The sequence below is a fragment of the Micrococcus sp. CH7 genome, assembly GCF_001595485.1.
Classification (GTDB): domain Bacteria; phylum Actinomycetota; class Actinomycetes; order Actinomycetales; family Micrococcaceae; genus Micrococcus; species Micrococcus luteus.
In genome coordinates this window covers 1-45,493 of the sequence record NZ_LOSQ01000030.1, presented here as the reverse complement: position 1 = coordinate 45,493, position 45,493 = coordinate 1, and the positions used below count along the sequence as shown (strand labels likewise).

The following is a 45,493-nucleotide window of genomic DNA, read 5'->3' as shown; positions in this document are numbered from 1 at the left end:
CGGCATTCGACGTGGGGGCCGCGGCGCGCGGCGACGGGGCGGCCGCCGGCTTCGGCGCGGCGGGACGGCCCGCGGCCGGTGCGGCGGGGGTGGAACCCGGCTTGGCGGCGGACTTGCCAGCACCCGGGTAGGCGTTGCGCAGCTTCTTGACCACCGGGGGCTCGATGGTGGACGAAGCCGAGCTGACGAACTCGCCGAGGTCCTTGAGCGTGCTCAAGGCCTCCTTCGAGGTGATGCCGAGCTCCTTGGCGAGCTCATGGACGCGGACCTTGGCCACGGTTCTCCTGTTCTGGCCCCACGGGCCGGAACGGAGCCGCTCGGGCTGTCCGTCTCAGCGCGTCCTGGGACCGTTGACGTTGCTCCAGGCCGTCGCGCGCGCCACCAGGGCACGCGCACCACGGCCTGCCTGATAGCAGGGGGTGAAGTTCATCGCTGGGCACTCATGCTTCAGTGCTCATCGGGTACGCATCAGATCTCTGACCCGCCTTCATCTGTCGGTCTGTCAGCCGGTGCCTCCGCGGTGCGGACCAGCGCGTCGGCGTCGACGGCGGACCGGAAGGCCCGCCCGAACGCGCGGCGGCGCAGGGCGAGGTGGAGGCAGTCCTCGCCGGGGTGCAGCCATGCACCCCGGCCGGGACGGCGTCGTTCCGGGTCCCAGACGACGGATGGGGGTTCCGTCGAGGAGTCCAGGGCGACGCGCACCAGCTCTTGCCGGTCCGCCCTCGATCGGCATCCGATGCAGGTGCGCACGACCGTCCGAGACGTCATGCGTTCACCCCTCACGGGCGTCGGATCGAGAAAGGACCTCATCCATCCTAGCGCGTCCGGGCCCGGATCTGTTCCCGGGGACGGTCAGCGTCCCGGGGCGGAGGTGGTGACCCCGTCGCCGACGATGTCGATCCGCCAGCCCGTGAGCTTGGCCGCGAGGCGGGCGTTCTGGCCCTCCTTGCCGATGGCCAGGGACAGCTGGTACTCCGGCACCACGGCGCGGGCCGAGTGCTGGTCCGCGTCGAGGATCTCCACCGAGACGGTCGTGGCGGGCGAGAGGGCGTTGGCGATCATCGCGGCGGGGTCGTCCACGTGGTCGACGATGTCGATCTTCTCGTCGTTGAGCTCCGTCATGACGGCGCGCACGCGGCTGCCCATCTCCCCGATGGAGGCGCCCTTGGCGTTCACCCCGGGGCGGGTGGCGCGCACGGCCATCTTGGTGCGGTGGCCGGCCTCGCGGGCCAGCGCCGTGATCTCGACCGAGCCGTCCGCGATCTCCGGGACCTCGAGCTCGAAGAGCTTGCGCACGAGGCCGGGGTGCGAGCGGGACACCGTGACGGACGGGCCCTTGGCGCCGCGCGTCGCGGAGACCACGTAGGCGCGGATCCGGCGGCCGTGGGCGTAGTCCTCGCCGGGCACCTGCTCGGGCGGCGGGAGGACGGCCTCGAGGGTGCCGAGGTTCACCTGGACCATGTGGCGGTTCAGGCCCTGCTGGATGACGCCGGAGACGAGCTCGCCCTCCTTGTCCTTGAACTCGCCGAGGACCTTGTCGTCGTCCTCCTCGCGCATGCGCTGGATCATCACCTGGCGCGCCGTGGAGGCGGCCACCCGGCCGAAGCCGTTCGGGGTGTCGTCGAACTCGCCGATGGGCGTGTCGTCCTCGTCCAGCTCCGTGGCCCACACGGTGACGTGGCCGGTCGCGCGGTCGATCTCCACGCGGGCGCGCTTCAGGGCCCCCGGGGTGCGGTGGTACGCCATGAGCAGGGCCTGCTCGATGGTGGGGATGAGGCGGTCCATCGGGATCTCCCGCTCCGCCTCCAGCATGCGCAGCGCGCTCATGTCGATGTCCAACTCATGCCTCCGTGTGCTCGGCCGTGTCCTCGCCCGCGGCGGCGTCGGCGTCGCCGGCCTGCTGAGCGGGGCTCCACTCTACCTGCACGATCGCCGGACCGAGGCGGTCGAGGGCGACCCGCTCGGCGGGCAGCTCCTTGGCCTTCATGCCCTTCTTCGCGGGCGGGCGCACCACGGCCAGCTCGACGTCGTCGTCCGTCACGTCCTTCAGGCGGGCGGTCACGGGCGCGGCGCCGTCGACCGAGACCTCGACGAGACGGCCGACGTTGCGGGCGAAGTGGCGGGGCTCGGTGAGCGGGCGGTCCACGCCCGCGGTGGTGACCTCCAGCAGGTACTCCCCCGCGCCGACGCCGGGCACGTGGTCGCCCAGGGCGTCGAGGGCGGCGGAGACCCGGCCGGAGAGGCGGGCGACGTCGTCCAGGCTCAGGCCCTGGGTGCCCGAGGCGCGGTCGAGGACCACCTCGACGGTGCGGTGCTCGGCGGTGCCCGTGGCGCGCACCTGCTCCACCACCACGTCGTCGGCCGCCAGGGCCTCCTCGACGCGGGTGCGCAGCTCGGCGAGGTCGTCGCGGCGGTCGGTGCTGTCCATGGGGTGCCTCACTCGTCGGGTCGGGGCCGCCGCGCCACGCGGGCGGGGGCCGGGGTCGGGATCCGGGGCCGAGCCTACCGGCGGCCCACGGCGGGGCCGAGTGCTCCCGACCGGGTTGGACGGGGCGAGCTCAGCGCAGCAGCGGGGCGAGGGTGTCCGCGCCGACCTTGACGATGAGCGCGGTCACCACCATGAGGTACACCACGCGGATGAAGCCGGTGCCGCGGGCGATCGCCATGCGGGCCCCCACGTAGCCGCCCATGAGGTTGGCCGCGCCGAGCAGCAGCCCCAGGCCCAGCACCGCGTGCCCCGAGGGCACGAAGTACGCGAGCGCGCCGAGGTTGGTCGCGAGGTTGACCACCTTCGCCTGTGCCGAGGCGTGCAGGAAGTCGAACTTGAGCAGCAGGACCAGCCCCAGGATGAGGAACGTGCCCGTGCCGGGGCCGAGGACGCCGTCGTAGAAGCCCACCGCCGCGCCGAGCGCCACGGCCCGGGCCAGCGCGGTGCTCCGCCGCGGCCCCACGCCGGCGACCTGTCCGAGGCCCGGGCGCACGGCCGTGAACACGGCGACGGCGATCAACGCCGCCAGGATCACGGGCCGGATCACGCCGGCCGGCAGATGCGCGGCGACCACGGCCCCGCCCAGGGCCGCCGCGAAGGCGACGGCGGCCATCGGCAGTGCGGTGGACAGATCCTGCCGCAGGCGCCGCCGGTAGGTGAGCGCCGACGTCGCCGTGCCGAACACCGAGCCGAGCTTGTTGGTGGCCAGGGCCTGGATCGGGCTCAGCCCGGGCACGAGCAGCAGGGCCGGCAGCTGCAGGAGCCCGCCCCCGCCCACGACGGCGTCGATCCAGCCCGCCGCGAAGCCCGCGGCGAGCACGAGGACGAGCAGCCCGGCGGTCAGCTCGACGGCGCCGAACCACTCAGCGCCCGTCGCGCACCTCCGCGAGCACCGCCGCGACGGCCCCGTCCACGGGCACGGGGCGCGCCTCGCCGGTGGCACGGTCCTTGAGCTCGAGCTCGCCGTCCGCCAGGCCGCGGCCGATCACCACGGTGGTGGGCACGCCGATGAGCTCGGCGTCCTTGAACTTCACGCCGGGGCTGACCTTCGGACGGTCGTCCACGAGCACGGTCAGGCCCTCGGCCTCGAGGCCCGCGGCGAGGGTCTCGGCGGCGGCGAGGCCGTCCTCGCCCTTCGTGGCGACGACGACGTGCACGTCCGCCGGGGCCACCGCGCGCGGCCACGCCAGGCCCTTGTCGTCGTGGTAGCGCTCGGCGATCGCGGCGACGGCGCGCGTGATGCCGATGCCGTAGGAGCCCATGGTCACCACGACCTGCTTGCCGTGGACGTCGAGGACCTTCAGGTCGAGGGCCTCGGCGTACTTGCGGCCGAGCTGGAAGATGTGGCCCATCTCCATGCCGCGGCGGGTGTGCAGCGGGCCGGAGCCGTCCGGGGCCTGGTCGCCCTCGCGCACCGCGGTGGCCTCGAGCACGCCGTCCCACGTGAAGTCGCGGCCGGCCACGAGGCCGAACACGTGGCGCTGGTCCGCGTTCGCGCCGGTGATCCACGCGGTGCCGGGGGCGATGCGCGGGTCCACGAAGAAGGGCAGGCCCGAGACGGAGCCCTCCGCGCCGAGGACCGGGGTGCCCTCGACCGCGTCGGCCGCCGCGGGGCCGATGTAGCCCTTGACCAGGGCGGGGTGCGCGGCCAGGTCCGCGGCGGTCGCGGCCTCGAGCGTGGGCTCGCCGACCACGCCGAGCGCCGGGCCCACGGAGGCCTCGAGACGCTTGAGGTCCACCTCACGGTCGCCGGGCACGCCCACGACGAACGGGCGGCGCTCGCCGCCGTCCACCACCGCGGTGACCACGACGCACTTGAGCGTGTCCGCGGCGGTCCACGGCTCGCCGTCGCGCGGGGCCAGCCGGTTGGCGACGTCCACGAGCGCGGCGATGGTGGTGGAGACCGGGGTGTCCTTGACCTCGGCGGCGGGCAGGACCGCCATGGCCGCCTCGTCCAGCGGGGCGGGGGCCACCGTGGTGACGGCCTCGACGTTGGCGCGGTAGCCGCCGTCGGACTCGACGAAGGTGTCCTCGCCCACCTCGGTGGGGTGCAGGAACTCCTCGGAGCGGGAGCCGCCCATCGCACCGGAGGTGGCCCGCACCGGCACGACCTCGAGGCCGAGGCGGTCGAAGATCCGCAGGTAGGCGGCCCGGTGGGCCTCGTACGCGGCGTCCAGGCCGGCGTCGTCCACCGTGAAGGAGTAGGAGTCCTTCATGATGAACTCGCGCCCGCGCAGCAGGCCGGCGCGCGGGCGGGCCTCGTCCCGGTACTTGGTCTGGATCTGGTACAGGTACGCGGGCAGGTCCTTGTACGAGGAGTACAGGTCCTTCACCAGGAGCGTGAACATCTCCTCGTGTGTGGGGGCCAGGAGGTAGTCGTTGCCCCTGCGGTCCTGCAGGCGGAACAGCCCGTCGCCGTACTCATCCCAGCGCCCCGTGGCCTCGTAGGGCTCCCGCGGCAGCAGCGCCGGGAAGTGCACCTCCTGGGCGCCGATCGCGTCCATCTCCTCGCGCACGATCCGCTCCACCTTGGCCAGCACCTTGAGGCCCAGCGGCAGCCACGAGTAGATGCCCGGGGCCGCGCGACGGATGTAACCGGCACGGACGAGGAGCCTGTGGCTCGCCACCTCGGCCTCCGCCGGGTCGTCGCGCAGGGTGCGCAGGAACAGGGTGGACATGCGCAGGGGCATGACGGGGCCTCCTCGGACGGGCTCGCGCGGTCGGGGCGGCGCGCGGGACGGGACGACGCCGGCACGGGGTGCCCGGCGTCCTGACCGCCGATCCTATCGCCCGCGCAGGGCCCGCCGGGTCAGTACAGGACGGTCGCGAACGTGCCGCGCCGCTCGAACCCCACGCGCTCGTACGTGCGCAGCGCGGGGGTGTTGTACGCGTTGACATAGAGGCTGACCACGGGCGCCTGGAGTCGCACGTAGTCCACGACGGCGGCCATCGCCGACGCCGCCAGTCCTCGGCCGCGCGCGGCGGGGGCCATCCACACGCCCTGGATCTGGGCGCACCGGGAGGAGAGCAGCCCGATGTCCGCCTTGAAGCGCAGCGGGCCGCCCGCGTCGCGCGGTCCCGGGTCGATGAAGACGCGTCCGGTGTGGATCAGCCGCTCGACGCGGTCCCGGTACTGGGCCGCGCCCCCGGCGAATGGGGAGAAGCCGAGCTCCTCCTCGAACATCGCCGCGCTGGCCGGCAGGACGCGCGCGAAGTCGTGTGGCTGCGCCTGCACCACGTGCGGGTTCGGGTCGATCCCCCCGGCCGTGCCCAGCACGAGCAGCGGCTGGTCGGGGCGCACGGACCGGGACCGGTGGCCCGCGGCGGCGAGGGCCTCGCCGGCGGCCAGCACGGGACCGGCCGGGCCGTAGATCGACCCGTACCGGCGGCGCAGCGCGGCGGCCGCCGCGCCGAGCGCCTCCGCGTCGCCCGGCGCCCAGCCGGCGTCCGGGGCCTCGGACGCGGCGACCGGCACCACGTTCGAGCCGATCCAGACGGCCGCGCGCAGCGCGCCGGCGCCCGGGGCGTCGTCGTCGATCCCGAGGAACAGGGTGCCCGCCGCTCCCCCGCGCGGGCCGGCCAGGCGGCCCGCCTCGAGCAGGGAGTCCACGAACACGTTGGACACGGGGGCACGGGCGGACAGGGCCGCGAGCGCGGCGGTGTCCGCGTCGGTCAGCAGGCGGACGCGGTCACCCGTGGCGGCCCGGACCTCCCGGTCAGTGGACGGAGACCACCGGGGCACCGGCGGCAGCCTGGTCACCGCCGTCCTCCCCCAGGTCCATCTCACCGGCGATCCGGTTGGCCTCCTCGATGAGGGTCTCCACGATCTGGTCCTCGGGCACGGTGCGGATGACCTCGCCCTTGACGAAGATCTGGCCCTTGCCGTTGCCGGAGGCGACGCCGAGGTCGGCCTCGCGGGCCTCGCCCGGCCCGTTGACGACGCAGCCCATGACGGCCACCCGCAGCGGGACCTCAAGGTCCTGGAGGCCCTCGGTGACCTGCTCGGCCAGCGTGTACACGTCCACCTGGGCGCGGCCGCACGAGGGGCAGGAGACGATCTCGAGCTTGCGCTCACGCAGGTTCAGGGACTGCAGGATCTGCAGGCCCACCTTGACCTCCTCGACCGGCGGCGCGGAGAGGGAGACGCGGATGGTGTCACCGATGCCCTGGCCGAGCAGGTAGCCGAAGGCGGTAGCGGACTTGATGGTGCCCTGGAAGGCCGGGCCGGCCTCGGTGACCCCGAGGTGCAGCGGCCAGTCACCCTGCTCGGCGAGCAGCTCGTAGGCGCGGGCCATGATCACCGGGTCGTTGTGCTTGACGGAGATCTTGAAGTCCTTGAAGCCGTGCTCCTCGAAGAGGGAGGCCTCCCAGACGGCGGACTCGACGAGGGCCTCCGGGGTGGCCTTGCCGTACTTCTGCAGCAGGCGCGGGTCCAGGGAGCCGGCGTTGACGCCGATGCGGAGGGAGGTGCCGTGGTCCGAGGCGGCCTGCGCGATCTCCTTGACCTTGTCGTCGAACTTCTTGATGTTGCCCGGGTTCACGCGCACGGCGCCGCAGCCGGCCTCGATCGCCGCGAACACGTACTTCGGCTGGAAGTGGATGTCCGCGATCACGGGGATGGTGGACTGCTGGGCGATGACCTTGAGGGCCTCGGCGTCCTTGTCCGTGGGGCAGGCCACGCGGACGATGTCGCAGCCGGCGGCCGTGAGCTCGGCGATCTGCTGCAGGGTCGCGCCGATGTCGTGCGTCTTGGTGGTGGTCATCGACTGCACCGAGACGGGGTGCTGCGAGCCGACGCCCACCGAGCCCACCTGGATCTGCCGGGTGGTGCGGCGCGGGGCCAGCACGGGCGGCGGGGCGGACGGCATTCCAAGGCTGACGGGCACGGGGGCGCTCCTCATGGGTTCTCGGGGTCGACGGCGCGGGGCCGCCGGGTTCTCCGGTCCATCCTAGGCGCGCGGGCGCCCCGGGGCGCGGGGCGACCGCCCACGGCGAACGGGCCGGGCTCAGAACAGCCGGACCGGCTCCACGATGTCCGCCACGATCAGGATGACGCCCATGAGCAGCATCGCCGCGCCCACCGCGTAGGTCAGCGGCAGCATGCGGGCCAGGTCGAACGGCCCCGGGTCCGGGCGGCCCGTGATCCGGGCCCAGCCGCGGCGCACCGCCTCCCACAGGGCGCCGGCCACGTGGCCGCCGTCGAGCGGGAGCAGCGGGATGAGGTTGAACACCATGAGCGCCACGTTCACGCCCGCCAGCAGGGACAGCAGCAGGGCGGCCTTGTCCGTCAGCGTGGCCTCCTCGAGCGCCGCCGCCTCCCCGGCGATCCGGCCGACTCCCACCACGGACATCGGGCCGTCCGGGTCGCGCTCGGCCGGGGTCACCACGGCGACGGCGGTGTCCCACAGCCGCTGCGGCAGCACGAGGACGACGTCGACGACGCCCCGCACCTGCTGGGCCACGAGCGGGCCGGCGTCGAGCGGGGTGCCGCGGACCGTCTCGAGCTGCGCGCCCATGCCGATGAACCCGACCTCGTGGGTCGCCACGGTCCCGTCCGGGGCCCGCTCGGGCCGGCCCAGCGCGTCCGTCACGGGCCGTTCCGTCAGGCGCGGGGTCAGGGTGGCGCTCATCCGCTCGCCGTCGCGCTCCCACTCGATCCGGGTGGGCTGTCCGGCGCGGTCCCGGATCGCGGCGGAGAGGGCGTCCCAGTCGGAGACCGGCCGCCCGTCGAAGGCGAGCACGGTGTCGCCGGGGCGCAGTCCCGCCTCGTGGGCGGGCGCGGCGGGATCGCCCGGGCGGCAGTCCTCTGTCCCGCCGGAGGCGGCGCGGGCCTGCTGCTCCTGCATCGTGACCACGCACCGGTAGACCTCGGCGACGGTGGTGCTGGGCTGCGAGGTGCCCACCGTGGTGACCAGCAGGGCGGTGGCGCCCAGCGCGATGAGCAGGTTCATGAACGGCCCGCCGAGCATGATCACCACCCGCTTCCACACCGGCAGGGCGAGGAAGCGGCGGTGCTCGTCGCCGGGGCGGACCTCCTCGGCGGCCTGGGCCCGCGCGTCGTCGGCCATGCGGCCCAGCTGCTGGACGAAGCCCGTGGACGCCGCGCGGGGCGTCTGCCCGGGCCGCGGCGGGGGCAGCATCCCGATCATCGCGACGTAGCCGCCCAGCGGCACGGCCTTGAACCCGTACTCCGTCTCGCCGCGGCGCCACGAGACGAGCGTCGGGCCGAAGCCGATCATGTACTGCGTGACGCGCACGCCGAAGAGCTTGGCCGGGACGAGGTGGCCGATCTCGTGCAGGGCGATCGAGACCGCCAGGCCCAGCGCGACCGCGAGGACGCCCGCGACGTACCAGAGGATCTCCACGACGGTCACCAGCGGGCCCGCGCCGCACGGCGCGCCCAGGCCTCGGCGGCGAGCACGGCATCCACGGTGAGCCCCGTCGGCGCGGGGTCGTGGCCGGCCGCGGCGAGCACGTGCTCGGGGGCATAGTCGGCGACGACGGCGCGGACCGTGTCCACGATCCCGTCGAAGGGCAGGGCGCCGGCGTGGAAGGCGTCCACGGACTCCTCGTTGGCGGCGTTGAACACGGCCATGTGGGTGGGCGAGGCGGCCGCCGCCTCCTTCGCGGCCCGTACCGCGGGGAAGGCCTCCTCGTCGAGGGGCTCGAACGTCCAGGTGGCCGCCCGCGTCCAGTCGCAGGCCGGGGCCGCGCCCGGGAGACGGCGCGGCCAGCACAGCCCCAGGGCGATGGGCAGGCGCATGTCCGGCGGGGAGGCCTGGGCGAGCGTGGACCCGTCGACGAACTCGACCATCGAGTGGACCACGGACTGCGGGTGGACCACGACGTCGATCCGGTCCAGGGGCACGTCGAACAGCAGGTGGGCCTCGATCACCTCGAGGGCCTTGTTCACGAGGGAGGCGGAGTTGGTGGTGACGACGCGGCCCATGTCCCACGTGGGGTGGGCGAGGGCCTGGGCGGGCGTGACGGCGTGCAGGGCGGCGCGGTCCAGGCCGCGGAACGGCCCGCCCGAGGCCGTGAGCACGAGGCGGCGGACCTCGTCCGCCGTGCCCCCGCGCAGCGCCTGCGCGAGCGCGGAGTGCTCGGAGTCCACCGGCACGAGCTGGCCCGGCGCCGCGGCCGCCTTCACGAGGGCCCCGCCGACGATGAGCGACTCCTTGTTGGCCAGGGCCAGGCGGTGGCCGGCGTGCAGGGCGGCGAGGGTGGGCCGCAGGCCGATCGAGCCCGTGATCCCGTTGAGCACGGTGTCGGCGCCGGGCCACGCGGCGATCTGCTCGGCGGCGCACGGGCCGGTGAACAGCACGGGTCGGGGGGACGGGCGCCCGAGGCGGGCGGCGGCGTCGGCGAGGGCGGCGCGCAGCTCCTCCTCCCCCGCCGCGGCGGAGCCCACCGCCTCGACCTCGAAGCGCACGGCCTGCTCGGCCAGCAGGGTCGTGTTCGCCCCGCCCGCGAGCGCGACGGCCCGGAGCCGGGCGGGGTCCTGGGCGATCACGTCGAGGCCCTGGGTGCCGATCGAGCCCGTGGAGCCGATCAGGGCGACGGCGCGCGGGGCGCCGTCGTCGTCCGCCGGGGCGGGGGCGGGCAGCGTGTAGTCGGTGAGGGATCCGTGCGTCACCCCGCCATGATGCCAGTCGGGCCTGGACACGGACGGGGGGCCGGCCGGACGGACGCCGCACCCCGACGTCCCGCCCCGCCGGCCCCCGTGGGACCGGGTCAGCCGCGGATCAGTGCTGCACCGGCTTCTCGGCGCCGATGCCGGTGAGGGAGCGGACCTCCATCTCGGCCTGCTTGTCGGGGTCCTCGGCGCGCGACGAGGTCACCGAGCCGAGCCAGCCGAGGAAGAAGGCCAGCGGGATGGAGACGATGCCCGGGTTCTTCAGCGGGAACACCGCGAAGTCCGCGCCCGGGATCATCGAGGTCGGCGTCCCGGACATCACCGGGGACAGGACGATCAGGATGATCGCGGAGAGCAGTCCGCCGTACATCGACCACACCGCGCCGCGGGTGGTGAAGCGCCGCCAGAACAGGGAGTAGAGGATGGTCGGCAGGTTCGCCGAGGCCGCCACCGCGAAGGCGAGCGCCACGAGGAACGCCACGTTCTGGCCCTGGGCGGCGATGCCGCCGACGATCGCCAGGACGCCGATCACCACCACGGTGATCTTGCCGATCCGCACCTCCTCCTGCGGGGTGAGCGGGTGCTTGGCGATCACGGAGCCGTACACGTCGTGGGCGAAGGACGCCGCCGCCGTGATGGCCAGGCCCGCGACCACCGCGAGGATGGTGGCGAACGCGACCGCCGAGATCAGGCCCAGCAGGATGGAGCCGCCGAGCTCGAACGCCAGGAGCGGGGCCGCGGAGTTCTGCCCGCCGGGCGCGGCCAGGATGCGCTCGGGGCCGATCAGCGCGCCGGCACCGTAGCCCAGCACGAGGGTGAACAGGTAGAACGCGCCGATGAGGACGATGGCCCACACCACGGACTTGCGCGCCTCCTTGGCGGTGGGCACCGTGTAGAACCGCATGAGCACGTGCGGCAGGCCGGCGGTGCCGAGCACGAGCGCGATGCCCAGGGACACGAAGTCGAGGCGGGTCAGCGCGCTGGCGCCGTACTGCAGGCCCGGCTCGAGGATCGCCTCGCCCTTCGGGTTCATCTCGACGGCGGCCCCCAGCATGGCGTTGAAGTCGAAGCCGAACAGGGCCAGTGACCACACGGTCATGATCCCCGCGCCGGCGATCAGCAGGATCGCCTTGATGATCTGCACGTAGGTGGTGCCCTTCATGCCGCCGATCAGCACGTAGACGATCATCAGCACGCCCACGATCACGATCACGAGGGCCTGGCCGGCCCGGTCGTTGATGTTCAGCAGCAGGGACACCAGGCCGCCGGCGCCGGCCATCTGGGCCAGGAGGTAGAAGAGGCAGACGGCCATGGTGCCGAAGGCGGCGGCGATGCGCACGGGACGCTGCTGCAGGCGGAAGGACAGCACGTCCGCCATGGTGAACTTGCCGGTGTTGCGCAGCAGCTCGGCCACCAGCAGCAGGGCCACGAGCCACGCCACGAGGAAGCCGATCGAGTAGAGGAAGCCGTCGTAGCCGTAGAGGGCGATCGCGCCCACGATGCCCAGGAACGAGGCCGCGGAGAGGTAGTCACCCGCGATGGCCGTGCCGTTCTGGGTGCCGGAGAAGCCGCGGCCGCCGGCGTAGTAGTCGGCCGAGGACGCGTTCGTCTTGGACGCGCGGATCACGATCACGAGGGTGACCACCACGAAGGCGACGAAGATGCCGATGTTCACGGCGGGGTTGCCGACCGTCTGCGGGGCGGCCTGGAGCAGGGGGGTGAGCGCGCTCATCGCGTGGCCTCCGGGTTCTCGTGGGCGCCGGCGGCCTCGCGCTCGAGGCGCTCACGCAGCGCGGTGGCGCGGGGGTCCAGGGTCCGGTTGGAGAAACGGACGTAGGCGAAGGTGATCAGGAACGTGGTGACGAACTGGAGCAGGCCGAGGATCAGGCCGAGGGTGATGTTGCCGCCGAGGCGGATCGCCATGAACTCGGGGAAGAACGCGCCGACGATCACGAACACCAGGTACCAGACGAAGAACGCCACGGTCATGGGGAAGGCGAAGGATCGGTGGGTGCGCCGGAGCTCGATGAACTCCTCGGACTGCTGCGCGGCGCGGAACTGCGCGGCCGTGGGGACCGGCGCCGTGGGCTCGCTGGATGACATGGGCCCTCCGGGGGTGCGTAGGACGGATCAGTGTGAGACAGATCACTGTGATGACAACCACACTCTGGCGGGCGGAGGGGTGCGCCGTCAAGCGCGCCCCGGGGCCGTGCGCCCGTGTGACAGCCCCGGGGCGCAGCCGTGCGGACGCGGACGCGCCCCGACGGCACGGGGCCGCCGGGGCGCGGAGCCGCCGAGGAGCCGGTCAGGCGCTCGCCGGCCGGGGCGCGTCCGCGCGGCGCAGGACCGCGCGGGCCTGGGCGAGGACCACCTCGTCGACCATCGCCCCGTCCAGCTCGAAGGCCCCGTGTCGGCCCTCGGCCGCGGCGAGGACGCGCCGGGCGCGTTCGACGGCCTCCGGGGCGGGCGTGTAGGCGGAGCGCACGACGGGCACCTGGCGCGGGTGCAGGCACACGGTCGCGGTGCAGCCCAGGGCGACGGCGTCCTCGGCCTCGGCGGCCAGCCCGGCCTCGTCGCCGAGGTCCAGGTGGACGGCGTCCCATGCGGCCGCGCCGTGGGCGGCCGCCGCCAGCAGCACCGTCGCGCGGGCGTGCTGGACCACGGAGCGGTAGGCGCCCTCGGGGGTGCGGGAGGAGCTGCCGCCCATCGACGCCACGAGGTCCTCGGCGCCCCACATCAGCGCACCCACGTGCGGGTGGGCGGCCAGGTCGGCGGCGGCGAGGATCCCGGCCGCGGTCTCGCATAGGGCGACGACGCGGGTCTGCGGGCCGAGGGCGGCGACGACCCCGTCCACCTGCGCGGCGGACTCGGCCTTGGCGAGCATGAGCGTGCGCCAGCCCGTCCCGGCGAGCATGGCCAGGTCGGCGTCGTGGTCCGCGGTGCCCGCGGGGTTCACGCGGACCACCACGCGGTCCTCGTCCAGCGGGCCGCCGTCGACCCCGCCCGTCGCCCGCCCCGCCCAGGCCGCCGCGACGGCGTCCCGCGCGGTGGGCCGGGCGTCCGGGGTGACGGCGTCCTCGAGGTCGAGGATCACCGCGTCCGCGCGCTCGAGCGCCGTGGCGTACCGCTCGGGGCGGTCCGCCGGGGTGAACATGACGGCCGGTCCGAGGGTCAGCGCGCTCATGCCCGCTCCCCCGTGCCTGCGGCGTCGGCGGCCTTCGCCTTGGCCTCCGCGTGCGCCTGCGCGGTCCACATCAGACAGGTGCGCTGGGCGCGGACGACGACGTCGCCGTGCTGGTTCTCCCCCGTCATCGCGAACGTGACGATCCGCTGCCCCGGCCGCGAGGAGGACTCGCGGATTGCGGTGACCTCGGAGCGCCCGTAGAGCGTGTCCCCGTGGAAGACCGGCTTCGGGAACGCGATCTCCCCCAGGCCGAGCTGGGCCACGAGCGTGCCCTGCGTGGTCTGCCCGACGGCGAGGCCCACCAGGGTGGACAGCGTCAGCATCGAGTTGACCAGCGGTCGGCCGAACGGCTGGTCCGCCGCGTACGCGTGGTCCAGGTGCAGGGCCTGCGGGTTCATGGTGAGGGTGGTGAACAGGACGTTGTCCGCCTCGGTGAGCGTGCGGCCGGGCCGGTGCAGGTAGACCTGACCGACCGCCAGCTCGTCCGCGTAGCGGCCCCGCTGCTCGATCTCGACGCGCTCCGTCACGTCAGAGGCCCAGCTCGCGGGCGATCAGCATGAGCTGCACCTCGGTGGTGCCCTCGCCGACCTCGAGGATCTTGGAGTCGCGGTAGTGACGGGCCACGAGGGTCTCGTTCATGAAGCCGTAGCCGCCGAACACCTGGGTGGCGTCCCGGGCGTTGTCCATGGCGGCCTCGCCGGCGATCAGCTTGGCCATGGCGGCCTCGGTCTTGAACGGCTTGCCGGCCAGCATCTTCTGGGCGGCCTCGTAGTAGGCCAGGCGGGCGGCGTGCGCGCGGGCCTGCATGCGGGCGATCTTGAAGGACACGGCCTGGAACTGCCCGATCTTCTGGCCGAACGAGGTCCGCTGCTTGGCGTAGGCGACCGACTCGTCCACGCAGCCCTGGGCCGCGCCGGTGGCCAGGGCCGCGATGGCGATACGGCCCTCGTCGAGGATCTCGAGGAAGTGGGCGAAGCCGCGGCCGCGGGCGCCCAGCAGGTTCTCCTCCGGCACGCGCACGTCCGAGAAGTGCAGGGCGTGGGTGTCCGAGGAGTTCCAGCCGACCTTGTCGTAGGCCTTGGCCACGGAGAAGCCCTCGGTGCCGGCGGGCACGAGGATCGTGGAGATCTCCTTGGCGGGGCGGCCGTCGTGGCCGGTCCTGCCCTCCACGGTGCCGGTCACGGCGGTGACGGTGACGAGCGAGGTGATGTCCGTGCCGGAGTTGGTGATGAACTCCTTGGCGCCGTTGATGCGCCACTGGCCGTCCTCGAGCGCGGCGGTGGTCTGGGTGCCGCCGGCGTCGGAGCCCGCGCCCGGCTCGGTGAGGCCGAAGCCGGCCAGGTGCGTGCCGGCCACGAGGTCCGGCAGCCAGCGCTGCTTCTGCTCCTCGGTGCCGAACTTCAGCAGCGGCATGGCGCCCAGGGAGACGCCGGCCTCGAGGGTGATGGCCACGGACTGGTTGACGCGGCCGAGCTGCTCGAGGGCCAGGGCCAGGGCGAAGTAGTCGCCGCCCATGCCGCCGTACTCCTCGGGGAACGGGAGGCCGAACAGGCCCATCTCGCCCATCTGGGCCACGATCTCGTACGGGAACTCGTGCTGGGCGTCCAGCTCGGCGGAGACCGGGGCCACGACCTCGTCGGCGAACTCGCGGACGGTGTCGGAGAGGACCTGGTAGTCCTCCTCGAGGGCGGGCAGGGTGCGGTGCTTGGTGCTCATGGTCCTCTCCTGTTCTCAGGTGTTCTCTGCGGGTGCTGCGTGCTCGGTGGGCTCGACGACGGCGATCAACGCCTGCGCGGCCACGGCGTCGCCCTCGGCGACGTGGACGGTCACGACGCCGGCGACGGCGGCCGTGACGGGGTGCTCCATCTTCATGGCCTCGACCACCGCCAGCTCCTGGCCCGCGGCCACGGTGTCCCCGGTGGCCACGGACACGGCGACGACGGTGCCCGGCATGGGCGTGCGGGCCTCGGGGGACGCTGCGCCGGCCGGGGCACGACGCGCGGCCGCGGCCGCGCGGGCGGCCTCGACCACCTCGGCCCGGGTGAGGCGGCGGACCTGCCACGCGGCGCCGTCGCGGTGCAGCCACGCTGAGCGCGGGTCCCGCGGGTCACCGGCCAGGAGGTTGACGCCCGCCAGGCCTCCGGCGTCCTCGTCCACCTCGGCGTCGGCGGCGGGGGCGGTGAGGATGCGGTCCTCGTCCCCGACCCGGACGCGCATCCCGGGCTGCGGGGCGCCCGCGCCGCGCCAGCCGTCCGCCCGGGCCCACGCGGTGCCGGCCGCGCGGTGCTCGGCGGCGGCCGCGTCCTCGGACACGTCGGCCAGGGCCTCGGCCGCGAGCGCGGCGAGGTCCTCGGGCAGCGCGGGGGCGGTCCACGCCTCGAGGCCGTCGATCAGCTCGGTGGTGAGCCGGCCGGTCCGCACGTCCTCGCGGGCCGCGAGCTCGCGCAGCCAGCCCAGGTTGGAGCGGACGCCGAACAGCACGGTGTCCGCGAGCGCGGCGTCGAGCCGGTCCAGGGCCTCGGCGCGGTCGGCGCCACGGGCGATGAGCTTGGCGATCATCGGGTCGTAGAAGCCGGTGATCTCGGGCTGTGCGCCGTCGACGTCCACGGGGTCCACGGCGCCGGCGGCGGGGCCAGTCTGCGGTCCGGAGCCGAACGCGCGCTCCTCGGCCGGCCGGGAGGGCAGCAGGAGGGTGTCGACGCGGACGCCCTCGCCGGCGGGCTCGCGCCAGCGCAGCACCGGCCCGGTGGAGGGCAGGAAGCCGTTCGCGGGGTCCTCCGCGTAGACGCGGGCCTCGACGGCGGCGCCGTCGAGGGTCACGTCCTCCTGGGCGAAGCCGAGCGGCCCCCCCGCGGCGATGCGCAGCTGCAGCTCCACGAAGTCCAGGCGCTGTCCGCGCACCCGGACGACCTCCTCGGAGACCGGGTGCTCCACCTGCAGGCGGGTGTTCATCTCCATGAAGAAGAACTCGTCCGGGTTCTCGTCCGAGACGAGGAACTCGACGGTGCCGGCACCGCGGTAGCCCACGGACACGGCCGCGTCCACGGCGGCCCGGCCCAGGCGCTCGCGGAGCTCGGCCCCGTGCGCCAGCCCGGTCAGCAGGGGCGCGGGGGCCTCCTCGATCACCTTCTGGTGGCGGCGCTGCAGGGAGCACTCGCGCTCGCCCAGGTGCACGGTGGCGCCGTGGGCGTCCGCGAACACCTGCACCTCGATGTGCCGGGGCGCGGTGATGAGCCGCTCGAGCAGCAGGGTGTCGTCGCCGAACGCGGAGCGCGCCGTGCGCCGGGCCGAGGCGAGGGCGCCGGGCAGCTCCTCGGCGGCGCGCACGGCCACCATGCCCTTGCCGCCGCCGCCCGCGGAGGGCTTGATCAGCAGCGGGAAGCCGACGCGCTCGGCCTCGGCCGTGATCTGCTCGTCGGTGAGCGTGGGGTCCTGGATGCCGGGGACCACCGGCACGTCGTACGCGGCCACGGTCTCCTTGGCGCGGATCTTGTCCGCCATCGCGTCGAGCGAGGCCACGGGCGGGCCCACGAACACGATGCCGGCCGCGTCCAGCGCGCGGGCGAAGTCGGCGTTCTCGGACAGGAAGCCGTAGCCGGGGTGCACGGCCTGGGCGCCGGTGCGGCGCGCGGCGTCGACGACGGCGTCGATGTCCAGGTAGGACTCGCGGGCCGGAGCCGGGCCGAGGCGGACCGCCGTGTCCGCCTCGCGGACGTGCCGCGCGTCGGCGTCGGCGTCGGAGTGCACGGCCACCGAGCGGATGCCGAGGCGGCGCAGGGTGCGGATGACGCGCACGGCGATCTCGCCGCGGTTGGCCACCAGCACGGTGTCGAACAGGGGCGTCCCCTGGGCGTGGTTCTCGGTCACGGGTGCCTCACATGCGGAACAGGCCGAACCGGGAGTCCGGCAGCGGGGAACGGGAGATGACGTCGAGGGCCAGGGAGAGCACCCGGCGGGTCTGGCCGGGGGTGATCACTCCGTCGTCCCAGAGGCGGGCGGTGGAGTACAGGGGGCTGCCCTGGTCCTCGTACTGCCGGCGGACCGGCGCCTGGAAGGCCTCGACCTCCTCGGGGGACATCGGCTCCTCCCCCGCGGCGGCCCGCTGGTCCTGCTTGATCTGCGTGAGCACGGAGGAGGCCTGCGGGCCGCCCATCACGGAGATGCGCGCGTTCGGCCACATCCACAGGAAGCGGGGTGAGTAGGCGCGGCCGCACATCGCGTAGTTGCCGGCGCCGAACGAGCCGCCGATCACCACGGTCAGCTTGGGCACGCGGGCGGTCGCGACGGCGGTGACCATCTTGGCGCCGTCGCGCGCGATGCCGCCGGCCTCCGCGTCCCGACCCACCATGAAGCCGGAGATGTTCTGCAGGAACAGCAGCGGGATGCCGCGCTGGTCGCACAGTTCGATGAAGTGCGCGCCCTTGCGGGCGGAGTCTCCGAACAGGATGCCGTTGTTGGCGAGGACGCCCACGGGGTGGCCGTCGATCCGCGCGAACGCGGTGACCAGGGTGGTGCCGTAGAGGGGCTTGAACTCGTGGACGGAGCCGCCGTCCACGAGGCGGTCGATCACCTCGCGCACGTCGTAGGGGGTGTTCACGTCCACGGGCACGACGCTGGTCAGTTCGGCCGGGTCCTTGGCGGGCTCCGCGGCGGGGGCGACCTCCCAGGCCGGCGCCTCGGCCGGGGGCAGGGTGGCCACGATGTCCCGGAGGATCTGCATGGCGTGCAGGTCGTCGTCCGCCAGGTGGTCCGCGACGCCGGAGCGCTCGGCGTGCAGCCGGCCGCCGCCGAGGTCCTCGGGCGAGACGTCCTCCCCGATCGCGGCCTTCACGAGCGGGGGGCCGCCGAGGAAGATGGTGCCCTGCTCGCGCACGATCACGGTCTCGTCCGACATGGCCGGCACGTACGCGCCGCCCGCCGTGGAGGAGCCGCACACCGCGGCCAGCTGCGGGATGCGCCGCGAGGAGAGCAGCGCCTGGTTCCGGAAGATGCGGCCGAAGTGCTCGCGGTCCGGGAAGACCTCGTCCTGGCGGGGCAGGAACGCGCCGCCGGAGTCCACGAGGTAGATGCACGGCAGGCGGTTCTCCAGGGCGATCTCCTGGGCCCGCAGGTGCTTCTTCACCGTCATGGGGTAGTAGGTGCCGCCCTTCACGGTGGCGTCGTTGCCGACCACCATCACGAGGCGGCCGTGGACCAGGCCGATGCCCGCCACGACGCCCGCGGCGGGGCTGTCCCCGTCGTACAGGCCGTGCGCGGCCAGCGCGCCGACCTCGAGGAAGGGCGAGCCCTCGTCGAGCAGCGCGTCGATGCGGTCCCGCACCAGCAGCTTGCCGCGGCCGGTGTGGCGCTCGCGCGAACGCTCGGGCCCGCCGAGCGACGTGCGGGCGACGAGGTCGGCGAGCTCCTGCTCCAGCCGGGCGTGGCCGGCCGCGTTGCGCTCGGCCACGGTGGGCGCGGACTGCGCGGCCGGGGCCGGGGTGCTGGCGGTCATGAGACCCCCTTCAGTGAATGACGACTAACTGAACCGAGCCTCAGTGTAGTGACGATCGTCACTGACGTCGACCGGGCGCCCGGCGCGCCTCGTCCCGTCCTACAGTGGATCCCATGCCCGCCGTCGATCCCGCGTCCCCCACCGCCCCGGCGACCCCGCCGACCGCCCGGGAGGCCGCCAAGGCCCGACGCCGGGTGGACCTGCTCGCGGCCGCGGCGCGACTGTTCGCGGCCCGGGGCTTCGACGCGGTCCGCCTCGAGGACATCGGCGCCGCGGTCGGGATCAGCGGCCCCGCCATCTACCGCCACTTCGCCGGCAAGGCCGCCGTGCTCACGGCGATCCTCGACACGGCCTCGCAGGACCTGCTGGACGGCGGGCTGGCCGCCGAGGCGCAGCACGCGCCGGGGGCGGAGACCCTGCGGGCCCTCATCGGTTTCCAGGCGGACTTCGCCCTCGCCCAGCGCGACGTGATCCGTGTGCAGGACCGCGACATGTCCGCCCTGCCCGACGGCGCGCGCACGGCCATCACGCGCACCCAGCGCGCCTACATCGACGTGTGGGCGCGCCAGCTGCAGGTCGTCCACCCCCACGAGGACCAGGCCACCGCCGTGTTCCGCGCCCAGGCCGTGCTGGGCCTGCTCAACTCCACCCCCCGCTCGGTGCGGCGCACCGCGGCCGACCGCGCGGCTCGCCGCGCGACCCTCGTGGCCATGGCCTGGGCCGCGGCCACGGCCCCCGGGCCGCTGCCCGGCGGGGACTGAGCGGGCGGCACCGGCCCGGCGGGCCGGCGTCGTGCCCGGTGATACGGTGGCCGGTACCCGCGACGGCGACGCCGTCGAACCCCGCCCCGAGAGGTCCACCGCCGTGCTTCTTCGTGACGTCCGACCCGAGGATCTGGACGAGTTCTTCCTCCACCAGCAGGACGAGCAGGCCAACCTGATGTCCGCCTTCGCCCCCCGCAACCCCCGGGACCGCGGTGTCTTCGACTACCACTGGGCCCACCTGCTCGGGGACGAGGACACCGTCGTGCGGACCATCGAGCACGAGGGCCGCGCCGTGGGTGCGCTCGTGTGCACCCAGCAGGACGGCGTGGGCGAGCTGTCCTTCTGGACCGCGCAGGACTACTGGGGCCTGGGGCTGACGACCGCGGCCGTGGACCGGTTCCTGGAGGAGCACACCGCCCGCCCGCTGCGGGCGCACGTGCCCGAGGACAATGTGGGCTCCGTGAAGGTGCTCTCCCGCCGCGGCTTCGAGACCGTCGGCGAGGAGAAGGTCTTCTCCAACGCCCGTGCCGAGGTCATCACCGAGCTCGTGATGGAGCTGCCCGCCGCCGACTGAGCGCGCCCCGCGGCCCCCGCCGTGCCGGCGGCCGCACCGGCCTGCCACGACGACGGCCCCGCCTCCCGGTGCCCGGGTGGCGGGGCCGCGGCGCGTCCGGGGCCGTCAGACCATGGTCAGGGTCAGACCCGGGCGGCGCAGGATCGCGCCGACGTCCGCGAGGAAGCGCGAGCCCTGCTCGCCGTCCACGAAGCGGTGGTCGAACGAGAGGGACAGCGTCATGACGTCCCGCAGGGCGATCTCGCCGCGATGCTCCCACGGCATCCTCCGGACCTGGCCGATCGCGATGATCGCCCCCTCACCCGGGTTGATGATCGGGGTGCCCGCGTCCACGCCGAACACCCCGACGTTCGTGAGCGTGAAGGTGCCGCCGGCCAGATCCGCCGGGGACAGCCGCCCCTCGCGGGCGAGGCCCGTGAGATCGCGGATGGCGTCGGCCAGCTCCCTCAGGCTCATCGCCTGGGCGTCCTTGACGTTCGGCACCATCAGCCCGCGGGGGGTGGCGGCGGCGAAACCGAGGTTCACGAAGTTCTGCTGGACGATCGTCCCGGCGGCCTCGTCCCACCGGGCGTTGACGTCCGGGGTGCGCTCCATCGCCACGAGGCACGCCTTGGCGGCGAGCGTCATGGGCGTGAGCTTGACGTCCCGGAACTCGCGGGAGGCCTTGAGCTCGGCGAGCAGCTCCATGGTCTCGGTGACGTCCACCTGCAGGAACTCGGTCACGTGCGGGGCGGTGAACGCGGACTGCACCATGGCCGCCGCGGTCGCCTTGCGCACGCCCTTGACCGGCACGGCCTCCGTGCGCGGGCGGCCGCCCAGGGTGCGGACGCCCCCGGTCGAGCCCGACTCGGCGCCGGACTGCGGCGGCGCCGCCGCGGCCGCGGGCTGCCCGCCCCCGGCCAGGAACGCCTCGACGTCCGCGCGGGTGATGACCCCGCCCACACCCGTGCCGGTGACCTGCTCCAGATCCACGCCCGCGCGGCGCGCGTACAGGCGCACGGGCGGAGTGCACCGGGGTCGCTCGCCCGGGGCCGGCTCGTGGGCCGCGTCCGCGCGGTCCGGCTCGGCGGCCTCGGGCTGCGGGCGCCCGGCGCCGGCGGGGGCCGCCTCCGACGTGGACGGCGCCTGTCCGCGGGCGGGCTCGCCCGCCGGGGCGGCCGACGTCGCCGGGGCCGCGGAGCCGCGCCGCGCACGGCGGCCGGGCTTGCCGGTGTCCGGCGCGGCGCCGTAGCCGACGAGGGTGGGCACGCGGCCGTCACCCTCGGCGGGCCCGCCGACGTCGGGCTCGGCGCCCTCGAGGGTGAAGGTCACCAGGGGCGCACCGACCTCGAGGGTCTCACCCTCGGCGCCGTGCAGGGCCGCGACGACGCCCGCGAACGGGCTCGAGACCTCGACCACGGCCTTGGCCGTCTCGACGTCGGCGAGCACCTGGTTCACGCTCACCGCGTCGCCCTCGGCCACGCGCCACGTCACGATCTCGGACTCGGTCAGGCCCTCGCCGAGGTCGGGCAGGCGGAAGGTCTTCTGGCTCATCGGGTCTCCTCCCCGGCGTTCTGGGCCGCGAGGAACTGCTCGGCGGTCTCGGGGGCGGCGAACGCGTCCACGGAGTCCAGCGAATTCGGTCGGCCCAGAGCACGGTCCAGGCCGTCGAGGATGCGGTCGAGGTCCGGCAGGTGCAGGTGCTCGAGCTTGGACGGCGGGTAGGGCACGTCCATGCCGGTGACGCGCACCGGCGGGGCCTCGAGCCAGTGGAACGCGCGCTCGGCCACCGTGGCCACGAGCTCGGCGCCGAGGCCGCCGGTGCGGGAGGCCTCGTGCGCCACGACGAGCCGGCCGGTGCGCCGCACCGAGGACTCGACGAGGCCGGTGTCCAGCGGGGACAGGCTGCGCAGGTCGACCACCTCGACCTCGACGCCCTCCTCGGCCGCCACCTCGGCGGCCTGCAGGGCGGTCTTCACGAGCGGGCCGTAGGCCACGAGCGTGGCGTCACGGCCCTCGCGCAGGATGCGGGCCGGGCTCATCGGCGGGATCGCGACGTCCAGGTCCACGTCGCCCTTGTCGTGGTAGCGACGCTTGGGCTCGAGGTAGACCACCGGGTCCTCCGAGGCGATCGCGGCGCGGATGAGGTCGTACCCCTCCTGTGGGGAGGACGGGGAGACCACGCGCAGGCCCGCGGTGTGCAGGAAGTAGGCCTCGGGCGACTCGGAGTGGTGCTCCGGGGAGCCGATGCCGCCGCCGAAGGGGATGCGGATGGTGACCGGCATCGGCACGGCGCCGCGGGTGCGGGCACGCAGCTTGGCCAGGTTCGCCACGATCTGGTCGAACGCCGGGTACACGAAGCCGTCGAACTGGATCTCGACGACGGGCCGGTAGCCGCGCATCGCCAGGCCGATGGCCGTGCCCACGATGCCGGACTCGGCCAGCGGGGTGTCGAGCACCCGGTCCTCGCCGAACTCGGCCTGCAGGCCGTCGGTGATGCGGAACACGCCGCCGAGGGCGCCGATGTCCTCGCCCATGAGCAGGACCTTGGGGTCGTCGGCCAGGGCACGGTGCAGGCCGCGGTTGATCGCACGGCCGAAGGTCATGCGCTCGCTCACGCGCCCGCCTCCTCGTCGTCGAACTGCTGCAGGTAGAGGGCGTGCTCGCGGCGCTGCCGCTCGAGCTCCTGGTGGGGCTCAGCGTAGATCTCGTCGAAGAGCCTGTCCGCGCCGTCCTCCTCGAGCGCCTCGAGGGCGCGGCGGACCTCGGCCGCCAGCTCGTCGGCCTCGGCCTGGGCCTGTGCGAGCACGGCGTCCACGTCCACATCGAGGGTGCGCAGGTGCGCCTCCACGCGGGTCAACGGGTCACGGGCCTTCCAGGCCTCGAGCTCGGCGTCGTCCCGGTAGCGGGTGGGGTCGTCCGCGGTGGTGTGCGGGCCCATGCGGTAGGTGACGGCCTCGATGAAGGTGGGACCGCCCCCGTCGGCCGCGCGCTCGACGGCGGCGCGGGTCGCGGCGAGCACGGCCAGGACGTCGTTGCCGTCCACGCGCATCGACGGGATGCCGAAGCCCCACGGGCGGTCCGCGATGCTGCGGCGGGTCTGCAGGCGCACGGGCTCGGAGATGGCCCAGTGGTTGTTCTGGCAGAAGAACACCACGGGCGACTGGTACGAGGCGCTGAAGACCATGGCCTCGTTGACGTCTCCCTGGCTCGTGGCGCCGTCGCCGAAGTAGACGATCGTGGCGACGTCCGCCTGGTCCCGCTGGACGCCCATCGCGTAGCCGACGGCGTGCAGGGCCTGCGCGCCGATGATGATCTGCTGGGTGGCCACGCGCGTCTCGTTCGGGTCCCAGCTCGAGAACGTGGAGCCGCGCCACACCCGCAGCAGGTCCAGCGCGGGGACGCCGCGCAGCAGGGCCACGCCGTTCTCGCGGTAGGACGGGAAGACGAAGTCGTCCGGGCGCAGCGCGACGGCGGAGCCCACCTGGGCGGCCTCCTGGCCCAGCAGCGGGGGCCACAGGGCCAGCTCGCCCTGACGCTGCAGGTGCGTGGCCTCGACGTCGAGGCGCCGGACCACGGCCATCTGGCGGTACAGCGCGGCGAGGGCGTCGGCGTCGACGTCCTCGATCCACGGGGCGAGCTCCGGCTGCGGACGGCGGCGGCCCTCCGCGTCGAGCACCTGGAGCATCACGGCCTCAGCCGGGCCCGCCGGGGGCGGAGAGCCGGCGGATCGGCCGCCGGTGGGACGGGTGTGGTCCACGAGGGTCACTGCACTGCCTTCCGATCGACGCCCACGGTGCGGGGCGAGGGAGTTGTACGCATGCGCGAGCAGGGGTGGAGCGCGCGGCGTCTCGGTGGTGTGATTGTAATCACTTCAGTGTGATCTGCGCCACTCTCCCGGGGCCGCCGCGCGAGGGCCGGGTGTCAGGCGCGGCGCAGCAGCACGTCGACGGCGGCGTCAAGGTAGGCGTCGACCTGGCCCTCCTCGTAGCCGGCGGCACCCTCGGCCTCGCTGAACGCCGCGCGGCGCACGTCGTCCGCGGTCAGCCCGCCTTCGGCGTCGGGATCCGTCGAGTCCTCCGCACCGGCCAGGGTGACGCGCAGGCGGTCCACGAGCGCGTCCACCTGGTCCACGTCGTAGCTCACGGCGTCCGCGCGGGAGGGGCGGCGGAAGCGCTCCGCCGGGGCCCGGTCGGCACGGGCCACGAGCTCGGCCACGCGCTCCTCGAGGTCTGCGGCCCAGTCCTCGTCCCCGCGCTCGGCGACGAAGGCCTGACGCTCGGCGGCGGCCAGCTCCTCTTCGAGGCGGTCCAGCTCGTCGTCCACCTCGTCCGTGGCGTAGCCGCCGTTGACGGTCGCGAAGCGGGCCTGGCGCACCTCCTCCGCCGTCAGCGGGGCACCGCCGTCGCGTGCCTCACGGGCACGCGCCATGAAGGCGTCCACGTGGGTGGTCTCGTAGCCGATCTCGTCCTGCTCGACGAGCTCGAAGACCGGCTCGGCGTCCGGGGTGGTGCGGGGGGTCATGGGCGTCTCCTGCGGTGCGGGTCCCGGACGTGCCGGGTCGAGGGGTGGATCAGGTCAGGGGCAGCGCCAGCACGGTGTAGGCCACCGGCGAGGCGAACACGAGGGAGTCCAGGCGGTCCATCACGCCGCCGTGGCCGGGCAGGGCGGAGGACATGTCCTTGATGCCGAGCTCACGCTTGACCATGGACTCGGAGAAGTCCCCCGCGGTGGCGGCGGCGACGGTGGTCACGCCGAGGACGGCGCCGATCCACCACGGCTGGCCGACCAGCAGGGGGACGGCGACGACGCCCACCAGCACCGAGCCCGCCAGGGAGCCGGCCAGGCCCTCCCAGGACTTCTTGGGGCTGATGCGCGGGGCGATCGGGGTGCGGCCGAGGCGGTAGCCCACGATGTAGCCGAACGTGTCGTTGGAGACCACCATCAGCAGCAGGATCGCCACCATGCGGTGCCCCAGCGGCTCGTCCAGGAGCGCAGCGGCGAAGGAGAGCAGGAACGGCGCCCACAGCACGATGAACACGCCCGCGAGCATGAACTGGCCCGCCGGGCGCCGGCGCGTCAGCGCCGTCCACACGGCCACCAGCGCCAGGCATGCCACCAGGGCGATGAACAGCGCGGGCACCCCCCACCGCCACGCGGTGAGCGGCAGGACCGCCGCGGCCACCCAGAGCGGGGGCCGCGGCACGTCCAGGCCGATGCCGCGTACCGCCGTCGCGATCTCGGACACCGCGCCGACCAGCAGGGCGACCACGAGCACGACCAGCAGCCAGTCGAGCCAGAAGAGGCCGACCAGGGCCGTCGCCAGCAGCCCCACCCCCACGAGGACGGCGGACTTGAGGTCGCGGCCGCCGCGCGGGGGTGCGGGCGAGGTGGGCACGGCGGAGGTCATGGGACGAGCGCGGACGGCGGGAGGCTCAGACCTCCAGCAGCTCCTGCTCCTTGTTCTTGGCCATCTCGTCGATGAGCTCGACGTGGCGCTTGGTGAGCGCGTCCAGCTCCTTCTCGCCGCGGGCGCCCTCGTCCTCGCCGACCTCGCCGTCCTTGACGGCCTTGTCCATGGCCTCCTTGGCCTTGCGACGGGCGTTGCGCACGGAGATCTTGTGCTCCTCCGCCTTGGACTTGACCAGCTTCACGTACTCCTTGCGGCGCTCCGCGGTCAGCTCCGGCATCACGATGCGGATGACCTTGCCGTCGTTGGACGGGTTCGCGCCGACCTCGGACTCGGACAGGGCCTTCTCGATGTTGCGCAGGGCCGACTGGTCGAACGGCGTGATGAGCAGCGTGCGGGCGTCCGTGGTGGTGAAGGACGCCAGCTGCTGCAGCGGGGTGAACGAGCCGTAGTAGTCGACCATCACCTTGGAGTAGAGGCCCGGGTTGGCGCGGCCGGTGCGCACGGAGGCGAAGTCCTCACGCGTGGCCTCGATGGTGCGGTCCATCTGCTCTTCGGCGGACTGCAGGGTCTCCTGGATCACGGTGTCTCCTCGGTGTGGTGGATCAGGTCTGCCGCCATCCTACGCGGCGGGCCTCAGACGGTGACGGTGGTCCCGATCGGCTCGCCGAGCAGGGCGCGGGTCACGTTGCCCGGGCCCTCCATGCCGAACACGCGCATGTCCAGGTCGTTGTCCTTGCACATGGTCATGGCGGTCAGGTCCATCACGCGGATGTTCCGCAGCAGCGCCTCATCGTAGGTCAGGTGCGTGAGGCGCTCGGCGGTGGGGTCCTTCTTGGGGTCCGCGGTGTAGACGCCGTCCACGCCGGACTTGGCCATCAGGACCTCGTCTGCCCCGACCTCCAGGGCGCGCTGGGCCGCCACGGTGTCCGTGGAGAAGTAGGGCAGGCCGGTGCCGGCGCCGAAGATCACGACGCGGCCCTTCTGCATGTGGCGGATGGCGCGCAGCGGGATGTAGGACTCCGCCACCTGCTCCATGTGGATGGCGGACTGCACGCGCGTGGTGACCCCGGCCTGGATGAGGAAGTCCTGCAGGGCCAGGCAGTTCATCACGGTGCCGAGCATGCCCATGTAGTCGGCCCGACGGCGGTCCATCCCGTTCTCGGACAGCTCGGCGCCACGGAAGAAGTTGCCGCCGCCGACGACGATCGCGATCTCCACCTGGTCCGCCGCGGCGGCGATCTGCTCGGCGATGCCGCGGACGGTCTCCGGGTCCACGCCGATCTTGCCGCCGCCGAACACCTCGCCCGAGAGCTTGAGGAGCACGCGACGGCGGCCGGTGTCGTCCGAGGTCTGCGGGGCGTGGGCGGTGGTCGGGTCCTCGGGGGCGCGGTTCGTCTCCATGGGAAGCATCTCCTGGTCGGTGGGGGGTCGGGCCGGGGACGGCCGTCCCGGGGGCGGACACGCGGACGGGGTGGCCGCCCGGTCGGGGCGGCCACCCCGTCATGCGATGGTCGTCGGCGCCATCCGGCGCCGGAGTGGACCTCGGGTCGCTCCCGATCCTACGCCCCCGCGGGGCGTGGACCGGGAGCGGCCGGTCCGGGTGCGGCGGTCAGTTGCCGACGCGGAAGCGGGCGAACCCGGTGACGTTGGTGCCGGCGTCGGAGGCGACCTTGCCGACGGTCTGCTTCGGGTCCTTCGCGAACGGCTGGTCCACGAGCACGATCTCCTTGAAGAAGCCGGTCAGGCGGCCCTCCACGATCTTCGGCAGGGCCTGCTCCGGCTTGCCCTCGGCACGGGCGGTCTCATCGGCGATGCGACGCTCGTTCTCGACGGTCTCGGCCGGCACGTCCTCACGGGTGAGGTACGTGGGCGAGTAGGCCGCGACGTGCACGGCGATGTCGTGCGCGGCGGTCTTGGCCTCGGCGGAGTCGGCGTCCACGGCGAGGAGCACGCCCACCTGGGCCGGCAGGTCCTTGGAGGTCTTGTGCAGGTAGGCGTCCACGTAGGCGCCCTCCACGCGGGCCAGGCGGCGCACGGCCACCTTCTCGCCCAGCAGGGCGCCCTCCTCGGTCACGTAGTCGCCCAGGGTGCGGCCCTCGTAGTCGGAGGCCAGCAGGCCGTCGACGTCGGTGGCGCCGGAGGCGACGGCGGCGCGCAGCACCACGTCGCCCAGGGCGATGAACTTGTCGGCCTTGGCCACGAAGTCGGTCTCGCAGTTGAGCTCGATCATGACGCCGACGCCGTTCTCGACGGTCGCGGCCACGAGGCCCTCGGCGGCCGAGCGGCCCTCGCGCTTGGTGGCGCCCTTGAGGCCCTTCACGCGGATGATCTCGATGGCCTTCTCGGCGTCGCCGTCGGCCTCGTCCAGAGCCTTCTTCACGTCCATCATGCCGGCGCCGGTGCGCTCGCGCAGGGCCTTGATGTCAGCAGCGGTGTAGTTCGCCATGCTCGTTCGGTCCTTCCCGTGGTGTGGGTTGTGCGGGATGTTCGGGGTCTGAACCGGCCCGTCGGCCCGGCCGGGTGGGGCCGGGCGGACGGACCGGCCGGGATCACTCGCCCTGCGGGGCGGCCTCGGCGGCGGGGGCCTCGGCCTGCTCGGCCGGCGCCTCGGCGGCGGGGGCCTCGGCCTGCTCAGCCTGCTCGGCCTGCTGGGCGTTGTGCTGCTCGAGCCGCTCGCGCTCCCACTCGGCCATCGGCTCGGCGGCCGCCTGGCCGGACTTGCCGCCCTGACGGGCGATCAGGCCCTCGGCGACGGCGTCCGCGACCACGCGGGTCAGCAGGTTCACGGAGCGGATGGCGTCGTCGTTGCCCGGGATCGGGTAGGCGACCTCGTCCGGATCGCAGTTGGTGTCCAGGATGGCGACGACCGGGATGCCGAGCTTCTGGGCCTCGTCGACGGCCAGGTGCTCCTTCTTGGTGTCCACGACCCACACGGCGGAGGGGGTCTTGGCCATGTTGCGGATGCCGCCGAGGTTGGCCTGCAGCTTCTCGAGCTCACGGTTGAGCAGCAGCAGTTCCTTCTTGGTGAACTGCGAGCCGGCCACGTCCTCGAAGTCGATCTCCTCGAGCTCCTTCATGCGCTGCACGCGCTTGGAGACGGTGGAGAAGTTGGTCAGCATGCCGCCGAGCCAGCGGTGGTTCACGTAGGGCATGCCCACGCGGCCGGCCTGCTCCGCGATGGCCTCCTGGGCCTGCTTCTTGGTGCCGACGAACAGGATGGTGCCGCCGTGGGCGACGGTCTCCTTGACGAACTCGTAGGCGCGGTCGATGTAGGACAGCGACTGCTGGAGATCGATGATGTAGATGCCGTTGCGCTCGGTGAAGATGAAGCGCTTCATCTTGGGGTTCCAGCGGCGGGTCTGGTGGCCGAAGTGGACACCGGAGTCGAGGAGCTGGCGCATGGTCACGACGGGCATGACGTTCCCTTCTGTGGCAGCCGTGGCACCCCGCGCTTCACGCGCGGGCGGTCTGCCGGTCGATTTCTTGACGGTTGGCGGCCGGCCCGGTCGGGCGGCCCCTGGCATCACGACGGCGGGCTGCCGGGCCCCACGAGCACCCGCGCCGACGTCCTCTCCAGGAGGACGGCGGGGACGGGACCGAGCGTGGGGGCTGGGCCGCTGAAGCGACCCACCGCGATGCGCGGAGTCGGCGTCCGGGGCACAGCACAGGGCCGGCCACAGGACACCGCTGAGGTGAATCCTACCCCAGGTGGGCGACCGCTCCCATCGCCGACTCCTGCACAGGGGCCGGTGCGGCGGGCGCTCTCCACGATGGGACTGCGGGCCCGCCACGCGGCCGCCCGGGACGCCAGGCTGACGCCATGACCCCTCGCACGCTCCTCCCCCGTCCGCTCCCGCGTCCGCGCATCGCGGGGTGCGTCGCGGCAGCCCTGCTCGCCTGGCTCGTCCTCGCCCTGGGGATGGGCGACCTCGGCCCCGTGTCCCGGGCCACGCCCGCACCGTCCACGCGCGACGCGCTGCTCCTCGTCGCGGCGTCCCCGGCAGGTCCGGGCGCGACGGCCGCGCCGGTCGCGTGGCACCCGCCCGTCGCCGGCGCCGCCCCGGATGACGTGCTCCGCGCGTTCGTCGCACCCGAGCGACCGTGGAGTCGGGGGCACCGGGGCGTGGACCTCGCCGTGCAGACCGGGGCTCCGATCCAGGCGCCGGCGGCGGGCCGGGTCGTGTTCGCCGGGGTCGTGGTCGACCGCCCCGTGCTGACCCTCGAGCACGCGAACGGGACCCGCAGCTCCCTCGAGCCGGTGGAGGCCGACGTCGCGGTGGGGGCCGTCGTCGACGCGGGCGACCCCGTGGGGCGACTGGCCGGGGCGCCACCCCACTGCCCGCGGGCGTGCGTGCACTGGGGCGTGCGGGAGCCCGATGGCTGGCGGGTGGGGGACGCGGCCTTCGACCGCTACCTCGACCCGCTGGTGCTCATCGGCTGGAGCGGCCCGTCCGTGCTCTGGCCGCACGCCGCGCCACACCCAGCGCGGCCGTGAGGTCCAGAAGCCGGCGGGCGGACTCGTCCCAGCTGAACCGGGCCGCCTGGGCGACGCTCGCCCGGGAGGCCGCGGCGAACTCGGCGGGGTCCTCGAGCTCCCGCACGCGGGCCGCGAGCGCGGCCGCCCGGTCCCCCTCGAGCGGGACACCCCGGAAGGACGGGGTGCCCGCGCCGGCGATCTCGCGGAAGATCGGCAGGTCCGAGCACACCACCGGCGTGCCATGGGCCATCGCCTCGGCCACGGGCAGGCCGAAGCCCTCGGCGCGGGAGAGGGTGACGGCCGCGGTGGCCCGGCGGAGCAGGCGCACGTACTCGGCCTCGTCGGTGCCGTCGTGGAAGACCACGTCCGCGCCGGCGGCCCCTGCGCCGGCGCGGCGCGCGGCCAGCCGGGCCTCGAGCTGCCCGCGGCGCTCCGGGCTGATGCGGGAGAGCAGGTGCAGCGCGTAGCCCGGCAGCAGGGGCGCGGCCGCCACGAGGGACTCGACGTCCTTGTAGTCCATGAACGAGCCCATGTAGAGCAGCGTGCGGTCCGGGGTCTCGTCCGGGTCACGCGGCTCCGGTACCGTCTGCGCCGCATTGGCGATGACGTGGACCGGACGCCGGGTGAGGCGGTGCCGGTCGATGAGCTCCGCCGTCGTCCGGGAGACCGTGGCGACCGCGTCCGCGCGGTCGAGCAGGAGCCGCTGCGGGGTCTTGGTCAGGTGGTAGGCCCGCCACAGCCAGCGGATCGGCTCGGGCAGGTTCCGCGGCGGGGTGCGGTGCTCGTAGTAGATGAGGTCGTGGAGCGTGAGGATCAGCGCGTAGTCCCGCCCCCACGACCCCATGGTCTGCATGGGCGAGAAGACGACGTCCGGTCGCAGGCGCGCGACCTGACGGGCCACGAACGGCTCGCGTGGGGAGGTGGGGCCGGAGACGAGGTGCCACGGCACGCCGTCCGGGAGCAGGGCCAGCTGTCGTTCGTCCGAGATCAGCATCGCGACTTCGACCTCGACGTCGGCCCCCTCCGGGCCCGGCGCGTCGGTCCGGCGGGCGACCGCCTCGATGAGGCTCGCGCCGTAGCGGGAGATGCCGTCGTGGAAGTCGGTGCGGGTGTAGCGGGCGTCCATCAGCAGGCGCAGGGGGCGGGAGGGGCTCACCCGCACCACGCTAGCGCCGCGCCGGAGAGGGGCGGGGACAGCCGCGCACGGTAGGTGCCGACCGGGGCGCGTCGAGCGCCGATCGGCCACCTGGACGTCATCCGAATTTCTGATTGCGTTTCGATAACGATCGTGTATCTTGATCACGGATCGGTTACAGCCGATCCGCCACACCGGGGCTTCCTCCGCGTCCTCGCGTACCCGGTCATCCGCACTGCTCGTCAACTCGCACCCGCGGTCCGGCCTCGTTCCGGGCATCGCCCGGAGGCACCGCCCTCACGGGCCGCAGGTCCTGTCCGGGAAGAAGATCCGATGTCCGTGACCTCCTCGCACGCCGCTGTGCGTCGCGCCCCCCGCACCGCCGCCGCCTCCGTGGCCCTCGCCCTGGGCGCCGCCGCCCTGACCGGCGTCGGCACCGTGTCCGTCGCCGAGACCGCCCAGGCCGCCGAGACCGCCTACACCGTCCGCTCCGGCGACGGCTGGTGGATCATCGCCCAGCGCACCGGCGTCTCCATGTCCAGGTTGCAGTCGCTCAACGGCATGACCGCCGCGACCGTGCTGCATCCCGGCATGGTCCTCAAGACCTCCGGCACTGCCACCCCGACCCCGGCCCCGGCGCCGTCCACCTCGGGCTCGACCTACACCGTGCTGGCCGGCGACGGCTGGTGGATCATCTCCTACCGCACGGGGGTGTCCGCCTCGATCCTGCAGTCCATCAACGGCATGAGCTCCTCGACCATGCTCCACCCGGGGATGGTCCTGAAGACCACCTCGGTCTCCACCTCCAGCGCCCCCGCCGTCGCCCCTGCGCCGGCGCCCGCGTCCAAGCAGGCTGCCGTCGACTACGTGCGCTCCGCCGTCCGGAACCCGTCCTCCTATTACGTGTGGGGCGGCAACGGCCCCTCCGGCTTCGACTGCTCCGGCCTCACCCAGCAGGCCATGGCCCGGGCCGGCATCTCCATCCCGCGCCGCGCCGGCGACCAGTACCTCGCCGCGAAGTCCTACGTGCCGATCTCCCAGGCCCAGCCCGGCGACCTCGTGTTCTATGCGAACCAGTCCACCGGCCGCATCTACCACACGGCCATGTACATGGGCGGCGGCCAGCTCGCCCACGCCCTCAACGAGGACGCGGGCCTAGTGTTCACCTCCACGACGATCATGAAGTCCGACATGCTCGCGGTGGCCGCCCGCTACTGAGCACCGGCACGACGACGGCCCCCGGCCCGCGCCATACCGCGCGGCCGGGGGCCGTTTTCTGTAGGGCGTGCGGGACTTGAACCCGCGACCCAGGGATTATGAGTCCCCTGCTCTGACCGACTGAGCTAACGCCCCTCCCCCGCGGCATCGCGCGGGACCCGCCCATCCTACCGACGGGTCTCAGAGCATCGCGCGGACCTCGGCGGCCGTCGCGCCGCGGTAGAGGCGCTCGAAGATGTCCACCGTCTTCTGGGCGGAATGATGCAGGGCCTTCGCGTGGGACGCCTCGCCCATGGCGGCGCGGTCCGCGTCCGAGAGGTCGAGGATCCGGGCGATCCGATCGGCCAGGGCCACGTGGTCCCCGGGCGGGAAGAGGTGGCCGTTGACGCCCTCGTCCACGAGGTGGGGCAACGCGAGGGCGTCCGCGAGGACCACCGGGGTGGACGCGCTGAGCGCCTCGAGGGTCACGAGGGACTGCAGCTCCGCCGTGCCCGGCTGGCAGAACACGTCGGCGCGCAGGTAGGCCGCCCGCAGCTCCTCCTCGGAGACGTGGCCGCGCAGCAGGACGCGGTCGGCCACCCCCTCCTCGTCCACCGTGGCACGGATGCGGTCGCGCTGCTCGCCGTCGCCGACGATCTCGGCGTGCACGTCCAGGTCGGGGCGGGTGCGGGCCAGGTGCGCGATCGCACGGATCAGCACCTCCACGTTCTTCTCCACGGCCAGCCGCCCCACGAAGAGCACGACCGGATGGCCGGGATGGTCCACCCTCTCCCCCGGCTGCAGCTCGTAGGCGCTCGCGTCGATGCCGTTGGAGACCGGGAGAACGTTGTCCAGGCCGGCGTGCTCGGCCATGGCCTGCGCGGCGAGGGCCGTGGGGGTGGTGACCACCGCGCCCTTGCCCATGAGTCGACCCATGTCCTTCCACGACACCCGGGAGACGGTGTCCAGGAACCACTGCGGGAACGGCAGGAACGGCTCGAGGTTCTCCGGCATGAAGTGGTTCGTGGAGACGATCCGGATGCGGCGCCGCTCGGCCTCGTTGATGGCGGCCTCGCCGATCATGTAGTGGCACTGGGCGTGCACGACGTCCGGCTGGACCTCGCGGTAGATGCGGCGGAAGGAGATCTTGGCATGCCGCGGGAGCACCACACGGTAGTACTCGTGCGTCGGCGCCGGCAGGGAGCGCAGCAGGTGCACGGTGGCCTCCGGCCGGTGCTCCACGGTGTCCGGGCCGGCGTCACTGCGCGGCATCACGACGTGGACCTCGTGGCCGCGCGCGTGCAGCGCCGTGGCGAGGCGGTGGCCGAAGGTGGCGGCCCCGTTGACGTGCGGCGGATAGGTGTCTGCGGCGATCAGCACCTTCAGGGGGCGGTCGGCGGCGATCCCGGGACGGTCGGACACGGCGGTCCCTCTCTGTGGTGGCGATGGCACGACGGCGCCCGGCCCGTGCCGTGAGGATCGGCCGCGGGCACGGCGCGCGTCCCACGGTAGCAACCGTCGGCGCCGGCACGAGGATGCGCGAGGGGGTCAGCCCCGGCGGGACGGGTGCTCGCGCGGGTCCTGACCGTCCGCCCGCAGGCCGCGGGCCTTGCCCACCGCGCGCACGAGGTAGTCCCCCGCGGCGAGGATGTGCAGCAGGCAACCGGCGCCGACCAGAGCCAGGGCCACGCCGCTCCACGGGCCGCCGTCGACCCCCGGCACACGGGCGAGCAGCAGCAGGGGCGTGCCCACCAGCAGCAGCGCGGTGCGCACCTTGCCCAGGACCGTGACCGGCAGATCCGGGCTGCCGCCGAACAGCCACAGGCACACGGCGGCGAGCACGAGGTCCGGGATCGCGATGGCCAGGGCGAGCCAGAGCGGGGCGATGCCGGTGGCCACGAACGTCACGGCCACCACCAGCAGGGAGAGGCGGTCCGCCACCGGGTCGAGCCACCGCCCGACCGTGGAGATCATGTCGAACCGGCGCGCCACGTAGCCGTCCACCCAGTCCGTGCCGGAGAGCACCGCCAGGATCACGAACGCGTCCAGGTGCCGGCCGTCGACGGTGAGCCACACGAACACCGGGACCAGGGCGAAGCGGGCCAGGGTGATGAGGTTCGGCACGGTCAGCCAGGTGTCGCGGACGCGGTACTCGTGGCCCTCGCGCAGGCCGACGTCGATCACACGCATGGGTCGCTCCTCCAGGGTCCGCGGGCGGACGCCCCCGCCGGGCGCCCCACACGCCCAGCCTACCGACGCCGTCGCCCCTGCCCGCAGACGACGAGGCCCCGATCCGTGGGGATCGGGGCCTCGGGGGCTGGGGAGGGCGGGCGCCCCCGGGTCAGCGGCGGCGCAGGCGGCCGGCGAGCGCCACGAACGCGGCGGAGGAGGCGCCGAGCAGCGCGAGCGGCTGCCAGTGGTCCTTCACGTAGTCCTCGGCCTCGGCGGTCCGCTCCCCCGCGCGGGCGGCACCGGTGAACGGCGCGGTCTGCTCGGTGGCGTGCGTGGTCTCGGGGGTGACGCCGCGACCCTTGCGCTGGGCGGCGAAGGCCGCGAGCTGGCCCTTCACGTTGGTCTTCTCGTCCAGGCCGGAGCGGATGTCGCCCAGGTGGCGGCGGCGCAGGTCGGCACGGCGACGGATCTCGGCCTCGGTGGCGTCGTCGCGGTCCGGGTGGGGAGCGGCCTCGCCGTTCTTGCGGGCCTTCTTGTTCTCCTCCTTCTCCACCTTCTTCCGCTCGGCCTCACGGGCGGCCTCGACACGCTTGGCCTCGGCGCGCTCCGCCTTGAGGCGGTCGTACTCGGCCGGGTCGAAGGCGTTGCCCTCCTTGAGGTAGCCGAGGTCGTACTCGAGGTTGCGCACGGTCTCCTGCGGCACGAGCGGCATGGCGCCCTTGACCATCACGAGGCCGACGCCGGCGAAGATCAGGCCGAGCACGAGAAACGCGAGCGCCACCATGAGCGCCGGGAACCAGAAGCTCGGGTCGGCGAAGGCGCCGACCAACGTCACCACGAGGGCGACCACCATGAGCGCGAGGAAGAACAGGCCCACCACCGCGACGCCGGCGCCGATGCCGGCCTTCTTGCCCTTCGCGGCCACGTGTCCCTTGGCGAGCGCGAGCTCGTCCTTCATCTGCAGGGGCAACAGGCGCACGACGGCGCCGAGCAGGTCGGTCAGCGAGCTCGCGCGGGTCTGCGGGGTCACCGGGACGGCGGTCCGCGGCGCGCGGGCCTTCGACGCATCGGCGGGGGGAGCCTGGTGGGACATGGTGCATGCCTTCCGTGGAGTGCCTGGACAGATGCGCCCGGGCGGCGCGGCGGCCACCGGGCATTCTCGAGCAAAACTATCACCGGCCCGCCCCCAGGGGGACGGGCCGGGTGCGCGCGGTGGCGGCTGGATCAGAAGTCGATGACCGCCGGGTCGGGGCCGAGGCGGCCGTCCTCGCGGTCGAGGGCGTCGATCCGGGCGACGTCGTCGGCGGTCAGCTCCACCCCCGCGGCCTCGAGGTTCGAGACGATGCGCTCGGGCGTCACGGACTTGGGGATGACCACGAAGCCCTGGGCGAGGTGCCACGCGATGACCACCTGGGCCGGCGTCGCGCCGCGGACCTCGGCGATCTCCGTGACCACGGGATCGGCGAGGAGGTCGCCGCCCTGACCGAGCGGGGACCAGGACTCGTGGACGATGCCGTGGCGGCCCTCGACCTCGCGCAGCTCGCGCTGCTGCCAGTACGGGTGGGTCTCGACCTGGTGGATCGCGGGCACCACACCGGTGGCCTCGATGATCTCCTCGAGCTGGGCGGCCGGGAAGTTGGAGACGCCGATCGAGCGCACCTTGCCCTGCTTCTGCGCCTCGATCAGGGCCTTCCAGGTGTCCACGTACTTCCCCTGCGCAGGCTTGGCCCAGTGGATGAGGTAGAGGTCGACGTAGTCGGTGCCGAGCTTGTCGAGCGAGGCGTCGAGGGCGGCGAGCGCCTCCTCGTAGCCCTGGTCCGAGTTCCACACCTTGGTGGTGAGGAACAGCTCCTCGCGGGCGACACCGGACGCGGCGATGCCGCGGCCCACGCCCTCCTCGTTCCCGTAGATCGCGGCGGTGTCGATGTGGCGGTAGCCGGCGCGGATCGCCTGCTCGACGACGTCGGCGGCGACGTCGTCCTCGACCTGCCACACGCCGAGCCCGAGCTGCGGGATCTGCTGGCCGTCGTGGAAGGGGACGGTGGGCACACTGGTCATGAGGGAGCTCCTGCAAGGTCGGGGTCGGGCGGATGCGTCGGATGCAACCGCGCGCGGGCGGCCGGCATTCCCGACGGCGGTCACCGGGCCGGGGCGCCGCCGTCGGACGTCCGCTCCCCCGCGACGACGGCGCCCACCGCGCGGGCGAAGGCCGCGAACACCTCAGCGGGGTCATTGGCCGTGACGAGCCGGGCGTTGGGGCGCCTGCCCCAGATGTCCCGCGTGTCGTGGACGGTCGTGCCGCGCAGCAGCTCCGAGTCCGCCTCGACGTCGACGACGGTGGCCCGCGTGGCGATGCGGGCCTGGCCCGCGGCCACCTGGGCGGCGAAGAGGTCGTGCAGGTGGGCGATGTAGCCCTGGTCGTAGTCGTGGTGGAACTCGAAGTAGAAGCGCAGCGCGTCGGCGAGCACGTCCAGGACGGGGCTGCCGGTGGCGGCGTCCGGCCCGGCGACCCGCGGTCGGTCCGCGGACCAGCCGACGGGGTGGGCCCCGGCGTCGGCCAGGAGGCCGTCCAGCAGGGCCGGCGTGTACTCGATCCGCTCCGTGGTCTCGAGCGCGCAGACCACCGGCAGGCGATCCTCGGGCAGGCCCTCGAAGGCCGTGAACACCTCCTTCGCGGCGTCCGGGTCCACCCAGGTGTTCCACTCGGCGGTGGGCGTGGTGTTGCCCGGATGATAGAAGGAGCCGCCCATGATCACGATGCCGCGGGCGAGGAACGGCAGGCGCGGCTCGGCGCGCAGAGCGAGGGCCAGGTTCGTCAGCGGCGCGGTGCAGAGGATCGTCGTCTCCCCGGGGTGGGCCCGCAGCTCGTCCAGCCACACGTCCACGGCGGGCCGGGACGAGAGCCGCTCGGGGCGCCGAACGATCCGGGCATGGCCGAGACCGCCGTCGCCGTGGGTCTCCGGGGTGGTGACCGCAGGGCGGCGCAGCGGGGTCTCGGCACCGACGGCCACCTCGACGTCGGCCCGACCGGCCAGGTCCAGCACCGCGGCGGTGTTGAGGGCGCAGTCCCGGGCGGTCGCGTTGCCGCCCGTGGTGGTGACGGCCGCGAGCTCGGGACCGGCGCCGAGGCGGTGGGCGCCCACGAGGTAAAGCAGGGCGCAGGCATCGTCGATGCCGGTGTCGACGTCGGCGAGGAGGCGGGCGGTCACGGGGTGGGCGTGCCGCCGTTGGCGTTGAGGGTCTCGCCGTTGACGTAGCTGGACTCGCCCGAGGCAAGGAACACGTAGGCGGGCGCCATCTCCACGGGCTGGCCGGCGCGGCCGATGGGGGTGCTGTGGCCGAACTCGGGCAACTTCTCCTCGGGCTCACCGTAGGACACGTGCTGCACCGTCCAGATGGGCCCGGGCGCCACCGCGTTGACACGGATGCCCTTCGGGCCGAGCTGCTCGGCCAGGCCCTTGGTGAAGTTGTTGATGGCGCCCTTGGTGGCCGCGTAGTCGAGGAGCCTCGGGTTGGGGTTGTAGGCCTGCACCGAGGTGGTGTTCACGATCGTGCTGCCCGGGCCCATGTGCTTCAGCGCGGCGCGGCTGAGCGTGAACATGGACATGATGTTGATCTGGAACGTCTCGTGGACCTGCTCGTCGGTGAGATCGGTCAGGTCATCGGAGATGAACTGCTTGCCCGCGTTGTTCACGAGGATGTCCAGGCCGCCGAGGCGCTGCGCGGCCTCGTCCACGAGGGAGGCACGGTAGTCGGCGTCCATCAGGTCGCCCGGCAACGCGACGGCGGTGCGCCCGGCCGCCTCGATCGCCGCCAGGACGCGGTCGGCGTCGGGCTGCTCCTGAGGCAGGTAGGCGATGGCGACGTCCGCGCCCTCACGGGCGTAGGCGATGGCGACCGCGGCACCGATGCCGGAGTCGCCGCCGGTGATCAGGGCCTTGCGGCCGGTCAGCCGGCCCATCCCCCGGTACGAGTCCAGACCGATGTCCGGGACGGGATCCGTCTTCACGTCCAGGCCCGGCTCGGGCTGGCGCTGCTTGGCGACGCGGAGCTTCGGGTGGCGGGTGCGCGGGTCGTCGTGGGCCAGCTGCGAGTCCCGCACGGGGATCGCGGGGGCGTCGTCCTTCTTCTCTGGAGTGGTCATGGGCCCGATGCTACGAGGCGAGCGCCAGAGGGTGACAAGGGACGGGGCGCGGCGTCGTCGGCGGCGTGGCCCACGCGACGACGGCGCCGCGGCGGCTAGGCGTCAACGCGGGGTCAGCGGGGCCCGCTGAGGCCGCGCAGGGCGCCACGGTGCTGGAGCACGTGCAGGTCCCAGCGTGCGCTGAGCCCCTCGAACAACCCGATGCCACGCCGGGAGTTACCTTGCTCGTCCAGGCGCGGCGACCACGTGGCGATGCCCAGGGCCCCGGGCACGGCGCCGAGCAGCGCGCCCGAGACGCCGGACTTCGCGGGCACGCCGACCTCGGCCACCCACTGGCCGCTGGCGTCGTACATGCCGCAGGTGAGCATCACGGACATCGCCTGCTGCGCTACCCACTCGTCCAGCACCCGCTCCCCTGTCACGGGGTTCGTGCCGCCAGCGGCGAGGGTGGCGCCCATGACGGCCAGCTGGGGTGCGGTGACCAGGACCGAGCACTGCGCGAGGTACCCGGCCACGGCCTCGCGGGCCGAGATGGGCAGCCGGCCGGCGTCGGCGAGCAGGTGGGCCAGGCCCAGGTTGCGGTCGGCGCGGGTGCGCTCGGCGTCGAGGACGTCCTCGCTGACCTCCAGCTCGACGCCGGCCAGCGCGCTGTAGCGGCGCAGCAGCAGGGCCGTCCGCTCGTCCTCGTCCCCGGCGGGCAGGAGGGAGTGGACCAGGATGGCGCCGGCGTTGATCAGCGGGTTGCACGGCCGGCCGTCGTCGTGCAGGGACAGGTGGTTGAACGACTCACCGGAGGGCTCGACGCCCACGTGCTCCAGCACGTGGTCCAGGCCGATCTCCTGCAGCACCACCGCGTAGGTGAGGGCCTTGGAGACCGACTGCAGCGCGAAGGCGTGCTCGGTCTCCCCGGCGGCGGCCTGGTGGCCGTCCACCGTGCACACCGCCACGGCGAGGCCGTCCACATGCTGGCCAGCGACGTCCTCGAGGTAGTCGGAGGGCTCGCCGCGGCGGTCGGACTCCACCTCGTCGAGCATCGCGCGCAGGTCGTCGTCGAATCGCGTCGTGTCCATTCCTGGTCACAGTAGTGGACGGGCAGGCGGGCGGGCGCCGGGCCGGTCACGGCGTTCACTGGACCGGGGCATTCGGGCCCATCGGCAGGTCCAGCCGCATCCAGCCGATGACCATGCCGGTGCACGCGGGCAGGAAGGCGATCGAGGACGGGAGCATCGTGGCGATCAGGGAGCCGATGCCCATCTTCCGGTCGTACCTCTGAGCCACCGCGATGATCAGCGGGACGCTACGCCTGCCGCGGCGGGTCAAGGCAAGACCCGGGAACCCGTGCCGGGGCTATCGTCGGGGGATGGACGTGCGGATCGGGACCTCCGGCTGGACCTACAGGCACTGGCGCGGGACCTTCTACCCGCAGGGGCTGCGGATCGCCGATCAGCTCGACCACTACACGGAGCGATTCCGGACGGTCGAGCTCAACGGCTCCCACTACCGCTGGCCGGCGGACAGCACCGTCGAGGCCTGGCGCGAGCGCCTGCCCGCCGGCTTCGAGATGGCCGTCAAGGCCTCCCGCTACCTGACCCACTACCGCAAGCTCAACGAGCCGCAGGACTGGGTGGAGCGCATCGTGCACACGCTGGACCTGCTCGGTGACCACGCCGGGCCGCTGCTGCTGCAGCTGCCGGCCAACCTGCACCGCGACGACGACCGACTCGCCGGGTTCCTCGGCCTGCTGCCCGAGCGGGTGCGCGTGGCGGTGGAGGTCCAGCACGAGTCCTGGCTGGACGAGGACGTGTTCGACCTCCTCGACCGGCACGGGGCGGGGTTCGTGGTCTCGGTGATCGCCGGGCGGGAGCCGGTGCTGCGCGCGACCGGGCGCCTCGCCTACGTGCGCTTCCACAACGCGGACCCGGACTGGCGCTACGGCGGCTCGTTCTCCGACGCCGAGCTCTCCCCCTGGGTGAAGCGGCTGCGGGAGCTGACCGGCGCGGACGCGGCGGGCGCGCGCCCCGCCTACGTCTACTTCAACAACGACAACCACGGCCACGCCGCGTTCAACGCGCTGACGCTGCGCAGGATGGCGGAGACCGAAGCCTGACACGTGCCGAGCGCGTGCCTAGCGTGAGGAGGAAGCGGCGGCCGAGCGCCGCCGTCGTCCCCCGAGAGCACAGGAAGGCAGACGCACATGACCCTCATGCAGATCCCCACGGACCACGGCACGATCGGACTGAACGTGGAGGAGGCCGGCCACGGGCGTCCCGTGGTCCTCATCCACGGCTGGCCGCTGACCCTCGACTCGTGGAAGGACCAGGTCGCAGCCCTGTCCCCGCACTACCGCGTGATCACCTATGACCGGCGGGGCTTCGGTGCCTCGGAGAAGCCCGCCGGCGGGTACGACTACGACACGATGACCGCCGACCTGCACGGTCTGCTCACCGAGCTCGACCTGCGTGACGTGACGCTCGTGGGCTTCTCGATGGGCGGTGGCGAGGTGGCGCGCTACATGTCCCGGTTCGGCGCGGACCGGATCCACTCGGTGGTGTTCGCCGGCGCGGTGCCCCCGTACCTGCTGAAGACCGACGACAACCCCGACGGCCCGCTGACCGAGAAGCAGGCCGCCGAGATGCGCGCGGGTCTCGAGAAGGACCGCGAGTCGTTCTTCGACGACTTCACGACGACGTTCTTCTCCACCCCCAAGCTGGCCGGCCTGACCAGCAGCCTCAAGGTCACCGAGGAGCAGCGCCAGGAGGCCATCCGGATGGCGCTGCAGTCCGACCAGACGGCGGCGCTGGCCTGCATGGACGCGTTCGGGGCCACCGACTTCCGCCGCGACCTGCCGGCAGTGACCGTGCCGGCCCTGGTCCTGCACGGCGACGCCGACCAGATCGTGCCGTTCAAGGGCTCCGGCAAGCGGACGCACAAGGCGATCGACGGCAGCCGCGTCGAACTCGTCAAGGATGCCCCGCACGGCTTCAGCATCAGCCACTCCGAGGAGTTCAACCGGATCCTGCTGGAATTCCTGGCGGAGTGAGGGGGCAGGTAGGCCCACCAGAGTGCTGAACGCGACACGGCGCTCGTGGGGGTGGTGCATGCCATCCACCACGGCGCCGACGCTGACCTGTCAGGCTCGATCCGACGCCGTGATCACCCGGAGCGCGGGATCAGGCCGACCGGCCGGCAGAACCGCGCGTCAGGACGTCGAGTACGAAGCCGATCAGCCCATGACGGGTGCGCGCGTCCTGAAATAGGCCAGATCGGAACTGCGAGCCCCGGTCCTCGTGCACCAGGCACCCAGCCACCACGGCTGCACCGCCGCGGCCTGCGACGGCCTTGTTCGCGCAGAGACAGAGCTTCTCCTCAGCCGTGAAGTGCTTCCTGATGTCGGTCAGTCAGAGCCTGCGCGGCGCTTCTGGAGCGGGCTGGCGCACAGACCGAGGTGCTGTCGATCCATGACGGCGAGATTCAGGCGCGTGAGAAGGGTCTGCCATGAGTTTGCTTGACACGAGTTATCAGGCGGCGGCAGCCGCCTGGACTGATTGAACCATCTCGAACTCGACAGGGGTGAGCTTCCCGAGACGGGCCTGCCTACGACGGCGGTGATAGGTCCGCTCGATCCAGCTCACGATCGCGAGCCGGAGCTGGTCGAAGGACTGCCAGCGACGCCGGTTCAGCACGTTCTTCTGCAACAGCGCGAAGAAGGATTCCATTGCCGCGTTGTCCCCAGCAGCACCGACCCTGCCCATCGACCCGACCAGGCCGTTGACCCGGAGCGTCTCCACGAACCGCCTGGCTCGAAATTGCGATCCTCGATCCGAATGCACCCGGCAACCCTGCACCTCGGCCTTGCCTCCACGCCGGCCCAGAGCCATCTGCAGGGCGTCCACGGCCAGCTGCGAGCTCATCCGCCGATTGATCGAGTAGCCCACGATCCGGTTCGAGAACACGTCCTTGACCGCGCAGAGATAGAGCTTGGAATCCCCGGCCCAATGCTCTGAGATGTCCGTGAGCCACAGCTGGTTCGGCTTCTCAGCGGCGAACTCACGACGAACCAGATCATCATGAACGGCAGGGCCAGGACGCTTGCCCGAGCCGCGACGGATCGAGTGGCAGCAGCGGACCTTCACGAGCCGACAGGCCTTCAACACCTGATGGTCCGACACGGCCAGGCCACGGCCGCGGAGCTCATCAGCCAGGAACCGGTATCCGAACTCCGGGTCATCGGCATGGGCATCGAGGACGGCGTTGGCGGCATGCGCGTCGGACCATTCCCGCTCGCTGACAGGTTCGGCCAGCCACTGGTAGTAGGCCTGACGGGAGAACCCGAGGACCCGGCAGGAGAGTTTCACGGCAATCCCGTCGCGGGCCAGGTCCTTCACGACGGGATAGGTCATTTTGGGGACTGACCCAATTTCAGGTTCGCCTGGGACAGATACGCGGCCGCACGCCGTAGGACCTCGTTCTCCATCTCCAACTCGCGGTTGCGGCGCTTGAGAGCCTTCAGCTCCTCGTTCTCAGCCTTGGTGATGCCGGGCCGGATCCCGGCCTCGACATCATCCTGGGCCAGCCAGCGCCGTAGGCAGGACTCGGCGATGCCGAAGTCCTTCGCGACCTGCGCGATCGGCATCTGACCCTTACGGGCGATCGCGACCACGTCCTGGCGGAACTCTCGGGGGTATGCAGCGGGCATGGGGTCATCCTTCCAGCAGTCCCTCCCGGGACCACAGATCAGATGTCAACCAAACTCACGGCAGACCCTTTCCTCCTACGGGTCAGGACGGGGGTGCCGGGCCAGAGGTCTCGGGCGGGCTGGGCACGGTGGGTGGGGGTGAGCGATAAAGGCATGTTCTTTCCTGGGCGGCCACCGTGCGATGCCCCCGTGGATGGAGGGGTGTGGGCCGGGCGGGAGGGTCAGTGGATGTAGGAGAAGACGCCCATCATCCCGGCCTCGGCGTGGTAGGCGTTGTGGCAGTGGGTTAGCCACTGGCCCGGGTTGTCCGCCTCGAAGTCGAAGACGATGGTTTGCCGGGGTTTGATGATGACCGTGACCTTGCGGGCGCCATGGTCGGCCAGCTGGAAGGTGTGGCCGTGCAGGTGCATGGGGTGCCACATGTCGGTGTCGTTGGTCATCGTGACCCGCACGCGTTCGTCCAACCGGAGTTCGAAGGCGCCCTCGAAGGGGTTGGCCGGGTCGAAGCGTCGCCCGTTGATGCCCCAGTCGTACTCCATCATCGATCCGGTGAGGCGTACCCCGTGGGTCGTGGTCGGGTCCTTGGGTGGGAGCAGGACGGATTCGTGTGCCTTCAGTCGGCTGCCATCGAGCACGGTTCCGCCCAGGGTCTGTGGGAGCCGACCGGAGAGCGTGGTCTTTGGACCGGCTGCGATGATGCCGTAGGCGTGGCCGGTCTTGCCCTCGGGCAGGGCCAGTACGGGCACCGCCTGGTCGCCGAGGGTGATCAGCACGTCCAGGCGTTCGCCCATCCCCAGGACGACGGCATCGGCCTGGCGGGGCTGGACCGGGAACCCGTCGGTGTGGGTGATGGTCAGTTCCTGGCCGGGGATCCCGACCCGGTAGGCGGTGTCTCCGGCCGCGTTGATCAAGCGCAGGCGGATCCGGTTGCCCGGGGTGCTGGAGAAGGTGTCCGGGTCGGATGGGGGGCGGCCGTTGAACAGGTGCACGGGGATCTTCACGTCGCCGGCGTCCCCGCCCAGATAGTCGCTCTCAGCGCCCATGAGCATGTGCTTCATGGGCATGCCCGAGGAGCTGTCCTGGCTCATGGACCCGTGGTCCATGCCCGCCATGCCGGCCATGCCCTCCATGTCGCCGGACATGTCCATCCCGGCGGAGAGTTCCTCGACGACGTCCTGCGGTGTTCCGGTGATCCCGTCGAGCCAGTCGTCCAGGATCACGACCCATTCCTGGTCGTAGCTGAGGGGCTCGTTGGGGTCCTCGACGATCAGGGCCCCGTACAGGGCGCGTTCGCGCTGGGTGTCGAAGTGGGAGTGGTACCAGTACGTGCCCGGATGGGACAGCCGGAAGCCGTACGTATAGCGTCCTCCGGCGGCGATGGGGTCCTGGGTCACCCCCTGGACTCCGTCGGCGTCGTTGCGCAGGGCCAGCCCGTGCCAGTGCACGCTCGTGTCCTCGGGCAGGTCGTTGGCGACGCTGACCTTGAGCAGGTCCCCGGTCTGGGCGCGCAGCAGCGGCCCGTTGAGGCCGTCGTTGTATCCCCAGGTGGTCAGGCCCCGACCCTGGAGGGAGGTCTCGAGGGGTGCGGCGGAGAGCCGGTGGGTGACGGTGGTGCCCGAGGCGGCGCGTCGTTTCTCGTACTCGGCGACCAGCGGGTCGGTGGGCAGGATGCGCCCTGACGGTTGGGGGCTGATGACGGGATCGGCGCAGGCGGCCAGCCCGGCCAGCGCCAGGGCCCCGACGGAGGCGCCCAGGAAGGTGCGGCGGGTGGTCAGTGAGGAGGTCATCGGTTCTTCTTTCCGTCATCCGGCCCCGTGTCGCAGGCGGGCGCGACGGGGCCGGGCATGGCTGATCAGTTGCTGGGTGAGGCCGGTGGCGTACCGGGGCTGCGTGCCGCTGTCACCCGGAGGTATTGGCGGACCCTGCGCTCACCGGTGGGGCGCGGCCGGGGGCTTTAGGTGCGGCTGACGGCCAGTTGAGCCAGTGAAGGGTCCACGGGGGCCGGAAATGGGCAACCCAGGGCAGGGGTGGTGCGGTCAGTCCCCCACCGGGGCTAGGGCGTGTCTGAGAATAGATGCACGAGTCAGCTGAGACCCTGGGGACATGTCCCGGTTCCAGATGCTCTCTGACACCCAATGGGAGT

Annotated in this window: 42 protein-coding genes, 1 tRNA gene and 1 pseudogene; 6 read left to right on the top strand and 38 right to left on the bottom strand. The window is 73.0% G+C overall.

Annotated elements, in window-relative coordinates; translation table 11 throughout:
* From AUV08_RS08945 to AUV08_RS08865, 17 genes are all read right to left on the bottom strand, one after another.
* The coding region (locus tag AUV08_RS08945; protein WP_157571221.1) for a translation initiation factor IF-2 N-terminal domain-containing protein at positions 1-277 on the bottom strand (277 nt) is incomplete at its 3' end.
* Between the two features lie 191 nt (positions 278-468).
* The gene (locus tag AUV08_RS08940; protein WP_225348391.1) at positions 469-768 is read right to left on the bottom strand and encodes a YlxR family protein; all 300 of its coding nucleotides are present in this window, start codon (positions 766-768) and stop codon (positions 469-471) included.
* An 84-nt stretch (positions 769-852) separates the two neighbouring features.
* On the bottom strand, positions 853-1,839 hold the full coding sequence (nusA, locus tag AUV08_RS08935) for a transcription termination factor NusA (protein WP_036314069.1): 987 nt from the start codon (positions 1,837-1,839) through the stop codon (positions 853-855).
* A 1-nt stretch (position 1,840) separates the two neighbouring features.
* Positions 1,841-2,428: a ribosome maturation factor RimP gene (gene rimP, locus AUV08_RS08930; RefSeq protein ID WP_036314068.1), complete on the bottom strand. Its 588-nt coding sequence runs from the start codon at positions 2,426-2,428 to the stop codon at positions 1,841-1,843.
* A 130-nt stretch (positions 2,429-2,558) separates the two neighbouring features.
* The gene (locus AUV08_RS08925) at positions 2,559-3,308 is read right to left on the bottom strand and encodes a TSUP family transporter (protein ID WP_169577818.1); all 750 of its coding nucleotides are present in this window, start codon (positions 3,306-3,308) and stop codon (positions 2,559-2,561) included.
* 43 nt (positions 3,309-3,351) lie between these two features.
* Entirely contained in the window at positions 3,352-5,178 is a 1,827-nt protein-coding gene (locus tag AUV08_RS08920; RefSeq protein WP_061866730.1) for a proline--tRNA ligase, read from the bottom strand.
* Positions 5,179-5,297: 119 nt separating this feature from the next.
* Complete coding sequence (locus tag AUV08_RS08915; RefSeq protein ID WP_061866742.1) at positions 5,298-6,230, bottom strand: DUF4081 domain-containing GNAT family N-acetyltransferase; 933 nt, start codon at positions 6,228-6,230, stop codon at positions 5,298-5,300.
* Positions 6,205-7,389, bottom strand: coding sequence for a flavodoxin-dependent (E)-4-hydroxy-3-methylbut-2-enyl-diphosphate synthase (gene ispG, locus AUV08_RS08910; protein WP_061866731.1), 1,185 nt, complete (start codon positions 7,387-7,389; stop codon positions 6,205-6,207). The genes AUV08_RS08915 and ispG overlap by 26 nt, the downstream gene beginning before the upstream one ends.
* A 105-nt stretch (positions 7,390-7,494) precedes the next feature.
* Positions 7,495-8,862, bottom strand: a complete 1,368-nt coding sequence (locus tag AUV08_RS08905; protein WP_061866732.1) for an RIP metalloprotease — start codon at positions 8,860-8,862, stop codon at positions 7,495-7,497.
* A complete protein-coding gene (gene dxr, locus AUV08_RS08900; RefSeq protein ID WP_061866743.1) occupies positions 8,859-10,094 on the bottom strand; it encodes a 1-deoxy-D-xylulose-5-phosphate reductoisomerase in 1,236 nt (411 codons plus the stop codon). Before dxr ends, AUV08_RS08905 begins: the two co-directional genes overlap by 4 nt.
* Positions 10,095-10,233: 139 nt before the next feature.
* Positions 10,234-11,856, bottom strand: a complete 1,623-nt coding sequence (locus AUV08_RS08895; protein ID WP_041104224.1) for a cation acetate symporter — start codon at positions 11,854-11,856, stop codon at positions 10,234-10,236.
* Entirely contained in the window at positions 11,853-12,227 is a 375-nt protein-coding gene (locus AUV08_RS08890) for a DUF485 domain-containing protein (RefSeq protein ID WP_041104222.1), read from the bottom strand. Before AUV08_RS08890 ends, AUV08_RS08895 begins: the two co-directional genes overlap by 4 nt.
* A 202-nt stretch (positions 12,228-12,429) precedes the next feature.
* Positions 12,430-13,308 (bottom strand): CoA ester lyase, encoded by an 879-nt coding sequence (locus AUV08_RS08885; RefSeq protein ID WP_044658614.1) that lies wholly within the window; start codon positions 13,306-13,308, stop codon positions 12,430-12,432.
* Positions 13,305-13,835 carry a MaoC family dehydratase gene (locus tag AUV08_RS08880; protein ID WP_041104218.1) on the bottom strand — a complete coding sequence of 177 codons (531 nt, stop codon included), beginning with the start codon at positions 13,833-13,835 and terminating at the stop codon, positions 13,305-13,307. Before AUV08_RS08880 ends, AUV08_RS08885 begins: the two co-directional genes overlap by 4 nt.
* 1 nt (position 13,836) lies before the next feature.
* A complete protein-coding gene (locus AUV08_RS08875; protein ID WP_041104216.1) occupies positions 13,837-15,024 on the bottom strand; it encodes an acyl-CoA dehydrogenase family protein in 1,188 nt (395 codons plus the stop codon).
* Between the two features lie 15 nt (positions 15,025-15,039).
* Positions 15,040-17,175 (bottom strand): biotin carboxylase N-terminal domain-containing protein, encoded by a 2,136-nt coding sequence (locus tag AUV08_RS08870; protein ID WP_061866733.1) that lies wholly within the window; start codon positions 17,173-17,175, stop codon positions 15,040-15,042.
* Between the two features lie 7 nt (positions 17,176-17,182).
* Positions 17,183-18,799, bottom strand: a complete 1,617-nt coding sequence (locus AUV08_RS08865) for a carboxyl transferase domain-containing protein (protein WP_084776529.1) — start codon at positions 18,797-18,799, stop codon at positions 17,183-17,185.
* 113 nt (positions 18,800-18,912) lie between these two features.
* Between AUV08_RS08865 and AUV08_RS08860 the strand changes: the two genes are divergently transcribed.
* Positions 18,913-19,560 carry a TetR/AcrR family transcriptional regulator gene (locus AUV08_RS08860; RefSeq protein WP_061866734.1) on the top strand — a complete coding sequence of 216 codons (648 nt, stop codon included), beginning with the start codon at positions 18,913-18,915 and terminating at the stop codon, positions 19,558-19,560.
* A gap of 103 nt (positions 19,561-19,663) precedes the next feature.
* Positions 19,664-20,137 (top strand): GNAT family N-acetyltransferase, encoded by a 474-nt coding sequence (locus AUV08_RS08855; RefSeq protein WP_051995227.1) that lies wholly within the window; start codon positions 19,664-19,666, stop codon positions 20,135-20,137.
* Between the two features lie 105 nt (positions 20,138-20,242).
* On the opposite strand, the gene AUV08_RS08850 is transcribed toward AUV08_RS08855, so the two are convergent.
* The 9 genes from AUV08_RS08850 to rpsB form a co-directional block, all read right to left on the bottom strand.
* Positions 20,243-21,670, bottom strand: coding sequence for a dihydrolipoamide acetyltransferase family protein (locus AUV08_RS08850; RefSeq protein ID WP_036314052.1), 1,428 nt, complete (start codon positions 21,668-21,670; stop codon positions 20,243-20,245).
* A complete protein-coding gene (locus tag AUV08_RS08845) occupies positions 21,667-22,722 on the bottom strand; it encodes an alpha-ketoacid dehydrogenase subunit beta (RefSeq protein ID WP_044659478.1) in 1,056 nt (351 codons plus the stop codon). Before AUV08_RS08845 ends, AUV08_RS08850 begins: the two co-directional genes overlap by 4 nt.
* Positions 22,723-22,730: 8 nt before the next feature.
* The gene (gene pdhA, locus AUV08_RS08840; protein WP_061866735.1) at positions 22,731-23,885 is read right to left on the bottom strand and encodes a pyruvate dehydrogenase (acetyl-transferring) E1 component subunit alpha; all 1,155 of its coding nucleotides are present in this window, start codon (positions 23,883-23,885) and stop codon (positions 22,731-22,733) included.
* Between the two features lie 155 nt (positions 23,886-24,040).
* Positions 24,041-24,640 carry a DivIVA domain-containing protein gene (locus AUV08_RS08835; RefSeq protein ID WP_049147668.1) on the bottom strand — a complete coding sequence of 200 codons (600 nt, stop codon included), beginning with the start codon at positions 24,638-24,640 and terminating at the stop codon, positions 24,041-24,043.
* 49 nt (positions 24,641-24,689) lie between these two features.
* The gene (locus AUV08_RS08830) at positions 24,690-25,526 is read right to left on the bottom strand and encodes a phosphatidate cytidylyltransferase (RefSeq protein ID WP_061866736.1); all 837 of its coding nucleotides are present in this window, start codon (positions 25,524-25,526) and stop codon (positions 24,690-24,692) included.
* A 25-nt stretch (positions 25,527-25,551) separates the two neighbouring features.
* On the bottom strand, positions 25,552-26,109 hold the full coding sequence (frr, locus tag AUV08_RS08825; RefSeq protein WP_002857704.1) for a ribosome recycling factor: 558 nt from the start codon (positions 26,107-26,109) through the stop codon (positions 25,552-25,554).
* Positions 26,110-26,162: 53 nt separating this feature from the next.
* Complete coding sequence (gene pyrH / locus AUV08_RS08820) at positions 26,163-26,930, bottom strand: UMP kinase (protein WP_002857706.1); 768 nt, start codon at positions 26,928-26,930, stop codon at positions 26,163-26,165.
* Positions 26,931-27,138: 208 nt separating this feature from the next.
* A complete protein-coding gene (gene tsf, locus AUV08_RS08815; RefSeq protein WP_061866737.1) occupies positions 27,139-27,975 on the bottom strand; it encodes a translation elongation factor Ts in 837 nt (278 codons plus the stop codon).
* Positions 27,976-28,078: 103 nt separating this feature from the next.
* Positions 28,079-28,945 carry a 30S ribosomal protein S2 gene (gene rpsB, locus AUV08_RS08810; RefSeq protein ID WP_061873192.1) on the bottom strand — a complete coding sequence of 289 codons (867 nt, stop codon included), beginning with the start codon at positions 28,943-28,945 and terminating at the stop codon, positions 28,079-28,081.
* Between the two features lie 404 nt (positions 28,946-29,349).
* Here rpsB and AUV08_RS08805 point away from each other — a divergent pair, with 404 nt between their 5' ends.
* On the top strand, positions 29,350-30,024 hold the full coding sequence (locus tag AUV08_RS08805) for a M23 family metallopeptidase (RefSeq protein WP_060974055.1): 675 nt from the start codon (positions 29,350-29,352) through the stop codon (positions 30,022-30,024).
* On the opposite strand, the gene AUV08_RS08800 is transcribed toward AUV08_RS08805, so the two are convergent.
* Positions 29,960-31,162, bottom strand: coding sequence for a glycosyltransferase (locus tag AUV08_RS08800; protein WP_081097755.1), 1,203 nt, complete (start codon positions 31,160-31,162; stop codon positions 29,960-29,962). The two genes, AUV08_RS08805 and AUV08_RS08800, sit on opposite strands and share 65 nt — an antisense overlap.
* A 312-nt stretch (positions 31,163-31,474) precedes the next feature.
* Between AUV08_RS08800 and AUV08_RS08795 the strand changes: the two genes are divergently transcribed.
* Positions 31,475-32,359, top strand: coding sequence for a LysM peptidoglycan-binding domain-containing C40 family peptidase (locus AUV08_RS08795; RefSeq protein ID WP_036339471.1), 885 nt, complete (start codon positions 31,475-31,477; stop codon positions 32,357-32,359).
* Between the two features lie 61 nt (positions 32,360-32,420).
* Here AUV08_RS08795 and AUV08_RS08790 read toward each other — a convergent pair.
* The 9 genes from AUV08_RS08790 to AUV08_RS11825 all read right to left on the bottom strand — a co-directional run bounded on the left by AUV08_RS08790 (position 32,421) and on the right by AUV08_RS11825 (position 39,974).
* Positions 32,421-32,494, bottom strand: a tRNA-Ile gene (locus AUV08_RS08790).
* A 45-nt stretch (positions 32,495-32,539) separates the two neighbouring features.
* On the bottom strand, positions 32,540-33,760 hold the full coding sequence (locus AUV08_RS08785; RefSeq protein WP_060974056.1) for a glycosyltransferase: 1,221 nt from the start codon (positions 33,758-33,760) through the stop codon (positions 32,540-32,542).
* A 126-nt stretch (positions 33,761-33,886) separates the two neighbouring features.
* Positions 33,887-34,528 (bottom strand): CDP-alcohol phosphatidyltransferase family protein, encoded by a 642-nt coding sequence (locus tag AUV08_RS08780; RefSeq protein WP_020624488.1) that lies wholly within the window; start codon positions 34,526-34,528, stop codon positions 33,887-33,889.
* 151 nt (positions 34,529-34,679) lie between these two features.
* Positions 34,680-35,603 (bottom strand): phage holin family protein, encoded by a 924-nt coding sequence (locus AUV08_RS08775; protein ID WP_061866739.1) that lies wholly within the window; start codon positions 35,601-35,603, stop codon positions 34,680-34,682.
* Between the two features lie 131 nt (positions 35,604-35,734).
* On the bottom strand, positions 35,735-36,568 hold the full coding sequence (locus AUV08_RS08770) for an aldo/keto reductase (RefSeq protein WP_060973449.1): 834 nt from the start codon (positions 36,566-36,568) through the stop codon (positions 35,735-35,737).
* Between the two features lie 80 nt (positions 36,569-36,648).
* The gene (locus AUV08_RS08765) at positions 36,649-37,719 is read right to left on the bottom strand and encodes a nucleoside hydrolase (protein WP_061866740.1); all 1,071 of its coding nucleotides are present in this window, start codon (positions 37,717-37,719) and stop codon (positions 36,649-36,651) included.
* Positions 37,716-38,654, bottom strand: coding sequence for an SDR family oxidoreductase (locus AUV08_RS08760; RefSeq protein ID WP_036314031.1), 939 nt, complete (start codon positions 38,652-38,654; stop codon positions 37,716-37,718). Before AUV08_RS08760 ends, AUV08_RS08765 begins: the two co-directional genes overlap by 4 nt.
* A gap of 113 nt (positions 38,655-38,767) precedes the next feature.
* On the bottom strand, positions 38,768-39,724 hold the full coding sequence (gene glsA / locus AUV08_RS08755) for a glutaminase A (protein WP_060974229.1): 957 nt from the start codon (positions 39,722-39,724) through the stop codon (positions 38,768-38,770).
* A 55-nt stretch (positions 39,725-39,779) separates the two neighbouring features.
* Positions 39,780-39,974, bottom strand: a complete 195-nt coding sequence (locus tag AUV08_RS11825) for an AbgT family transporter (protein ID WP_255351321.1) — start codon at positions 39,972-39,974, stop codon at positions 39,780-39,782.
* Positions 39,975-40,014: 40 nt separating this feature from the next.
* Between AUV08_RS11825 and AUV08_RS08750 the strand changes: the two genes are divergently transcribed.
* Positions 40,015-40,761, top strand: coding sequence for a DUF72 domain-containing protein (locus AUV08_RS08750; RefSeq protein WP_044659465.1), 747 nt, complete (start codon positions 40,015-40,017; stop codon positions 40,759-40,761).
* Positions 40,762-40,848: 87 nt separating this feature from the next.
* The gene (locus tag AUV08_RS08745) at positions 40,849-41,694 is read left to right on the top strand and encodes an alpha/beta fold hydrolase (RefSeq protein ID WP_010079170.1); all 846 of its coding nucleotides are present in this window, start codon (positions 40,849-40,851) and stop codon (positions 41,692-41,694) included.
* Positions 41,695-42,172: 478 nt separating this feature from the next.
* On the opposite strand, the pseudogene AUV08_RS08740 reads toward AUV08_RS08745, so the two are convergent.
* Together AUV08_RS08740 and AUV08_RS08730 are read right to left on the bottom strand one after the other, a co-directional pair.
* Positions 42,173-43,350: pseudogene (locus tag AUV08_RS08740) on the bottom strand (IS3 family transposase).
* Between the two features lie 221 nt (positions 43,351-43,571).
* On the bottom strand, positions 43,572-45,137 hold the full coding sequence (locus tag AUV08_RS08730) for a multicopper oxidase family protein (RefSeq protein WP_060974119.1): 1,566 nt from the start codon (positions 45,135-45,137) through the stop codon (positions 43,572-43,574).
* Between the last annotated feature and the right edge of the window lie 356 nt (positions 45,138-45,493).

Excerpts from the sequence above, each read along its gene's own strand:
- AUV08_RS08940 (WP_225348391.1), bottom strand. The coding sequence starts at position 768 with ATGACGTCTCGGACGGTCGTGCGCACCTGCATCGGATGCCGATCGAGG.
- rimP (WP_036314068.1), bottom strand. The coding sequence starts at position 2,428 with ATGGACAGCACCGACCGCCGCGACGACCTCGCCGAGCTGCGCACCCGC.
- AUV08_RS08920 (WP_061866730.1), bottom strand. The coding sequence starts at position 5,178 with ATGCCCCTGCGCATGTCCACCCTGTTCCTGCGCACCCTGCGCGACGAC.
- ispG (WP_061866731.1), bottom strand. The coding sequence starts at position 7,389 with ATGAGGAGCGCCCCCGTGCCCGTCAGCCTTGGAATGCCGTCCGCCCCG.
- AUV08_RS08895 (WP_041104224.1), bottom strand. The coding sequence starts at position 11,856 with ATGAGCGCGCTCACCCCCCTGCTCCAGGCCGCCCCGCAGACGGTCGGC.
- AUV08_RS08890 (WP_041104222.1), bottom strand. The coding sequence starts at position 12,227 with ATGTCATCCAGCGAGCCCACGGCGCCGGTCCCCACGGCCGCGCAGTTC.
- AUV08_RS08885 (WP_044658614.1), bottom strand. The coding sequence starts at position 13,308 with ATGAGCGCGCTGACCCTCGGACCGGCCGTCATGTTCACCCCGGCGGAC.
- AUV08_RS08875 (WP_041104216.1), bottom strand. The coding sequence starts at position 15,024 with ATGAGCACCAAGCACCGCACCCTGCCCGCCCTCGAGGAGGACTACCAG.
- AUV08_RS08865 (WP_084776529.1), bottom strand. The coding sequence starts at position 18,799 with ATGACCGCCAGCACCCCGGCCCCGGCCGCGCAGTCCGCGCCCACCGTG.
- AUV08_RS08860 (WP_061866734.1), top strand. The coding sequence starts at position 18,913 with ATGCCCGCCGTCGATCCCGCGTCCCCCACCGCCCCGGCGACCCCGCCG.
- AUV08_RS08850 (WP_036314052.1), bottom strand. The coding sequence starts at position 21,670 with ATGAGCCAGAAGACCTTCCGCCTGCCCGACCTCGGCGAGGGCCTGACC.
- AUV08_RS08845 (WP_044659478.1), bottom strand. The coding sequence starts at position 22,722 with ATGACCTTCGGCCGTGCGATCAACCGCGGCCTGCACCGTGCCCTGGCC.
- AUV08_RS08835 (WP_049147668.1), bottom strand. The coding sequence starts at position 24,640 with ATGACCCCCCGCACCACCCCGGACGCCGAGCCGGTCTTCGAGCTCGTC.
- AUV08_RS08830 (WP_061866736.1), bottom strand. The coding sequence starts at position 25,526 with ATGACCTCCGCCGTGCCCACCTCGCCCGCACCCCCGCGCGGCGGCCGC.
- pyrH (WP_002857706.1), bottom strand. The coding sequence starts at position 26,930 with ATGGAGACGAACCGCGCCCCCGAGGACCCGACCACCGCCCACGCCCCG.
- tsf (WP_061866737.1), bottom strand. The coding sequence starts at position 27,975 with ATGGCGAACTACACCGCTGCTGACATCAAGGCCCTGCGCGAGCGCACC.
- rpsB (WP_061873192.1), bottom strand. The coding sequence starts at position 28,945 with ATGCCCGTCGTGACCATGCGCCAGCTCCTCGACTCCGGTGTCCACTTC.
- AUV08_RS08805 (WP_060974055.1), top strand. The coding sequence starts at position 29,350 with ATGACCCCTCGCACGCTCCTCCCCCGTCCGCTCCCGCGTCCGCGCATC.
- AUV08_RS08795 (WP_036339471.1), top strand. The coding sequence starts at position 31,475 with ATGTCCGTGACCTCCTCGCACGCCGCTGTGCGTCGCGCCCCCCGCACC.
- AUV08_RS08780 (WP_020624488.1), bottom strand. The coding sequence starts at position 34,528 with ATGCGTGTGATCGACGTCGGCCTGCGCGAGGGCCACGAGTACCGCGTC.
- AUV08_RS08775 (WP_061866739.1), bottom strand. The coding sequence starts at position 35,603 with ATGTCCCACCAGGCTCCCCCCGCCGATGCGTCGAAGGCCCGCGCGCCG.
- AUV08_RS08770 (WP_060973449.1), bottom strand. The coding sequence starts at position 36,568 with ATGACCAGTGTGCCCACCGTCCCCTTCCACGACGGCCAGCAGATCCCG.
- AUV08_RS08760 (WP_036314031.1), bottom strand. The coding sequence starts at position 38,654 with ATGACCACTCCAGAGAAGAAGGACGACGCCCCCGCGATCCCCGTGCGG.
- glsA (WP_060974229.1), bottom strand. The coding sequence starts at position 39,724 with ATGGACACGACGCGATTCGACGACGACCTGCGCGCGATGCTCGACGAG.
- AUV08_RS08750 (WP_044659465.1), top strand. The coding sequence starts at position 40,015 with ATGGACGTGCGGATCGGGACCTCCGGCTGGACCTACAGGCACTGGCGC.
- AUV08_RS08745 (WP_010079170.1), top strand. The coding sequence starts at position 40,849 with ATGACCCTCATGCAGATCCCCACGGACCACGGCACGATCGGACTGAAC.
- AUV08_RS08730 (WP_060974119.1), bottom strand. The coding sequence starts at position 45,137 with ATGACCTCCTCACTGACCACCCGCCGCACCTTCCTGGGCGCCTCCGTC.